Source organism: Microbacterium sp. bgisy203 (assembly GCF_965345155.1).
Lineage (GTDB): Bacteria > Actinomycetota > Actinomycetes > Actinomycetales > Microbacteriaceae > Microbacterium.
Genome location: NZ_CBDRLZ010000011.1, coordinates 1 through 57,671, shown reverse-complemented (window position 1 = coordinate 57,671; position 57,671 = coordinate 1). Strand labels below are relative to the sequence as shown.

The following is a 57,671-nucleotide window of genomic DNA, read 5'->3' as shown; positions in this document are numbered from 1 at the left end:
GACTACCGATCCCTGCTCGAGGTCCAGGCCGAGACCTTCTACACACGAATCGTCAAGGGTATCGAGCCCGAGGCGACCCTCACGTTCGAGTTCACCAAGTGACGCCCGGCGACGCATCCGAAGGAGAAGAGCGCCCCATGACCGACGGTCTGACGCCCCGGCCTGAGAAACTCGACATCGACGAACAGCCGTTCCTCGACGCGACAGCCGAAGCGAGATCGAAGTTCGGGCGCTTCAACCTCGCGATCATCGGGAGTTCCGGCGTCGGCAAGTCTTCTCTCGTGAACGCCGTGTTCGGTCGGGACTGGGCGAAGGTCGGCAAGGGCCTTCCCGTGACCCGGGGAGTCCAGTACTTCAACGATGACTCGCTCGGGATCTGGGACGTCGAAGGCTTCGAGATCGGGTCACAGGTGCCGCCCGCGGAACAACTGCGAGCTCACCTCGACACAATCTCGAAGAGCCCGCAGCTCCAGCAGATCTCGGTCGTCTGGTACTGCGTGAAGGCCAACGATGACCGCCTGACACCGGCCGACATCGCGATGATCCGCGAGCTCGACACGCAAGGTCTTCCGGTCATCCTGGTGCTGACCAAAGTCGACTGGATCAAGAACCCCATCACGGGTCAGCACGGGGTGGCCAAGGGTGTGGAGAAGTTCGTCGAGTGGCTCAACGAGCCCGTCGACCCGCAGACCGGCCTGCCGATCGACATCCCCTACCGCAGCGTGATTCTCACCTCGACGCAGGACAAGCACGGGAAGGGCAAAGGGCATGGTCTCGGTGAGCTCGTCGCGGAAACCCTCGCCCTTTCGCCGGACAACGAGAAGGACGCGTTTCGCATCGCACAACGACTCAACCTCCCCTGGAAGCGAGAACTCGCCCGTCCCGTCATCGCCGCTGCAACGACTGCGGCAGCAGGTGCCGCCGCTGTCCCGGTTCCGATCGCCGATGCCGCGATCCTGGCGCCGATCCAGCTCGGAATGATGGCGCGCATCGCCACGATCTACGACCTCGAGATCAAGACCATGATGTCCGCCGGTGCTCTCGCCCAAGTTGGAGCGCAGCTCGCCGGGCGCGCCCTCGCGAGCAGCATGCTCAAGCTGATCCCAGGCGCTGGCAGCGTCATGAACGCCGGCGTCGCCGGCGCACTCACCGCCGCCACCGGTGAGGGGTGGATGCGCCTATGCGAGCAAGTCCACACCGGGAAGCTCGACGTCGAGAAAGTGAGCAGCTCCTGGTCCGACTTTGTCCCGGGCTTCCTCGACGTCGTCCGCAAGATGGCCGAGCAGAAGCTCACCAAGTAGCCGACCGAGAGGACCCAGCCAGATGTCATTCGCTGTCGTCGACTTCGAGACCACCGGCATCCTGCCGTCGTACCACCACCGGGTCGTCGAGATCGGCGTGACCCACGTCGAGGATGACGGCACGATCTCGTTGCGGTGGGAGACGCTGATCAACCCCGAGCGTGATCTCGGGCCGCAGCGTATCCACGGGATTCATGCGGCGGACGTGCTCGACGCACCCACGTTCAGCGACGTCGCGGCCGAGTTCGCCGAGCTGCTGCAGGGCCGTGTCTTCGCGGCGCACAACGCCTCGTTCGACCTGCGCTTCCTGCAGGCAGAGTTCGAGCGCGCCGGCTATTGGCTCGGCGGCGGAACGCCGCATGTCTGCACGATGACTCTCGGCTCGAGGTTCGGGCTCGGCGGGTCCTGTTCCCTGTCGCACGCCTGCACCACTTACGGCATCGATATCGGACACGCGCACAGCGCGGGCGCCGACTCGTTCGCCGCCGCGCGACTGCTGGCGGCTTTCCACGCTGAGAGCAGCACGCGGCCTGAGTGGCTGGACTACTGGCAGCAGGCCGCCGAGTCCGGCCGCGCCTACAGCTATCCCACCGGACGCCGGACCGGCGTCGCGGTGAAGGTTCGAAGTGATGCCGGCGCGGCGCCAGTGAGCTTTCTCGAGCGGATCTCGTCGGATGCCCAACGAGCGCGCGTGGAGGGCGCCGGAGCCCGATACGTCGCTCTGCTCGACCGTTGCCTGATCGATGGCTTGATCTCGGTGAGCGAAGGGGCCCAGCTCGCCGAAGTCGCGGCCGAGCTCGGGCTGACCCGTGACGCCGTTGATGAGATCCACCGCGACTACTTCGTCGAGCTCGAACGCCGGGCCTGGGCGGACGGCATCCTGACCGAGGACGAGCGCGCCACGCTCCGTGACGTCGGTGCGCTTCTGGGGCACGACGACGAGGCTGTCGCCGCTGCGGTGGATGACGTCGCTCCGGTCGCGGGCACGGGTCAGGCCGCGTCGGCGTTCGAGCTGTCGCCCGGGGATCTCGTAGTGCTTACGGGAGAGATGCTGCGCGAACGGAGCGAGTGGGAGGCGGACTTGCGCGAGCGCGGGTTCGTGCCGCATCCGTCAGTAACCAAGAAGGTCAAACTCGTCGTCGCAGCAGATCCCGACTCGTTGTCGGGCAAGGCGAAGAAGGCCCGCGACTACGGCATCCCCATCGTCGGAGAAGGGTGGCTGGCCACCATCGTCTTTCCAAAACAGCACGAAGAAGTAAGGTAGTCACGATTTCTCTTACTTCTTCGCGAGCGCTTCGAAAGGGATGACCTGGTGCGAACCGAGCTTTACGTGAGCACGCGATTTGGCGAGCTCACAACGAACCCGACCGGCGCATGGACGCATCCCTACTTCCTCCCCGCCGCGATCCCTCGAGCCCTTCAACTTTCGCCGGAGTCGATGGCGGCCGTGTCGCGGGCCGACATCGCGCTCGGGCGACTCTCGGGGCTGGCGATGCTCATCAACGATCCTGAACTGTTGCTGGGTCCCTCGATGGCGCAGGAAGCTGTCTCGAGTTCTCGTATCGAAGGAACGCAGGCGTCACTCAGCGACGTTCTCAGCGCGGAGAGCTCGGACGAGCCGATCGAGGATGAGAACCTGCGCGAGGTGAACAACTACCTGGATGCGGCTGCCCAGGGCAGGGCACTTCTCGAGAAATGGCCCCTGACGCAGCGGTTCTTCTGCGCGTTGCATGCCACGCTGTTGGCGAACGTGCGTGGTGAGGAGAAGTTCCCTGGGGAACTACGCAGGTCGCCCGTCTGGATCGGTTCGCCCAATGCGCGCCCCGAAACGGCGCGATTCATCCCTCCACATCAAGACAGGATCGGCGACCTCTTGGCGGACTGGGAAAGATTCGTCAACGAGCCTTCGACGATGCCCCCCGTCCTGCGCGCTGCGCTCATGCACTATCAGTTCGAGACCATCCATCCGTTCCTCGATGGCAATGGCCGAATAGGTCGGCTGCTGATCGGCTTCATGCTCGTCGCAGACGGCGTCCTCAGTGCCCCGATCCTGCCGATCTCTGGCTACTTCGAGAGAAATCGTGACGCCTACTACGACCGCTTGCAGGCAGTTCGCGAGCGTGGCGAGATCGAGGAGTGGGTGCAGTTCTTCTGCGAGGGCGTCGAACAGCAAGCGAACCAGGCAGCCGCCCGTATCCAAGCGCTCGTGGAGATACGGGAGCGGTATCGGCGCGAGGCCATCGGCGATCGATCGGCACTCAGCTCGGTGATCGACCTGATCTTCCGCAACCCGGTCGTCACGGTCGCGACGGTCATGCGGCATGCCGGGGTCAGCAGGCCCGCAGGCTCAGCCGCGCTTCGACGGGCGGAGGAGCGCGGTTGGGTGCGATCCGCCGGCAGGTGGGGGCGCGGGGGCCGCGAGCGCTGGGTCGCCACTGAAGTGTGGGCTGCAGTGTCGAGCGAAGACGCGTTCGGCGAGAGCGTTGAGGGAGGCGGCACACCATGACAGCACTGTCCGAGGCTGACTGGGAGAACGACGCCCTGGAAACACTCGCCGAGCCTCTCGGTTGGCGCCCGGTTCACGGCGACCACGTCGCGCCCGGCACGGGCGAACGGGATACGTGGGATGACCTGCTGATCCGGCCCCGCCTACTCGACGCGCTTCGGCGACTGAACCCGGGCATCCCGGGCGAGTATCTGCAGCAGGCGGTCGCGGAGATCGCGGCTCCGAAGTCGCAGGATGCGATCACCGAGAACCACCGCATCCACCAATACCTCGTCAGCGGATATCCGCTGAGCTACATCGACGTCGACGGCATCGAGCAGAACCCGCGGCTCCGACTGCTCGGCACGGACCCATCCGACAATGACTGGCTCGCCGTCAACCAGCTGACGCTCCGGCGCGGTGACCTGCACCGCCGCTTCGACATTGTGCTGTTCGTGAACGGGATGCCGCTGGTCGTCGTCGAGCTCAAGCGTGCTGGCTCAGCATCCGCCGGAGTCGCCGACGCGCACAAGCAACTGCAGACCTACCTGCGCGAGTTCCCGACGGCATTCCGGTTCTGTGTGCTCACGCTCGCGACCGATGGCATCGGCGCGAAGTACGGCACGCCCTTCACGCCGCTCAACCACTTCGCGCCGTGGAACGTCGACGACGATGGCCTGCCGCTCGCGCAGCCGCGGGTCGAGGACGGCGTCTCCGTCGAGCCGATCGACGACGCGCTCAACGGCCTGTTCAATCAGGAGCGGTTCCTGCAGCTCGTCCGCAACTTCACCGCGTTCGACGAGAACGCCGACGGGCTCACGAAGCGCATCGCGAAGCCGCACCAGTACTTCGCCGTGGCGAAGGCGGTCGGCTCGACGGTGCAGGCGGTCGAGACGAACGGCAAAGCCGGCGTGGTCTGGCACACGCAGGGGTCGGGCAAGTCCATGGAGATGGAGCTGTACACGAATCTCGTGTCGCGGCATCCGAAGCTCAAGAACCCCACCGTCATCGTCGTCACCGACCGCACCGAACTCGACGGGCAGCTGTTCCAGACGTTCGACCAGAGCCTCCTCCTCGCCGAGAAGCCCGTCCAGGTGCGTGAACGCGCGCAACTACGCGACGAGCTGCGCAACCGTGTCACGGGCGGCATCTACTTCACAACGCTGCAGAAGTTCGGTCTCACCGACACGGAGAAGGCGTCAGGTACGCAGCACCCGCTCCTGACCGACCGCCGCAACGTGATCGTCGTGGTCGACGAGGCGCACCGCAGTCACTACGACGACCTCGACGGCTACGCGAGGCACCTGCGCGACGCGCTGCCCAACGCGACACTCATCGCGTTCACCGGCACGCCGATCTCGTTCGCCGAACGCAACACGCGTGCGGTGTTCGGCGACTACATCGACATCTACGACCTCACCCGGGCCGTCGACGACGGCGCGACGGTGCCGGTCTACTTCGAGCCGCGGCTCATCAAGGTCTCGTTCGCCGACGGCGCGAGCGAAGACGACATCGACCGCGCCGCCGATGAGTACACCCTGGGGCTCGATGACACCGAGCGGGCTCGCCTCGAGGCGTCCGTCGCCGTCGTCAACGCCGTCTACGGGGCGCCGGAGCGCATCGAGACACTCGCAGCGGACCTCGTGCAGCACTGGGAGGAACGGCGAGAGCGGATGAAGCCGTTCCTCGAGTCTCCCGGCAAGGCGCTCATCGTCGGCGGCACGCGCGAAATCTGCGCGCGACTCTATGCAGAGATCGTCCGACTGAGGCCCGACTGGCACTCCGATGCGCTGGACGCCGGAAAGATCAAGGTCGTCTACTCGGGGTCGGCATCCGACCAGCCGCCCGTGAGCGATCACGTCCGCCGGGACTCTGAGAACAAGGCGATCAAAGCGCGGCTGAAGGATGCCGACAACGAGCTCGAACTGGTCATCGTCAAGGACATGATGTTGACCGGCTTCGATGCCCCGCCGCTGCACACCCTCTACCTCGACCGGCCGCTCAAGGGCGCGCTGCTGATGCAGACCCTCGCGCGCGTCAACCGCACCTTCCGAGGCAAGGAGGACGGGCTGCTCGTCGCGTACGCGCCGCTCGCCGACAATCTCGCGAATGCCCTCGCGGAGTACACGACATCGGATCAGGAGAACAAGCCCGTCGGACGAAACGTCGACGAAGCGGTCGCGATCGCGATGGAGCTCGTCGCCCAAATCCGCGACATGCTTGCCGGCTGCGATTGGCGGGCGATCGTCGCGCGCGGCGGCTCACGTGCATGGCGAACAGCGGCGACCACCGCCACCAACTTCCTGCGAGACGCGACGAACCCGCTGAACGATCCGGACCTCGGCAACGACCGCCTCTCGGTGAAGTATCGGACCGCCACCGGCCAATTGGCGCGGGCATGGGCCCTTGCGTCGGGTCGCGACGGACTCGCCCGTCTGCACGACGAGATCGCCTTCTACGAAGAGGTCCGCGTGTGGATGGCGAAGTTCGATGCCGCCGAAAGGCAGTCACGCGACGAACCGATCCCCGAAGAGATCTCGCGGCTGCTCGGATCGCTGGTCGCCGACTCCATCGCCCCCGGCGAGGTCCTCGACATCTACGACGCGGCCGGTCTTCCGCGGCTCGCCCTCGACGACCTCGGACCGGAGTTCCTCGCGAAAGCGCAGGCGGCGCCGAATGCGCACCTCGCGATCGAGGCGCTCCGCAAATCACTGACGGATGCCGGCGCGAGCGCGACCCGTGGCAACCTCGTGCGTCAGCGGGCGTTCTCGGAGCGGATTGCCGAGATCATGAACCGGTACACGAACCAGCAGCTGACCTCGGCCGAGGTGATCGCGGAGCTAGTGGAGCTGGCGAAGGAGGTCGCCGCCGAGGCATCCCGCGGCACGCAGTTCTCCCCGCCGCTTTCGAGTGACGAACTCGCCTTCTACGACGCCGTCGCTACCAACGAGTCGGCGGTCGACGTGCAGGGTGAGGACGTGCTCGCGCAGATCGCCCGGGAGCTCGTTGCCGTGATGCGCCGCGATGTCCGCACCGACTGGACCGTGCGCGACGACGTCCGCGCCAAGCTGCGCTCGTCGATCAAGCGGCTGCTCGTGAAGTACAAGTACCCACCAGACAAGCAACCCGAGGCGATCAAGCTCGTCATGGACCAGATGGAGTCGATGGCGCCGCGTTATGGGGACGAGCGAGCAAACAATCGGTGACCGTGCCGCTGAGGTGGCATCTCTGCCCGTTCAATGCTGTCATCGGTTCGCCTGACCATTCTGGAGGAAAGAAGCTTGTCGAAGTACACCGTTCAGCAACACTCGGTCGAGACCTTGCTCACATGGGTCAAGTCTGGCCAGGTCGCAATCCCAGAGATGCAGCGCCCATTCGTGTGGGACTCGACGAAGGTGCGGGACCTTCTCGACTCCCTGTACAACGGGTTCCCCATCGGATACCTCATCACGTGGCAGAGCGCGGATGTCGGTTTGAAGGACGGCTCCAAGTCATCCTTCCGTCAGATTCTCATCGACGGACAACAACGAATCACGGCAATGACCGCTGCACTCGTCGGTCAGCACGTGATTGACAAGAGGTACAAGAAGAAGCGCATCAAGGTTGCCTTCAATCCGACAACCGAACAGTTCGCTACGCTCACTCCGGTCATTGAAAAAGACAGCAGCTGGATCCCGGACGTCGCCGAGTTCGTCAACGCTCCGTCGAACTACGCGGCGACCAAGTCCTACATGGATGCGAACCCGACAGTCGACGGGCACCACGTCGAGCAAGCACTGCAGCGGCTCTCCGCGATCAAGCAGGCGCAGGTCGGAATCATCAACCTGGCTGAGGACCTCGATATAGAGACTGTCACAGAGATCTTCATCCGGATCAACTCCAAAGGTGTCCCACTCAGTAGTGCTGACTTCGCGATGAGCAAGATTTCGAGCCACGGTCAACTCGGCAGCAACCTACGGAAGCTGATCGACTACTTCTGTCACCTCGCCGTCGCGCCGCACGTCTTCAGCGACATCGCCACGAATGACGCGAGCTTCGCGGCGTCCGGCTATCTTCCATCGATCTCTTGGTTGCGAAACGACACCTCCGATCTCTACGACCCCAGCTACACGGACGTGATACGTGTTGCAGGAATCAAAGAGTTTTCTCGCGGCAAGGTGGCCGCGCTTGTAAGCGTGCTTTCGGGCCGGGATTTCGAGACTCGTACCTTCAGCGAGGAGCTGGCCGTAGAGTCCTTCGACCGGCTCGAGCACGTGCTGCTCGAGATCGTCAATCAGCACAACTTCCAGCAGTTCACCCTGACGATCAAGTCCGCCGGGTTCATCTCGCCGCGATTGATCAGCTCGAAGAATGCGCTGAACTTCGCTTATGCGCTCTACCTCAAGCTGCGCACGGAGAAGAAGCTCAACGAGGGTGAGATCAAGTTTGTCACGCGACGCTGGTTTGTTATGTCGGTGCTGACCGGTCGCTACACGGGCAGCTTCGAGACCGCGTTCGAAGCGGATATCCGACGTATCAACGAGGTTGGCGCGCTTCAGGCTCTCGAGGACATCGAGGCTTCGCAGCTTTCGGAGAACTTCTGGACGGTCGCGCTCCCGATGGACATGGAGACTTCGAGCGTTCGGAGCCCGTACTTCCTCGCGTTCCTTGCCGCACAGATCCAAGCCGGATCCCGAGGGTTCCTCTCCAAGAACGTGACCGTGGCGAGCATGATCGAGGAAGTCGGCGACATTCACCACGTCGTCCCGAAGAACTACCTAGTCAAGCACGGAGAGAACGACCGCAGCGTCTACAACCAGATCGCGAACTTCGCTCTCACAGAGACGCCGATCAACATCACGATAAAGGACAGGGCGCCAGGTGACTACATGTCACAGATCGATGCACAGATCGACGATAGTGTCCTGCGGCTCGGGGAGATCACGACCGAGCGCGAGCTCGAGGCAAACTTGCAGGCCAACGCGATCCCCGAGAGTCTGCGCACAACTACCGCCGAGTCGTACCAGGCTTTCCTCAGGGAACGGCGGTTCCTAATGGCTCAGGTCATCAAGAACTACTACCTCGCACTCTAGACATCTATTGGATCACCGATGGCACTGAGAAGCAGCGCGGAGGAAGCCGCTATCCGTCAAGACGTATTCCGCTGGCTCGATGCTCGCTACAGCGAGAACGGCGGATACGAGCTGTCGCGCAAACTCCTCGAGTCGTACAGATTCAACGGCGAGCCGATCAAACTCCTCGACACTGGCCGCGGGATTCGCAACCCTGCCAGCTTCTCCTCCACACTCACGATCATGACGTCAGCAGGTCGGCGAAACCCCTACGAGGATAGTGAGAACGCTGACGGTTGGGTCACCTACCACTACCAATCGAGCAAAGGTGGCGACAACGTCAAGCTTGCGCGAGCGGTCGAGAACCGAGATCCGATCGTCTACTTCAAGGGGGTCCGTCCCGGATTCTTCGTCCCGTTCTACCCAGTCGTGATCTCGCACAACGATCCGATCGCAAGAGTCGTGAGGTTTCCACTCGACCAGGGCCTCAGCTTCCTGGGCGACCCGCTTCATTATTCGGAGGAGCAACGGCGATACGCGGATGGCATCGTTCGCACGCGACTTCATCAGCCGATCTTCCGTGCGCAAGTGCTTCACGCGTATGCAAGTTCGTGCACAGTCTGCGAACTTAAGCACTCCGAGCTCCTCGATGCAGCTCACATCGCGCCGGACGCAGACTCCGAGGGCGTCGCCCACGTAAGCAACGGGCTGGCGATGTGCAAGATTCACCACGCCGCCTACGATCGGTCGCTCATGGGAATTACCCCCGACTACGAGGTCCGCATCGATCAAGAGCTGCTCGACGAGATCGACGGTCCAATGCTTCGGCACGGCCTCCAGGACATGCACGGCAAGCGCATTGTGCTCCCCTCTAGTCGAGCGGCGTATCCCGACCGAGATCGACTCGCTAAGAGGTTCGAAATGTTTGCAAGTCGGTGATCAACCTCGCGCAGGTCATCGCCTGCTCCTCACCTACCGCCGACATTTGGCCGGCCCAGCGATCGTCGGCGCAGTGAAATCTCGACGTCGGCGGGAGCCGAACGCACCCGCGGTACCGACACGCGCGATATTCTCCAGGATCGCCGCGGATTCCCCTTGAGCGATGTTGACGCCATCGCGTGAGTGTCCGACACTGGCCCAATACTGGCCACCAAGTCGACACGAGCGGAGGTCGAGATGGGCAGCATCTCGCCGTACGAAACAGTGAAGGGCCGCCGCTACCGCGTGCGCTATCGCAAACCGGATCGCTCCTTGGCGGAGAAGCGCGGCTTCACGACGATGCGCGAGGCGAAGCTCTACCTCTCGATGGTCACGGTGTCGAAGTCGAAGGGCGAGTACATCGATCCCGTTGCGTCGCGGGTGCCGGTCATGATGTTCGCCGACAGCTGGCTGCGTTCGAAGCAGCCGCCGATGTCGAAGCCGTCGTACTACATGACTCTCGAGCGGGCGTGGAAGAACCACGTGGCTCCGGTGTGGGCGCACCGGGAGATCTGGTCCATCCGGCGCTCGGAGGTCCAGGACTGGGTATCCGAGCTCGCGACGCAGAAGTCGAGCACCGTCGTGAAACGTGCCCTCGGGGTGCTCGCCGGCATCCTCGACGTCGCCATCGACGACCGTCGGCTCGCGAGCAATCCCGCGAGGCACATCCGCAATCTCCCGCGGAAGGGTCCCGGCAAGCGGCGCGTTTACCTCTCGCACGACCAGGTGGCAACGTTGGCGGCCTGCTCGGCACACCCGACGATGGTGCTGACGCTGGCCTACACCGGCCTTCGCTGGGGCGAGGCGACCGGATTGCGGGTGCGAAGTGTGAACCGGCTGCGCAAGCGCTTCGTCATCGAGGAGAACGCGGTGATGATCGGCTACGAGATCCACGTTGGCACGCCGAAGACGCATGAGAAGCGCTCGGTTCCCTACCCCGATCGCCTCGCTCCGATGATCGAGCAGGCCTGCGCCGGCAAAGGACCTGAGGGGCTGCTCTTCGGCGACGGCGTCAACCACATGCGCAACTCGGGCAGCCAGGGCTGGTTCGCGAACGCGGTGAAGCGCGCGCAGGCTATCGATCCGTCTATCCCGCGACTCACCCCGCACGACCTCCGCCACACCGCCGCATCGCTCGCGATCAGCTCGGGCGCGAACGTGAAGGCCGTGCAGCGGATGCTCGGGCACGCCTCGGCGGCGATGACTCTCGACACCTACGCCGACCTCTTCGACGATGATCTGGATGCCGTCGCATCACGCCTCAACGACGCCATGCCCCTCATCGCGCTGCCTACCGGTCCGCACACTCGGTACGCGCGACCGAAGCGGCCGTAGAGCACATTGCTCAGTTTCTCGACTGTACTCAGGACGCTCGAAACGCTCGTTTTCGGCGTTCTGCGCCCCCAAATGAAGCCTGGCGAAGGCCTTCGAATCGGTCTCGATTCAGGCCCATAGCGTTTGGAAATGTGGGCAAAAAGTGGGCAAAAACGCGATTCGAGAGGTCTGACCACAGAAGAAATATCTGGTCAGGTGCAAAAAAGAGATGTGCCCCTGGAGGGATTCGAACCCCCGACCGTTCGCTTAGGACGCGCCCGCTCTTCCACTGAGCTACAGAGGCCAGCCCTCCGAGTTTAGCCGCCGCCGCGACAGCGCCCCGCTCGACGAGACGTTCGTCGGCAATGTCGGAACCCCCGCGTAGCGTTCAGATATGAGCTTCTTCACGGCACGCGACCCGCACCGGGATCCACTGCTGTGCGATCCCGAGCTGCGTGACGCGTACGTCCGCACGCTCGATGAGGATGCCGCGCGCTTCGACGCCGACCACGACCCGATCTTCGATGTCGACGAAGACCCGTTCGTCCTTCCGCCCGACGAGGACGAGTGGACCGAACTCGACCGTACGGTCCGCAGTGCCCGCGCCCTCGCCGTCGCGCAGGACGTGCTGTTCCACGAGGCGCTCGAGCGGGCTGCCGCAGAGCCGGATGCCTGGGTGGGACCCGACCCTACCCTCGACCGAGCGTGGCGCGACCCGAGGGGGCGCAGCACCGCACAGGTGCGCGACGACCGGCGGGACCTCGCCGTGCGCGCCGCCGCTGCCGACGTCGGCGCCCGGGTACGACTGAGCGACAACCAGGTCCGGGGCCGCGCCCACCGCGCCGCCACCCTGTCGACACGCACGCCGCTGCTCTGGGAGCGCAGCGTCACCGGCGCCGTGTCGGAGGCGAACGTCGCCATCGCCTACTCCCTCGCCACGACCCTGCCGGACGACGATCCGGATGCCTGGGCCGCCTTCGACTCGGCGATCCACCTCGCGGCCACCACCCTCACCCCAGGCCGATTCCGTCAGCGTGCCCGCGCAGCGCGCGAGCGCGCCCACCGTGAGTCGGCCACCGAGCGTCACACCCGCGCCGCCGCGGACCGACGCGTCGACGTCGACCCCGCCGTCGATGGCATGGCGTACCTCACGGCGCTGATTCCCGCGGCGCAGGCGCTCGCGATCGATGCGCACCTCGACGAGGCCGCGCGCGACCTCGCCTCCGCCGACGACGAGACGCGGACGAAGGCGCAGCTACGCGCCGATGCGTTCGTCGACCTCCTGACACGCCAACCCGAAGGCCCCGGCTCGCGCATCGGCGCGACGGTGCACGTCACTATCCCGGCGCTCGCCCTCGTCGGCCGCGCCGACGAGCCCGCCACCCTCGCGGGCTACGGTCCGATCGACCTCGACACGGCGCGAGAAATGGCGGGCGGCGTCGACTGCATCACCCGCGTCCTCACGGACCCGTTCACGGGCACCGTTCTCGACGTCGAGCGGCGTAGCTACCGCCTCCCGGCAGACCTCAAGAGGTTCCTGCGCGTCCGCTACCCGACGTGCGTCTTTCCGGGCTGCTTGCGTCCGTCGAGCGACTGCGACATGGACCACCGAAAACGATGGACCGACGGAGGCAGCACCTCGGCGGAGAACATCGGGCCGCTGTGTCCCCCACACCATCGGGTCGAGGATGAGACGCTCTGGAGATCTCAACGAGATCCCGATACCGGGACGCTCCGATGGACCAGCCCGTCGGGATTCGTCGCGTACGTCGACCCGCCGCCGTTCTGAGCCGCTCGCCGCGCTTCGACTCGGCGCTGCACTCCCCGCTCAACGACCGCGGGCAGATGCCTGCGCTCCCCGCTCAACGTCCGGGGAGGTACTCACCGGAGAACCTCGCATTTCCCCTGTCGCCGGCCCGCCCAGCGTTCTATCCTGAGCGGTATATCGGAGGTCGCGCTGCGGGGAACAGCGCCCTCCGAGAGCGGCATCCACATCGGGGGACGTATGTCGGCGACCGGATCGAGAAGTCTCACAGTGCCGTGGCCGGATCGGCGGCTACTGCGCTCCTTCGCGTTCGACCCGATGTCGACGCGCCTGTCCGGGCGCTTCCTCACGATCGACGTCCCCCTCGAACGCGACCTCGCCCCCGGCCCCTGCGGCCGCCTCGTCCAGGTCGTCGACTACGACGCCCCGCACGGCGTCTGGTACACGCCCGTCGACCTCAACGCGCCGACCGTCCTCGTCCAGCAAGGCCTCCGCCCCTCCGAAGCCGACCCCCGCACCCACCAGCAGGTCGTCTATGCCGTCGCGATGAGCGTGCTCGAACGCTTCGAGAAGTTCAGCGGCTTCCGCTTCCGCTGGCAGGGAGACGACAAGCTCCGCATCGTCCCGCACGCCTTCGAGGGTCGCAACGCCTACTTCGACAAGCGACTGCGCGCGGTCCTGTTCGGTTACTACCGCGCGGACGAGCGCGACCCCGGCGCGAACCTCCCCGGCCAGATGATGTTCACCTGCCTCTCGGTCGACGTCGTCGCCCACGAAGTGACGCACGCGATCATCCAGCGCATCCGTGAGTACTTCTCCGAACCCACCCACCCCGACGTCCTCGCCTTCCACGAGACATTCGCCGACCTCGTCGCCCTCTTCCACCACTTCACGTTCCGCGAGGTCGTCGCCGAAGCCGTCGCCACATCCCGCGGCGACCTCGAGACCGGCTCGGCCCTGCTCGACCTGGCATCCGAGTTCGGCGTCTCCACCGGCCGCGGCGCCGCCCTGCGCTCGGCGATCGGATCGGAGCGCACCCCTGACGCGTTCCTGCACGCCACCGAACCCCACGAGCGGGGCGCATGCTTCGTCGCCGCCGTCTTCGACGCGTTCCTCGACACCTACCGTGGCCGCATCGGCGACCTCCGCCGCCTCGCCTCGAACGGCACCGGCGTCCTCCCCGAAGGAGCCCTCCCACCCGACCTCGTCGACCGCGTCACATCCGAGGCCGTCAGCAACGCCGACCGAATCCTCGGCATGGTCATCCGCGGCCTGCAGTACCTCCCCGTCGTGGACGTCACCTTCGGCGACGTCGTCCGCGCCATCGTCACCGCCGACCAGGGCCTCTACCCCGACGACGCGATGCACCTGCGCGCAACGCTCATCGAGTCGTTCCGCCGCCGCGGCATCTACCCGCCCGGCGTCTCCTCCCTCGCCGACGACGCACTCCTGTGGGAGCGTCCGCGATCGCCGCTGCGCCTCACCGGCGACGCCGCGAACGTCGATCTCGCCCCGCTCATCCTCGAGGCGACCCTCGACCTCGACGTCAAGGGCACGGCATCCTTCGATCAGCCGCACGACGCACCGACCGATGACCCACCGACCAATGACACACCGCCCGATGACGCACCGCCGCGCACGAAGAGTGCGACGCGCGGTCGCGCCTACCTCGCCCGCTTCCAGGAGTGGGGGGTGCTCCACGCGTACGAGCTGGGGTTGGATGCCGCGCATAAGATCGAACTCGTCGGCGCACGCATCGTGTACCAGCGCGGCGCCGACGACCAGCCCCGTCCGATCGTCGTGCTGCAGTACGCCCAGCGCCGCGACGACCTCGAAGACCAGACCCTCACGGCGAAGGGCACGCAGATCCCGCGCGAGAAGCGCGCCGCGATCCGCGCGAGCGCGACCGTGATCGCGCGCGTCGACGGCGAGGTGCGCTACCTCGTCACGAAGCCGCTCCCGATCACCGACTCCCCCCTGCTCCAGGCACAGCCCGACCCGGTCCGCGCACTCGCCGCAGCCTACGACCAACGCGGCCGAAGACGCCTCGATGCGATTCGCTCCTGGTTCGGCGACGTCGAAGACCGCGACCCGCTCGCCTCGTGGGTCGACGGCGACGCCGCCCTGCGGCTCGACCTCGCCCGCCTCCACGCCGAGGCGGCGACGTGATGAGCGCCCCCACCGCCACCGTCCGCATGTACAACGTCGGCTTCGGCGACTGCTTCCTCGTCACCGTGACGCACGGCGAGCGCTCCTGGCGCATGCTCGTCGACTGCGGCGTCCACCCGCACGGGCGCGCCCGCCCGATCGATGACGTGGTCGCCGCCGTCATCGCCGACCTCACCGCGGTCGCCCCCGCCGGAGAGCCGCCCGCACTCGATGTCATCGTCGCGACCCATCACCACAAAGACCACATCATCGGGTTCGCGTCGCCGCAGTGGGAGGCCGTCGAGGTCGGCGAAGTGTGGGTGCCGTTCGTCGAAGACCGCTCCGACCCCGACGCGAACACCCTCCGCCACGGCCTCACCTCCGCCGCGGCCAACCTGCAGCGCGTCGTCGCGAACCTCCGCCTCGGCGTCAACACGTCCGCGCAGTCCGACAAGCTCGAGCTCGCCGGCGTCCTCGCCGTCAACTCGATGACGAACAAGAATGCCTCAGACCGCCTCCTCGGCAACGGCCGCTCCTTCCGCAACACCCCGACGGTGCGGTACCTGCCGAGCACCGACGCGGACCAGAACACGATCCCGACCGGCATCCCCGGGGCCGTCGTGCATGTCCTCGGACCCTCGCGCGATCCCGCGACCCTGAAACGCATGAACCCGCCGGCCGCATCACGCTGGCTCACCCTCGCCGGCGCGCTCCCCTCCGATCCCGACGCGCCGCCGGAGCCGCCCGGCGCTCCCCCGCCGCTGTTCGACGAGCGGTTCGTCATCGCGCGCGAGGACGCCGAGTCGGTGCTCGAACCCGAACTCATCCATGCCGGCGCGTCGCTGAAGCTCGACCAGAACATCTCCGACGCCGACGACGTGCTCGCTGCGGCATCCGTGCTCGAGCAGTCGGTGAACAACACCTCCGTGTTCTTCGTCCTCGACGTCGCCGGAACGCGCCTGCTCTTCGTCGGCGACGCCCAGCAGGGCGCATAGGAGCACGTGCTCGGCGACCCCGAGTCGCGTGAGCTGCTCACGGCGCCCGCGTTCTACAAGATCGGCCACCACGGGTCGCACAACGCGACCCCGCGCGCATTCGTCGAAGACGTGCTCGGCCACGCCGGAACGATCGCGATGCTCCCCTATGGCCGCGTCGCGCAGTGGAAGGACATCCCGAAGACGACGCTGCTCGACGCCCTCCGCGCCGACGCGGCGACGATCGTGGATGCCTCCGCCCCGGAACCGAGCGACATCGTGACCGTCGGGCCCGACGGTCTCTGGACCGAGGTCCACTTCCCCGGCGATTCAGGCTGAGCCTGCCCACCCGTCGTCGACGTACGTCACCTTCCGCCCGCGCACCGCGTCGTAGCGGGGGTCGGCGGCTGCGCGCGCCGCAACGCTCGCGTGCACGCGCGTGCCGTCGGCGACCGGCCGGCGGCGCCAGTCGAGCAGCCCCCAGATCATGCCGTTGCGATGTGCGCGCCCCGACGCCGATGCCGGAGTGACCGCGCACTCGGCCGAGCGCTTGCGCGCACGCACCAGCAGGCCTTCGGCCACCGCGGCATCCACGATCCATTTCAGCGCGATCGTCGACAGCTCGTCATCGTCGGCGTACGTGCCGCCCACATCGGAGTGGATGCCGGCGAACCACACCTCCTCGCGGGTCTTGTCGTTCGGATCGTCGATGAGGTACTCACGGAACGGGCGTCGCCGCTCGTCGAGCGAGACGGCGTGCCGGATGCGCTGCGCGTTGGGAAGGATGCGCGTGTACGGCCAGGTGATGCTGCGGCGCAGGATGCCGGCCGCCTTCACCGTGTCCCAGAGGCCCAGGTACCGGATCGGCACGGTCGTGCGGTCACCGTCGACCCGCTGCGCGAAGATCTCGGCCATCTTGTGCATGTCGTCGAGGCCTCCGGAGTACGCGGCGACCGCGTACGGGACGAGGTTCTCCGATCCCGGGCGCATCAATCCGAGCGTCCGCAGCATGCCCACGAGTGCGCGCGCGTTGTACGCGCCGCGGCTGAACCCGAAGACGTACACCTGGTCGCCCACCGACCACGTGCGCATGAGCCACGTGTACGCCTCGCCGAGGTTCTCTTTCAGTCCCGAGCCGAACGCCATACCCATCACGCGCGACCACCAGCGCGCGAGCGGTGTCCACGCGCCGGCTGCGGCGAACGTGCCCACGCCCGGGTCGTAGTACGCCACCTGTTTCGCGGGGTCGGCGAGATCGAGCATCCCATACAGCCGCACGACGTTCGTGTTGACACCCGCGCGCGGCTGCGCCGACGTCCCGTCGAAACAGACCACCAGATTCCGGACCATGTCATCGCCCCCGCCCCAGACGAACAGCTGGTCCTAGTGAATCACCGGTGGGTGAGGCGCCGCCAGACGTTCGTGTCGGCAAGATCGAGCAACTCGTCGCCGCGACCCGACAGCACGGTCTTCAGCGCCCAGACGGTGAAGCCCTTCATCTGCGCCGCCGTGATCGTGGGGGGCATAGACAGCTCCTCGCGGGCCGTGACGACGTCGACGAGCACGGGCCCGTCGGTGGCGAGCGCGCGCTCGAGCGCGGCGCGCAGGTCGCCCGGCTGCTCGACGCGGATGCCGGTGATGCCGACCGACTCGGCGACCGCCGCGAACGACGGGTTCTCGAGCCCCGTGCCGAAGTTCACGATGCCGGCCGCCTTCATCTCCAGTTCGACGAAGTTGAGCGATGCGTTGTTGAACACCACGATCTTCACCGGCAGGTCGTTCTGCCGGATCGACAGCAGATCGCCCATGAGCATCGCCAGGCCGCCGTCGCCGGCGAGGGCGATCACCTGACGCGAACGGTCGGCCGCCTGCGCGCCGAGCGCCTGCGGCATGGCGTTCGCCATCGAACCGTGTAGGAACGACCCGAGCAGGCGTCTGCGCCCGTTCATCGTGAGGTAGCGCGCCGCCCAGATGACGGGGCTTCCCACGTCGGCGGTGAACACGGCATCCTCGCTCGCGAGCTCGTCGAGCAGCGCCGCGACGTACTGCGGATGGATGGGCGCCTTGCCGTCGTCGACCGCGAGCTCGTCGAGGCCTTTCCGGGTCTTGCGGTAGTGCTCCACGGCATCCGTCACGAAGGAGTCGCTGCGTCCGTCATCGATCCGCGGGAGGAGCGCCGCCGCCGTCTCACGCACGCCGCCGACGAGTCCGACATCGATCGGGGTGCGCCGCCCGAGCTGTTCGCCGCGGATGTCGACCTGCACGATCTTCGCGTTCTCGGGGAAGAACTGTCGGTACGGGAAGTCGGTGCCGAGCATGAGCAGCGCGTCGCACTTCTCCATCGCCCGGTACCCCGACGCGAAGCCGAGAAGCCCCGTCATCCCGACGTCATACGGGTTCTCCCACTCGATGTGCTCCTTGCCGCGGAGGGCGTGCACGATCGGCGCCTGCAGCTTCGCGGCGAGCGCGACGACCTCGTCGTGCGCTCCCGCGACGCCGGCACCGGCGAGGATCGTCACTTTCTTCGCGCCGTTGAGGACGTCCGCCGCCGCGGCGAGACCCGCGTCGTCGGGCACGACGACCGACGACGTCGCGACGATGGGCGCCGTCGCCCGTCGCGAGGGCGCATCGGCGAAGAACACGTCGCCCGGCACGACGACGACCGCGACGCCGCGCTTCTCGACGGCGGTGCGCATCGCGATCTCCAGCACCCAGGGCAGCTGCGACGGGTCGCTCACGAGCTCCGAGTACACGCTGCACTCGCGGAAGAGCTCCTGCGGGTGGGTCTCCTGGAAGTAGCTGCTGCCGATCTCGGCCGACGGAATGTGGGAGGCGATCGCGAGCACGGGCACGCGCGTGCGGTTCGCATCGAACAGTCCGTTGATGAAGTGCAGATTGCCCGGGCCGCAAGAGCCCGCGACGACGGCGAGTTCGCCGTTCAGCTCGGCATCGGCCCCGGCCGCGAACGCGGCGGCCTCTTCGTGCCGCATGTGCATCCAGCGGATGCCGCCGTCCTTGCCGCTGTCGCGCCGCAGCGCGTCGGTGAACGCATTCAGGGAGTCGCCGGGAAGGCCCCACACCCGGGTCACTCCGGCACGCTTGAGGGTCTCGACGAAGAAGTCCGCAACATCTGCCATGTTCCGACGCTACGCCCGCGGGACGCGGTAGAGGTAGGGGTTGCACCGGGAAAGAAACCTCCGTATCCGGTGGGAGAGTCGAGGCATGGTGTGTCAGAGGTTGCGCAAGGCCCGGATTCTCGGAATCGTGGCCGGTCCGCAACCCCGCGGAGCAAGACCCGGACGCCATCCACGGAAGGAGAGCATCATGCTCACACTCACCGAGAACGCCACCGCCGCCATCGCGCAGCTCACCCAGCAGATCCCCGCCGACACCGCCGGCCTGCGCATCGCGAAGGCCGAGAACCCCGACCAGGGGTACGCCGTCAGCCTCACCGACGGCCCGCAGGAGGGCGACGCCGTCGTCGAGGATGCCGGAGCGCGCGTGTACGTCGATGCCCTCGCGAACGCGCAGCTCGACGACCGGGTGCTCGACGCCCAGCTCTCCGAGGACGGTTCCGTCGGCTTCGCCCTCGCACAGCAACGGTAAGCACCGCGCAGCGGCGATGAACACCGCGCAGCGACGATGAGCACAGCGGCGCCCCGGCCCGGTCACTCCCCCGACCGGCCGGGGCGCCGTCGTGTCAGCGGGCGTTCCGCGCCGCCGTCGCCGCACGCTCGAGGCTCTCGCGCACCTGCCCGTGCATGAAGAACCGCAGCCGGTCGACGAGTTCCTGCGGGTCGTCGGTCATGCCCGTGGCGATCCACTGGATCACGTGGCCCAGCACGGCGAGGGTGTAGTGGTCGACGATGAAGGCGCGATCCTCGGGTCGGACGCGGAGGTCCCCTTCGACGTCGTCGGTGACCGCACGCATCATCCTCCGCAGCGAGTGGAAGAGGAACAGCTGCAGCTCCCGGTGGCTGAGCGAATCGATCACCGAGACCGCCTCGTCCCGGTTGTCGCGCAGGTAGCGGAGGAACGCCGTGAGCCCCTCGGTCCACGTCTCGTGCCCGGCATCCTGCAGCACACGGTCGGCGATGTCGGCGGTGAACACCCATGCGGCGAGGTCGTAGACGTCATGGAAGTGGGCGTAGAAGGTCTGCCGGTGCACCCCCGCGGCATCCGCGAGGCCCGACACCGTCACCCGTGAGAGCGGCTCGGTGCGGAGCGCGTTCTTGAGAGCCCCGGCGAGCGCGAACTTCGCGGGGGCGACGCGGGCGGGTCGACCCGACACTTCCGGGGAATTGTCTATGGTCACCGCACCCGCCGCTTCCTACCGTGGGGATCAGAAGGTGCGGGACGACAGCAAGCATCGGCGAAGGAGCCCGATCCCCCGCACCATGGAGGCATCGAGATCATGTTCCTGTACGAGTCCATCCCCTGGTACTCCTGGATCGCCTGGTTCGCCGTCCTGGGTGGCTTGATCCTACTGAACGAGGTCACCCGTCGCTGGAAGTGGGTGGGTCTCGGCTTCTTCGTCGCCCTGCCGATCATCCTGACGATCTTCGTGTGGCCGACGACGGCGGGAGCCGGTTCCTCGACGGGCACATGGTTCCACTGGGTCAAGGTCTACTCGGCCCTCGCCGGTGTCCTCGGGTTCATGGCGATCCGCTACATCCCGCGTCTCGCGGCGAACAAGTGGGCGCTGCTGTTCCCGCCCGCGATCCTCGGTCTCAACATCCTCGAGGCCTGCATCCGCGACTTCCAGGTCGGCGCGATGGGCGCCGACGGCATGATCGACGGGGTCTTCATGGTCTCCGGACCCTGGAACTACATGAACGGCGTCGCCGGCATCATCAACCTCATCACCATCTGCGGGTGGATGGGCATCATCATCTCCCGCGACAGCTCGCGCGACATGGTGTGGCCCGACATGCTCTGGTTCTGGATCATCGCGTACGACCTGTGGAACTTCGCCTACGTCTACAACTGCGTCGGCGACCACTCCTTCTACGCGGGCGCGGCTCTGCTCATCTCCTGCACGATCCCGGCGTTCTTCATCAAGAAGGGTGCGTGGCTGCAGCACCGTGCCGCGACGCTCGCCCTCTGGATGATGTTCACGATGGCCGTCCCGGCATTCGTGACGAGCTCCGCGTTCTCCGTGCAGGCATCCCACGACCCGGCGGCGCTGTTCACCGTCTCCGCGATCTCTCTCGCGGCGAACCTCGCGGTGCTCGTCTACCAAGGTCACCGCATCATCACTCGCCGCCTCAACCCGCTGACGCAGGAGCTGTACACCGACCTCCCGCAGTACATCGCGGTCCGCGACGCGAACCTCGCACTCGACGACGCGACGAACGCGCACGGCGACACGTCTCATCGGACGGATGCCGGGGCGACGCCCGTGGCGACCCGGTAGCTCCCTCGTCCGGTTCCGCTCCCGCGGCTTCCTCAGCGGAAGTCGCGGGAGCGGTGCGTCACGCCCACTCTGAGATCCTCGAACGCGTCGGCCACGAGGTTCGTCACCCCTTCGGGCGAGCGTTCGAGGATGCCGCGCGCGATGAGCGCGGGCGCATCGCGCAGCACCCGTCGGTACCTGTCCCACGCGCCCTTCGAGCAGATCACGTTGACGAGCCCGTGCTCGTCTTCGAGGTTGATGAACGTGATGCCAGATGCCGTCGCCGGGCGCTGCCGGTGCGTGACGAGCCCCGCGACCTCGACGCGCCGCCCGACCTCGTGCTCCCGCAGCCCCCGCGAGGTGAGGACGCCCCGCGCGTCGAGCTGCGACCGGTAGTGGACGAGCGGGTGGTCGTCGGTCGAGATGCCCGTCGCCCAGAGGTCCGCTGCGAGCACGTCGTAGCTCGACGGGTCGGGGAACAGCGGCGGCTGCACCGAGATGAGCGTGCCGGCGAGGAACTCGGGGCGGTCCTTCGCCGCGTCTCCCGCGAGCCACAGACCCGCCCGCCGTCCGATGCCCATGCTCTCGAACGCCCCCGCCGTCGCGAGCGCCTCGACCTGCGCCTCGGTCGCGCCCGTCCGCCGCACGAGATCGCGCAGGTCGCGGAACGGCCCCTCCGCCGCGCGCGCCGCGACGATCCGCTGCGCGAGCGGCTGCCCGACGCCGGTGACCGCGGCGAGTCCCAGACGCACGGCGAACGCCCCGTCGCGCCGGTGCGCGGCCGACGCGTCGGGCGCGTCGCGGTCGAACGGGCCGACGGGCGGCTGGTGTCGGTGGGTGCAGGCGTCGCGTCCGGTAGGTGTCCTCTCTCCGTCCGAGATCGCCTCGAGCCCCGCGTCCGCCCCGGAGGCGTGGATGTCGGGGCGGAGCACCGTCACCCCGTGACGCCGCGCGTCGGCGGTGAGGGTCGCGGGCGAGTAGAACCCCATGGGCTGCGCGCGCAGAAGAGCCGCGAGGAACGCCGCCGGGTAGTGCAGCTTCAGCCACGACGACGCGTAGACGAGGAGGGCGAACGAGAGCGAGTGGCTCTCGGCGAAGCCGAAGTTCGCGAACGCCTGGATCTTCGCGTAGATGTCGTCGGCGACCTCTCCCACCAGGCCGTTCCGCTTCATGCCGGCGTAGAGCTTCGCCTTGACCGATTCGATGCGCTCGATGCCGCGCTTGGATCCCATCGCCCGGCGGAGCACATCGGCATCCTCCCCCGTGAGGTCACCGACCGCCATGCCCATCTGCATGAGCTGCTCTTGGAAGATCGGGATGCCGAGGGTCCGCTCGAGCACCGGCTTCAGCTTGTCGTGCGCGTACGTCACCTCCTCGCCCTGCACCTTCCGGCGCACGTACGGGTGCACCGCGCCGCCCTGGATGGGACCGGGCCGGATGAGGGCGATCTCGATCACGAGGTCGTAAAACCGTCGCGGCTGCAGGCGCGGCAGCAGCCCCATCTGCGCGCGGGACTCGACCTGGAACACCCCGATCGAATCGGCCCGGCACAGCATGTCGTAGACCGCCGCCTCTTCCTTCGGGATCGCGTCGAGCGACCACTCCTCCCCGGTCGCCCCGCGGATGAGGTCGAAGCAGTACTGGAGGGCCGCGAGCATGCCGAGCCCCAGCAGGTCGAACTTCACGAGCCCCATCCAGGCGGCGTCGTCCTTGTCCCACTGGATGACGGTGCGCCCCGTCATCCGCGCGTGCTCGATGGGCACGACCTCGCCCACCGGCCGCTCGGTGAGGACCATCCCGCCCGAATGGATGCCGAGGTGCCGCGGCGCCTTCATGAGCGCCGCGGAGTACTCCAGCACCCGGTCGGGGATGTCATGGGCACCGGCGACCGGGCCGTCCCACCGCTCGACCTGCTTCGACCAGGCATCTTGCTGCCCCGGCGAATGACCGAGCGCCTTCGCCATGTCGCGCACCGCGTTCTTGGGGCGGTACTGGATGACGTTCGCCACCTGCGCGGCGCGCTCGCGTCCGTACGTGTCGAAGACCCACTGGATGATCTCCTCGCGCCGGTCGGAGTCGAAGTCGACGTCGATGTCGGGCTCCTCCTCGCGCATCGCGGAGAGGAACCGCTCGAACGGCAGCTGGTAGAAGATCGAGTCGACCGCCGTGATGTCGAGCAGGTAGCAGACGGCGCTGTTGGCCGCCGAGCCGCGCCCCTGGCACAGGATGCCGCGGTGCCGCGCCTCGGCGACGATGCCGTGGACGATGAGGAAGTACCCCGGGAAGTCCTTCTGCTCGATGACGGCGAGCTCGCGGTCGATGCGGGCGCGGTCGGCCTCGGTGGCGTCGGGATACTTGCGGGGCACGGCGTCCCATACGAGCTTCCGCAGCCACGTCATCGGCGTGTGACCCTCGGGGACCGGGAGCTTCGGGAGGGCGGGCTTCGCGCGCCGGAGCGGGAAGGCGAGCTCGTCGGCCAGGGCGACGGTGCGCGAGATCGCTCCCGGGTAGCGGCGGAACCGCAGCGCCATCTCCGCCCCCGACCGCAGGTGCGCGCTCGCGTGCGCGGGGAGCCACCCGTCGAGCTCGTCGAGGCCCCGATTGGCGCGGACTGCGGCGACCGCCGCGGCCAGGTGCACCCGCTCGGGCACGGCGTAGTGCACGTTGTTCGTCGCGAGGATCGGCAGACCGCGGTCGGCGGCGAGCGCGGCGAGGATGTCGTTGTCGCGCGTGTCGGTGGGAGAGCCGTGGTCGATGAGCTCGACGTTCACGGCATCCGCACCGAAGAGGTCGACGAGCAGGTCGAGCTCGCGCGCCGCCGCGGCGGCATCCGGGGCCGCCCGGCCGCCGGCGCCGGCGAGCGCCCGCCGGACGGCGCCCTTCCGGCACCCGGTGAGGATCGCCCAGTGCCCCTCCGCCCGCGCGGCGAGGTCGGCGAGGTCGTAGCGGGGGCGGCCCTTCTCCCCGCCGGCGAGTTGCGCGTGAGTGAGGGCCGCGGCGAGACGGTGGTAGCCCTCCTCACCGCGGGCGAGGACGAGCAGGTGCTGCGCCTCAGGGTCGGGTGGGCCGCTGCGCGCCGGCGCGCGCGAGTACCCGTCGACCGAGAGCGAGAGCTCCGCCCCGAACACCGTCTTCACGGTCAGCTGCTCGGCCGCTTCGGCGAAACGGGCAATGCCGTAGAACCCGTCGTGGTCGCAGATCGCGAGGGCGTGAAGCCCGAGCCGTTCGGCTTCTTCGGCGAGCTCGGCGGGAGAGGAGGCTCCGTCGAGGAACGAGAACGACGAGTGCGCGTGCAGCTCGGCGTACGGCACCGCATCGTCGGGCCGCTCGATCGGGGGCTTCTCGTACTTCCCGCGCTTGCGCGAGAAGGCCGGCCCGTCGCCGCCGTCGGGTTCGGCGGAGCGCCCGCTGAGCACGCGCTCCATCTCCGACCAGGTCACCCCGGGGTTGTTGAAGCCCATCAGTCGTACACCCCCTCGGCGTGCCACGTCCCCTCTTCGCAGACGAGCAGCCACGCGCTCTGCGCCGCGTCGACGATCTGGAAACGGTGCGCGGTGCGGGAGCGTGCGGGATCCCACCCCCGCTCGATCACGGGCCACGGCCCCGCCCACTGCCGGATGCCGCGCTCCCGCCCCCCGACGCTGAAGCGCACCGGCTCGGCCGTCAGCTCGCCGCGCGTGCCGACGGCGACCATGTCGCCTTCCTCGTCGAGCACCGCGACCGGCACGGCTTCGGCGAACACGGTCGCAGGCAAAGGCCCGGGGAGGCTCCCCGGCCAGGGGCGGTCGGCGGTGGCCGCTGCGGAACCTGCCAGGGCCACGTCGACGTCTCCCCACGGAACGAGGTGCTGTCTTTCGGCGAGCCAGCGCCCTCCGCCGATCTCGGGAGTGAGCACTCCCTGATGCCCGAGCATCGCCTGCACGCGTGACAGGGCGTGGTGCACGCGCTCGTCAGGCCCGGCGCCGAACAGGCGCGCGGTGTGGTGCGCGGCGGCATCCACCCCGTCGGGTTCGATCCGGACGCTCGTGACGGCGCTGCGGAGCCCCCCGCGCCCCACCCCCTGCTCGGCGAGCTGCCAGCGCACGCGATCGACGACCGCTGCCGCGTCGAACGCCCCGGGGTGCAGCCACACCCGGTCGCTGCGGTCGCCGCGCTCGCCCGTGAGGACGACGCGGAGTCCCGTGCAGACGAGGTCGTGGGCGGCGAGGCGCGCGACGAACTCCTCGGCGGGCACACGCATGCCGAACGCGATCTGGTCGGCGAGGGCGACGGGCGGCTCGAACGCGATCTCGCGGTGCAGTTCGGGCGGGGGCGTCCGCACCGACACGGGGCGCGGGTCCTCCCCCGCCGCGAGGGCGTGCAGGCGCGCGCCCCGGGCGCCGAACCGTTCGGCGAGGCGTTCGGCGCCGAGCGCGGCGACCTCGCCGAGCGTCTGCACCCCGAGGCGGGCGAAGAGCCCCACCGTCTCGTCGTCGAGGACACCGACCGGCAGCGGCGCGAGGAAAGATGCCGCCCGCCCCGCCGGCACGATCCGCACCGGGTCGCTCGCCCGCGTGCCGCGGCGCGCCGCCTGCTCGGCGGTGAACGTGCCGTCGCCGACGCCGACGCGCACGTCGTCGACCCCGAGCCCGGCGATCGCCCCGGCGAGGACGGTCGCCGCGGCCGCCTCGCCCCCGTAGAACCGCGCCGGCCCCTTGGCGCGCAGGGCGCACATCCCCGGCGCGACCAGCTGCACCCCGGGTGCCGCCTCTTCGACCGCCGCGATCAGCGGCGCGAACGCGCGATGATCGCGCACCGGATCGTGCAGCACGACCTCGAGGTGCGGGCAGCGCGCCTGTGCGTCACGACGCCGCTGCCCCCGCCGCACCCCCTCGGCGCGGGCCGCGGGCGATGAGGCGACGACCATGCCCTTGTCGAACACGGCGATCGGCAGCTCCGGATCGAGCGGGTCGTCGCCGTCGCGCCCGAGCGCGACGATCGGCCAGTCCGGCACCCACACCACGAGGTGTCGCGGCGCGATGGCCGACGGGGCGGAAACGGAGGTGGAGGAGACGGCGTTCATCCGACGGCCCTCAGCCCGGTTCGAACCGGCGCCGCCGACGCACGTCCCGGCATCCCGCCCGCGGCGCCGGCGACGCCGCCCGCGGCATCCGGCAGCAGCACACGCCCCGTCCGCGGCACGGGGAAGCGGCGGCTCGTGACGGTGACGGTGAGCTCACGTCCTTCGAGGATGCCGTAGCCGTCGCCGAGGCCCGACCACGACGGGTCGCCCACATCGATCATCGCCTCCGTCTGCGGCCACGGCCCCTGCACGAGCAGAACCGCCTCGCGCTCGCGCATGCGGGCGGCGAGCCGGGAAATGTCGGCATCCTTCGCGCGTGCGGGCGGACGCACCGCGACCACCGGCAGCACATCGGCGACGGCGGCGGTCACCGCGAGCCAGCGCTCGCCCGGATCGGGCACCAGCACGAGGCGCGACAGGTCGACCCCCGCCGCGCGCGCCGCCTCGGCCCCGAGATGCGGCATGCCCACCGCCGCGCACCACGCGCCGTCCTGCGAGGGGCGGGCGAGCAGCGAGAAGAGGAGCGAGGTCGACCGCCCGAGAGAGTACGACGAGCCGGGGCGGAGCCCACCCCCGGGCAGAAGGGATGCCAGGGCCTGCGGCACCGGGAGCACGGGCACGTCGAGCCGCCGCCCCTGCAGGCGGTCGAGCTGCGCACGCAGAGCGGCCACCGTGTCGACGGTGGTGCCCGCCGCGCTCCGCGCCTCACCCATGATCGACCTCATCTCACCAGGCTAGAACTTCTGTTCTAGTTCTTCAATCCGGTGAGGTCGAAGATACGCTCGGCCTCCGACATCGTCCGCGGGAGGCCCGGGAGCCTCGGGCTGTGGGCGTTGGGCTGTGGGCGTCGGGCTGTGGGCGTCAGGCCGCGAGGGTCACGCGGCGAGCGAGAGGTACGGCTCCCAGGCCGGGTCGGAGCGCTCCGTGCCGCGCACGGTCCACTGCGCGCCGCGCGGCGGCTGCGGCACCCAGCGCAGCTCCCACCTCATCTCCTGCGGCGTACGGTCGCCCTTCACGTTGTTGCACCGCAGGCAGCACGCCACGAGGTTCTCCCACGAATCGGCCCCGCCGCGCGACCGCGGCAGGATGTGGTCGATCGTCGTCGCCGCCTTGCCGCAGTACCCGCAGCGGTGCGCGTCGCGACGCAGCACCCCGCGGCGCGTGACCGGCACGCGCCGCGCGCCCGGCACCCGCACGTAGCGGGTGAGGACGATCACGGCGGGGCGATCGGTGGCGCCGTGGAGGCTCCAGACGGGATTGTCGTCGATCCGCTCGATGACGGTCGCCTTCTCGTTCATGACGAGCACGAGTGCCCGCTTGAAGGAGACGACGGCGAGCGGCTCGTAGCCGGCGTTCAGTACCAGTGTGCGCATGCGGTCTCTGTCCTCTCGAACGGCACTGACGGCTTCAGTGGCCTCTCGGTGTGCGATCGCAGGAGACGACGGGGCGCACGGGCACGAAAAAAGGCGCTGTCGAAAGACAGCGCCTTGATCGCACGGCTCTCGCCGCGGCAGTCGTGTACGCGATGCCGAAGGACGTAGCGGCCGGATGCGTTCCGGCAGAGGGCATCCATGGTGCGGATGCGGGCTCCTGCGACGTCCATCGACTCCCCCTCGGCTTCTGCGAGCGTCGGGATCAGGCTAACGCAGTCAGTGCACGTTGGCCTGCAACCAGCTCTCCGCATTGGTCCACGCGCCGTTGACGTAGATCTCGAGGTGCAGGTGCGTGCCGTAGGCGCGACCGGTCTGACCGACCTGGCCGATGAGCTGTCCGGCGCTGACGGTCTGGCCGACCTCGACACGGCGGGTGCCGTAAGTCATGTGGGCGTAGAGGGAGGTGACGCTCTGTCCGCCGACGTTGTGGGCGATCTTGACGTAGACGCCCCAGCCGGGACCGTTCTCGCTCGACGCGACGACGACGCCGTCGGCGATCGCGTAGATCGGGGTGCCGCCGCCGACCATGTAGTCGGTGCCCTTGTGACCCGCGTACGGCGTGCCGAAGTTGTTGAACGACACGAGCGGACGGACGACCGACCCCGCGGGGGCGATCGACTCGGCGATCGCGCCGGTGAACGACGACGACGAGGACGAGGACGACGAGGCGACCTTGCTCGCCGCGGCGATGCGCGCGGCGGCGGCGGCCTTCGCGGCCTCCTCATCCTTCTTCGTCTGGATCTCTTCGGGCGTCGTCGCGCTGTAGCTGCCGCGGTCGAGCGCGGCCGGCGTCTCTTCCGACGCCACGACGAGTGACTGCGCGTTGTCGGCGGCCACCTGCTGCAGCGTCGTCACCGCGGCCTCGGCGGGAGCGGCGCCGCCCGTCGCGCTGAGCGCAGCGGGGACGGCGACGGTCGCGACGAGACCGGCCACGGCGGCGAGGGTCAGGATGCTGCGGGCGGGGTGCGGCTTGCCTGCCGCACGGCGCGCAGCCGCTCGCGAAAGGGCGGGGGCGGCTCCGGGCGCCGGTCGCGCGCTCACGGACTTTCGGGCGCGTCGCTGGGAAGAGGTGTTCGTCGCTTCGGATTCGGGGTTCTCCCGCGACGAGTCGAACGTGTCAGCCAATGGTCCTCCGGCGCCTCCGCATGCCCCCCGCGGGGGCGGGGGATCGTTGGTTCGTCGGCACTCGGTGTCGGGCACAGATGTACGGGTGTCACCGCGCGAACGACGAACCCATGAGGCAATTCGTGCGGAGATCCTTGGCGGGCTTCTCGCCAGTTGGACCTTTGCAGGCTACCCGAAGGTAACGAATATGTCACGCAGAGACCGGCGCGCCCAGGTCTTTTCCACGGGATGCCCAGAATCTCGCCCCGGGGATGTCGCCGAATCGAGCGACCGCGAACGGGTCAGACCTGCGGTGCGGCATCCACCAGGAACAGGTGCGAGGCGACCTCGATGGGCAGTTCGATGCCCTCGTCCTGGCCGTCCATCTGCACGAGCACGTACCCCTCGCTGAAGCGGAAATCGCCGCTCGCGCCGGGGACGACGCCCGCATCGCGCAGTTGGGCGAGCAGCTCCGGGTCGACCTGCACGGGCTCGGCGAGACGACGGACGGTGCCGGTCACCGGTGTGCCGACCTCGTTGAGGAGACGGACGAGACCCACGACGCCCTCGTCGAACGTGCGCGCGGGGACATCGCCGAGCTGGTCGAGACCGGGGATCGGGTTTCCGTACGGCGACTCGGTCGGGTGGCCGAGAAGCTCGAGCAGGCGACGCTCGACGAGTTCGCTCATGACGTGCTCCCACCGGCACGCCTCGTCGTGGACGTACGCCCAGTCGAGACCGATGACATCCGAGAGCAGGCGCTCGGCGAGGCGGTGCTTGCGCATGACGTCGACGGCCTTCTGACGCCCGTCGTCGGTGAGGGCGAGCGAACGGTCGTCGGTGACGACGACGAGACCGTCGCGCTCCATGCGCCCGACCGTCTGCGACACCGTGGGGCCGGAGTGGCCGAGGCGCTCGGAGATGCGGGCGCGCAGGGGCACGATGCCCTCCTCCTCGAGTTCGAGGATCGTGCGCAGGTACATCTCGGTGGTGTCGATCAGGTCGGTCATGGATGCCTCGGTGGTGCGTCGGAGCGCGGTGCGGGGGTGGACCTCCAGCCTATCCGTTTGTGACGGCCCGGCGGCGGAACGCCCCCGCCCGCACCCCTACAATCGGACCCATGGCCCACGTCACGCTGCCCCGCGAGATCCTGCCCACCGACGGACGCTTCGGCTGCGGACCCTCGAAGGTCCGCGCCGCCCAGCTCGCCGCCCTCGCCGGGCCCGGTTCGGTCCTCATGGGCACCTCGCACCGCCAGGCCCCGATCAAGAGCCTCGTCGGCCAGGTGCGCATGGGCCTCTCCGATCTCCTTCGCCTTCCCGACGGGTACGAGATCATCGTCGGCAACGGCGGCTCGACCGCGTTCTGGGATGCCGCGGCGTTCGGCCTCATCGAGAAGCGCGCGCAGAACCTCGTCTTCGGCGAATTCGGCGGCAAGTTCGCCGCCGCGGCCGCCGCCCCCTGGCTCGAGGCCCCCGACGTCCGCAAGGCGGAGCCGGGCACGAGCACGGTCGCCGAGGCCGTCGCGGGCGTCGACGTCTACGCGTGGCCGCACAACGAGACCTCGACCGGCGTCGCCGCCCCCGTCACCCGCGTGCGCGGCGACGAGGGCGCGCTCACCGTCATCGACGCGACGAGCGCCGCCGGCGGCATCAACGTCCGCATCACCGAGGCGGACGTCTACTACTTCGCCCCGCAGAAGAACCTCGGCTCCGACGGCGGCCTGTGGTTCGCCGCCGTCTCCCCCGCCGCGATCGAGCGCATCGAGCGCGTCGCCGCATCGGGCCGGTACATCCCCGAGTTCCTGAGCCTGAAGAACGCGCTCGACAACTCGCGCCTCAACCAGACGCTCAACACCCCCGCCGTCGCGACGCTCTTCCTCCTCGACAAGCAGCTCGAGTGGATCAACGAGAACGGCGGGCTGGGCTGGGCATCCTCGCGCACCGCGGAGTCCTCGTCGGTCCTCTACGACTGGGCCGAGTCGGTGCCCTACGCGACGCCGTTCGTCGCCGACCCCGCAGACCGCTCGCCCGTGGTCGTCACGATCGATTTCGACGAGGGCGTGGATGCCGCAGCCATCGCCTCGAGCCTCCGCTCGAACGACATCGTCGACATCGAGCCGTACCGCAAGCTGGGGCGCAACCAGCTGCGCATCGCGACGTTCGTGTCGATCGAGCCCGACGACGTGCGTCAGCTCGTCAAGTGCATCGAGTACACGGTCGAGGGCCAGCGGGGCTGACTGCCGCCGGATGCTCCTCAGCCGTCCGCGTCCAGCGGCGACGACTGCGGAGAGAGCACCGCTGAGACGATGGCTTCGATCGCGAACTGCGATGCGCGACCGAGATCGATAGACCGGCGATCGAGGAGCCACTGCACCTGGAGGCCGTCCATGACGGCGAGGATCGCCGCCGAGGCATCCGCCACCTGCTGTGGATCGTCGATCCCGCGCTCGGCGCAGACCACCGCGAACGCCTCGGCGACTTCGGCGCGCAGCGTGGCGTAGCGCTCCTCGAAGTACGGGCGGCCGGGGTGGTCGTCGGTCACCGACTCTGCGGAGAGCACGGCGTACGCCTGCACTATTCCACCCTGGTCGGCGTTCTGGAACGCCGTCTGCACGAGGTGGCGGAACAGCGGCATCCCGTCGGGAATGTGCTGACCGTCGAGGTGCGCGACGTCGGTCGCGTCGCGATGGGCGAGAACAGCGAGGAGGAGCTGCTCCTTCGAGCCGAAGTGGTGCAGGATGCCGGCGTGGGTCATGCCGACCTGATCGGCGATCTCCTGCAGCGTCCCTCCTGCAAAGCCCTTGGCGCCGAAGATGTCCACCGCCGCGTCGAGGATCTCTCGACGGCGGACGAGCGTCTCGGGGCGTGAGCGCGGCTGACGTCGCGTCGCGGTCATCGTCGCCCTCCTCTCGTCGCGGCGGGTGCGAGTCTATCGACCCCGATCGGCTCGTCTGTGCGACCACTTGCCTACTTGCTTACTTGATTGTAAGTTAAATCCGCAATCACACTCAGCGCCGAGGTGACGATGTCCTCTTTCGTCCGGCGGCTATGAGAGTCCACAACGAAGGAGAAGCAATGAGGCTCAGAACCTCCCTCGCTGCCGTCGGTCTGGTCGCGGCCCTCGCCCTGACCGGATGCGCAGGCAGCGGCAGTTCCGAGGGCGGTGCGTCCGGCTCGGGCGCAGCGCTCACGATCGCCAAGCCCGACGGCGCGATCACCACGGAGTCGAACAATCCCTATCTCGGCGACTCGTCCGCCTCGAAGTACGGCTACGCGAAGGTCATCTTCGAGTCGCTCGCACTCGTCAATCCGACGGGCGATCTCGGCACGACGCCGTGGCTGGCCAAGTCGGTGGAGTGGAACGACGACTACACCCAGCTGACCGCGGTCGCCCGCGACGGCGTGACGTGGAGCGACGGCGAGGACTTCACCGCCGAGGACATCGCGTTCTCGTTCAACCAGGTGCTCGACGGCAAGCTCAACGACACGAACGCGTTCGGCCTGAAGGACGTGACCGTCGACGGCGACACCGTCACGATCGAGTTCGACAGCTCGAAGTACACCGCGCAGGCCCGCGTGCTGCACTTCCCGATCGTGCCCGAGCACATCTGGAAGGACATCTCCGATCCGAACACCGACCCCCTCACGGCCGAGGGCACCGCGGTGGGCACGGGCCCGTACGTCCTGAGCAACTGGTCGACCGAGTCGGTCACTCTCACCGCCAACGACGACTACTGGGGCGGCGACCTCGCCGTCCCCGAGCTGCACTACGTCTCCTACGGTGACAACGCCGCACTGACGACCGCCCTCGTCTCGGGCGAGGCCGACTGGGCGCAGGCGTTCATCCCGCAGATCGATAAGAGCTTCCTCGCCGCCGACGAGCACAACCAGTTCCTGGTGTCGCCGACCGCGGGTGCAGCGACGCTTTTCATGAACCTGCAGAAGAAGCCGTTCAACAACGTCGCGCTGCGCGAGGCGCTCGCGTGGACGATCGACCGCCAGGCGTATGTGGACATCGCCCGCGAAGGCGCGAGCCAGGCGATCTGGAGCCCGACGGGTCTCGGCGAGATCCTCGACAAGGAGATCCTGCCCGACTACCAGGGCAAGGAGTACAAGGTCGACATCGACAAGGCGAAGCAGATCCTCACCGACGCGGGCTACACGTGGAACGGCTCGGACAAGCTCGTCGACCCCGACGGCGAGGTCGTGACATTCTCCGTGTCGGTTCCCGCCGGCTGGAGCGACTGGAACACCGAGCAGTCGCTGCTGGCCGAAGAGCTCGACAAGGGCCTCGGCATCGAAGTCAAGATCGACCAGCCCGACTGGGGCGGCTGGGACGCCGCCCGCCAAGAGGGCACGTTCGACATGATCATCCACTGGCTGGAGGACACCGGCAACGCGTACGGCCTGTACACCTCCACGATGGACCCGAAGTGGATCGTCGACGGCAAGGCGCAGTTCAACTTCGGTCGGTTCGACGACCCGGCGGTGACAGAAGCGCTGAACACCTACGCGAACGCCTCGTCGGACGATGAGCGCCAGGGCGCCCTCGCCGTGATGGAGAAGGCGTTCGTCGAGAACGTCCCGGCCATCCCGCTCGGCGCGCACCCGCTGCTGGGCGAGTTCAACACGCGCAACTACGTGGGCTGGCCGTCGGAGGACGACCAGTACACCTCGGGTGACCCGACCCAGCCGGGGATCGTCCAGGTTCTCACGAAGCTGAAGCCGGCCAACTGATCGGACTGCGGGGGCGGGCGGCCGCCCGCCCCCGCAGCACGGCGATCATCACGAAAGCACGCACCCACATGCCTGAACACCTCCTGTCGATCAGAGACTTCTCCGTCGTATACGACGTCGATCCCCCTGTCGAAGCCGTCAAGAACGTCACCCTCGAACTGCGCCGCGGCGAGATCCTCGGTCTCGCCGGGGAATCCGGCTGCGGGAAGACCACCCTCGCCTACGGCATCCAGCGCCTGCTCAAGGCCCCCGCCGTCATCGAAAGCGGCTCGGTCGTCTTCCACGACGCCTCGGGAGAGAACGTCGACATCAACGGGCTCGACGTCGAGCAGATGCGGCGCTTCCGCTGGGACAAGATCTCGATGGTGTTCCAAGGGGCGATGAACGCGCTCAACCCGGTCGCTCCCATCGGCGACCAGCTCGAAGACGTCTTCATCGTGCACCGCCCGGAGATGACGTCCAAGCAGCGTCGCACCGAGATCGCCGAGCTTCTCGAGATCGTCAAGGTCGGTGCGGAGCGCGCCCGATCCTACCCGCACGAACTCTCCGGCGGAATGCGCCAGCGCGTCATGATCGCCATGGCACTCGCGCTGCGGCCCCAGCTCATGGTCATGGATGAGCCGACCACGGCGCTCGACGTTCTCGTGCAGCGGGAGATCCTCCGTCAGATCTCCCAGCTGCGCCATGAGTTCGGCTTCTCGGTGATCTTCATCACCCACGATCTGCCCCTGCTCCTCGAGATCAGCGACCGCATCGCCATCATGCGCGAAGGCGAAATCGTCGAGCTCGACACCGCCGAGCACATCTGGACGGATCCGCAGAACGACTACACGAAGACGCTGCTCTCTTCGTTCCCGCGCCTCACCGGCGAGAGAGGAGTGGTGGCGCGATGACCGTGCTGGAGTTCTCCCACATCACCAAGACCTACAACGTCCGCGGAGCGGGCCAGATGAAGGCGCTCGACGACGTCTCGTTCACCCTGCGCTCCGGGCAGACGATCGGGCTCGTCGGGCAGTCCGGCAGCGGCAAGTCGACGATCGCGAAGATCCTGACGCAGCTCGAACGCCCCACGAGCGGCGAGATCCTCCTCGACGGGTCCCCCATCCCCCGGCGCGGCCGCAGCCTCCGCCGCTACCGTCAGCAGCTGCGCATGGTGTTTCAGGACCCGTTCGCCTCGCTCAACCCGTATCACTCGATCCGCTACCACATCGAGCGGCCGCTGCGCCTCGACGACGTGGTCCCGTCGAAGGAGGTCGAGACAGAGGTGCGCCGATTGCTGGAGCGGGTGCGGCTGAGCCCGGATGCCGTGACCGACCGCCGTCCCCACGAGCTGTCGGGCGGCCAGCGCCAGCGCGTCGCGATCGCCCGCGCCCTCGCATCGCGCCCGCGACTGCTCGTCGCCGACGAGCCGGTCTCGATGCTCGACGTCTCCATCCGTCTCGGCGTCCTCAACCTCCTCGCCGATCTGCAGCGCGAAGAGGGGCTCGGGGTGCTCTACATCACACACGACCTCGCCACGGCGCGCCACTTCAGCGACGAGATCATCGTCCTGAACCAGGGCCGCATCGTCGAGCAGGGGCCTGCCGACGACGTCATCCTGAACCCGCAGCACGCCTACACACGCGAGCTTCGCGCCGCATCCCCCGACCCCGAGAAGCACTTCGCCGCCGCGGCGACCCACGACTCCGGAGGCACCCGATGAGCACCATGGAGACACCCCTCCTCGAAAGCGCCGAGAATCCCGACGCCGCCGACGCGCTCGAGGTCGGCACGACAGCGACGAGAGCGGCGAAGGGACGCACGCGCGTTCCCTGGCGGTTCCTCGGCAGCCGGGCGCTGTTCTACCTGTTCACCCTGTGGGCGGCCATCACCATCAACTTCTTCCTCCCCCGGATGATGAAGGGCGATGCCGTCACCGCCTACCTCTCCCGCAACAAGAACGTGAGCCCCGAGGCGGCCGACGCCCTGCGCGCGATGCTGGGGCTCGACACCGATGCCTCGCTCTGGCAACAGTACGTCGACTACTGGGCACACCTGGTGCGCGGCGACCTCGGCGTCTCGCTCCTGCGCGGACTCCGGCCGGTCACCGAGGTGATCGCGCAGGCGCTGCCGTGGACGATCGGACTGGTCGGGATCGCAACGATCCTGTCGTTCGCGATCGGAACGGTCGGCGGCGCGCTCATCGGGTGGCGCCGCGGCAGCCGTGCCGACGTGTTCATCCCGATCACGACCTTCCTCAGCACGATCCCCTACTTCTGGCTCGGCATGCTCGCGATCGCCGCGTTCGCGGTCAACCTGAGGTGGTTCCCGATCGGCAAGGCGTACGGCGTGGGCATGTCTCCCGAGTGGTCTTGGGAGTTCATCGGCTCGGTCATCCTGCACGGCACGCTCCCCGCCGTCACCATCGTGATCGCCTCACTCGGCGGATGGATGCTCGGCATGCGCAACATGATGCTGACCGTGCTCGACGAGGACTACATCATGGTGGCGCAGGCCAAGGGCATGCCGGAGCGTCGCGTGCTGTGGGCGTACGCGGCCCGCAACGCCGTCCTCCCTCAGATCCAGAACTTCGCCCTGTCGATCGGTTTCATCGTCGGCGGCACGATCGTCATGGAGATGGTCTTCAGCTACCCCGGAGTCGGGAAGCTGCTGCTCGATGCCACCAATGCGAAGGACTACGCGCTCATGCAGGGCGTCTTCCTCGTCATCACCGTGTCGGTGCTCGTCGCGAACATCCTCGCCGACATCGCCTACGCGTTCCTCGACCCGCGTACCCGTCAGACGGAGGTCTGAGCCATGACCGTGCCCCCGACCGCGACCGTCACCGAGGCGGACACGACTCCCCCGCCGGCGACCACGAAGAGCTTCGGTGCCCGCATGGGCGAGGCGTTCGCGATGTTCCGCAACGGCAAGTCGATCACAGGACTCGTCATCCTCGCCGTGTTCGTCTTCGTCGCGATCTTCGCCGATGTGCTCGCGCCCTACTCCCCCACCGAGGTGAACAACGCGGCGCGATTCCAGCCGCCCTCGCCCGAGCACTGGCTCGGCACGACCCACATCGGCGAAGACGTTCTGAGCCAGGTCATCCACGGGACCCGCGGCGTCATCGTGGTCGGCTTCCTGGCCGCCGCGATCGCAACGGTCATCGCCATCACCGTCGGCGTCATCTCGGGGTACCTGAGCGGCTGGAAGAGCGAGTCCCTCTCGGCCCTGACGAACGTGTTCCTCGTCATCCCCGGCATCCCGCTCATCATCATCGTCGCCTCGATCTTCGAGGACCCGCCGCTGTGGGCGATCGCCGCCGTCCTGGGGCTGGTCGGGTGGGCGTGGGGCGCACGCGTGCTGCGCGCCCAGACGATGTCGCTGCGCAATCGCGACTTCGTCCAGGCTGCGAAGGCGAACGGCGAACCGCTCCGCCGCATCATCACGGTGGAGATGCTCCCGAACCTCATGGCGCTCATCGCGGCAAGCTTCGTGGGCACCGTCACCGCGGCGATCCTCGGGCTCACGACCCTGTCGTACATCGGCGTCATCCCAGTCAACACCTACAACTGGGGGACCATCCTGAACTGGGCCTCCGCGCAGGGCGCGTTCCAGCAGAACCAGTGGTGGTGGTACCTGCCCCCGGGGCTGTGCATCGCCGCGATCGGCGTCGCCCTCTCCCTCATCAACTTCGGCATCGACGAGTACGTCAACCCGCGCCTGCGCTCCGCCGGCGAGCGGGCCCGCGCACTCCGAAAGAAGGGGCTCAGCACCACGTCGACCGTCACCGCGGTCCGTGCCCGCTCCGCCGTCTCTCCCCGCCCCGACAAGGAATCCGTTTCGTGACCACCACCGCACAGCCCACCACCACCGCACAGGCCACCACCACACAGGCCACCACCGCCGCACAGAGCACCACGTCAAAGGGCACCGAGCCCTATCTCGACGCGACGCTCCCCGTCGCCCAGCGCGTCGCCGACCTGCTCGGACGCATGACGCTGCCCGAGAAGGTCGGCCAGATGATGCAGTCCGACGCGCGCGAGGACCTCACCGAGATCGTGTTCGAACGTCACGCCGGTTCCATCCTGCACACCTCTCCCGAAAAGGTGCTGCGCGCCGCCGAGCTCACCGCCCGGACGCGGTTGCGCATCCCGCTGATCGTCGGCGAGGACTGCATCCACGGGCACTCGTTCTGGGAGGGCGCGACGATCTATCCCACCCAGCTCGGCATGGCCGCCTCGTGGGATCCGGAGCTCGTCGAACGGGTCGCGCGCGCGACCGCGATCGAAGTGGCGGCCACCGGCATCCACTGGACCTTCTCGCCCGTGCTCTGCATCGCGCGGGACCTCCGCTGGGGACGCGTGGACGAGACGTTCGGGGAAGACCCGTTCCTCATCGGCGAGCTCGCCGCCGCGATGGTACGCGGCTATCAGGGCGAGGGTCTGGCCGACGAGACGGCGATCCTCGCAACCGCGAAGCACTTCGCCGGCTATTCGGAGACGCAGGGCGGGCGGGATGCCACGGAGGCCGACATCTCGCGCCGCAAGCTGAGGTCCTGGTTCCTGCCGCCGTTCGAGCGCGTCGCCCGCGCCGGGTGCGCGACCTTCATGCTCGGCTATCAGACGACCGACGGCGTCCCGATCACCGTCAACGACTGGCTCCTGAGCGACGTCCTGCGGGGCGAGTGGGGCTACACCGGCGCGCTCGTGACCGACTGGGACAACGTCGGTCGGATGGTGTGGGAACAGCGGGTGCAGCCCGACTACGCCCACGCGGCGGCAGCCGCGGTGCGGGCCGGCAACGACGTCGTCATGACGACGCCCGGCTTCTACGAGGGCGCGCTGAAAGCGGTCGAGGACGGCATGCTCGACGAAGCCGACATCGACCGTGCCGTCGCCCGAATCCTGACGCTCAAGTTCGAGCTGGGTCTGTTCGAGAACCCGCGGATGCCGGACATGGCTCGCATCTCGCAGGTCGTCGCCGCGCCGGAGCACACGGCCCTCAACCTCGAGATCACGAGGCGCTCCCTCGTGCTGCTGCGCAACGACGGGACCCTGCCTCTCGCGCCCGCGTCGGCGCCGCGGCGGATCGCCGTCGTCGGCCCCCTCGCCGACGACGCGCAGACGCAGCTCGGAGACTGGGCGGGATCGTCGGGACAGGTCGACTGGCTGCCCGACGGACAACCGCGCGCGCAGATCACGACCGTGCTCGACGGGCTCCGCGAGCTCGCAGCCGCCGACTGGACGGTCACCCACCGCGCGGGCGCCGACATCCTCCACCTCGTCGACGACCCCGCGGGTGCGCTCTTCCCCGACGGACAGCCTCGGCCGAAGATCGTCGTTCCCGCCGAGCCCGACGACGCGCAGATCGCCGATGCGGTCGCTGCGGCGCGGGATGCCGATGTCGTCGTCGCCGTCGTCGGCGACCGCATCGAGCTCGTCGGCGAGGGACGGTCGACCGCGACCCTCGAACTCATCGGCGGGCAGCGCGCGCTGCTCGAGGCGCTCGCCGCGACCGGCACGCCCCTCGTCGTGGTCCTACTCGCCTCGAAGCCGCTCGTCCTGCCGCCCGCGGTCGCCGACGCGTCACTGGTGTGGGTCGCGAACCCCGGCATGCAGGGGGGACGAGCGATCGCAGAGCTGCTGCTCGGGCAGATCGAGCCTCGGGGCCGTCTCCCGATCTCGTTCACCCTCCACGCGGGTCAGCAGCCCACGTACTACAACCAGATCCGTGGTCAGCACGGTGACCGGTACGCCGACCTGACGCAGCGTCCGCCGCACGCGTTCGGCGAGGGACTGTCGTACTCGACCGTCGTCTACGGCGAACCCGAGATCGAGGTTCCCCTCCTCACGGCGGCCGACACCGTGCGTGCTCGGGTCGCCGTGCGCAACACCGGAAGCCGGCGAGCGCACGAGGTCGTGCAGGCGTACGTCCGCGATGCTGTGACCTCCGCCAGCTGGGCCGACAAGGAGCTCAAGGCCTACGCCCACGTCGAACTCGCCCCCGGCGAGGAGCGCATCGTCGAGATCATGGTTCCCGTCCGCGACTGCTCGATCGTCGACGCACGAGGCGAGCGCGTCGTGGAGCCGGGTGACTTCGACCTGCTGATCGGCCCGTCGTCGCGCGACGAGGTGCTTCAGGCGGTGCGGTTCACCGTCACCGGCTGACCACGACACGGTCCGGTCGGGCGCAGGCGCGGTGGGTGCCGGTCAGCGTTCGGCCGGATCGTCCTCAGACTCGTCGTCGTCCTCGTCAGCCTCGGATTCGTCGTCCTCGTCAGCCTCAGACTCGTCCTCATCCTCGTCGTCGTCGCCGGACTCGTCGAGTTCGTCGATGTCGACGCCGTCGACGTCCCCGGCGTGCAGGATCGGCGAGCCGTCGTCATCGAAATCGGCCGCGTCGAGATCCTCGAGATCGTCGAGGTCCGCGTCGTCGACGTCGTCCTCGGCATCCTCGCCGTCCGCTGCGTCACGACCGCCCAGGTCGTCGAGGTCATCACCGTCGCCCGCCTCGGCGGCGAGCGCCGCCTGCGCGGCCTGGTACTCCGCGAGGCGCACGGCCCACGGGATCCATTCCGGCGCGAGCAGCGCGCCCTGGCCGGGCAGCAGCTCGGCCTCGAGCACCGTCGGCTCGGCGTCATCGACGACGGCGACCGAGACGGTCCAGAACCAGCCCGGGTAGCCCTCCATCGTGTTGGAGAACCGCAGGGACACGACCCCGTCATCCTCGACCGTGTAGCCCGAGGCGGTGCCGACGGTGAATGCCGGGGTGATCTCGTGCAGCGCAGCCAGCGCGAGGTCGTGCGCGGCGACGAGGCGTGCGTCGGCGTCGGGTACGTCAGGCGTCGAGGTCATCGGCCACCTTGCGCAGGATCGCCGCGACCTTCGCGCCCTGGGCGCCGCTCGGGTAGTGCCCGCGGCGGAGGTCGCCCCCGACCTTGTCGAGGAGCTTCACGACGTCTTCGATGATGACGGCCATGTCGTCGGGCTTGGGACGGTTGCGCTTGGCGAGGGTGACGGGCGCATCGAGCACGCGCACCGAGAGCGCCTGAAGTCCGCGCTTGCCATCGGCGACGCCGAACTCCAGTCGCGTGCCGGTCTTCACGACCGTCCCCGCGGGGAGGGCCGAGGCGTGCAGGAAGACGTCCTGGCCGTCATCGGTGGTGATGAAGCCGAACCCCTTCTCGTCGTCGTAGAACCTGACCTTGCCGGTGGGCATCTGGAACCTCGCTGATCGTGCCCGCGGTGCGCGGGCGCTGTCGTGACCGGGGACGGATCGCCCCCGCACCAGACTACGGCACCACCCCCGCCCGAGGCGGCGACGGCGGGCGACTCGACGCAGTAGGCTGGTGCCGATGTCGCCCTCCTCGCCCCGCACACCGGCTCCGTCCGAAGACCTCCCGGTCCGGCGGATCGACCGCATCCTCGCGTTCATGTCGCTGGGGCTGCTCGCGCTGTCGATCGTGTGCTTCTTCGCGATCATCATCGGCACGCAGGCGGGCGCCGACTTCGGCTCGGGCGTCTGGCCCGCCGTCGGGACGATCGTCTACATCGCACCGATCGTCGCGTTCCTGCTCCTGCTGGCGGTGCTCATCATGACCTTCATCCGGAAGGCGCGGGTCGGCAAGGGCCGCTGACCGTGGCCGCCACCGACGCCCGCACCCTCGCGAACGATCTCGCGACGCGGGACGATGCGGCCCTCGCGCGCCTGTTCGCCGCCCGCCGCGTCTCACCCTCCGCGTCGTGGGCCGACGCCTTCGACGCGGCCGAGCAGCTGCTCGACGCGGCCTCGATAGGACGTGCTCTCACGACCCTGACGGCCGACGAGGTCGCCGCGCTCGAGGCGGCGGTCGGCACCGGCGCCCTCCCCGCGGGTCCCGAGCGCGAGCGCCTGCACGAGCTCGCGCTCGTCGACGACGCCGGTGCGGTGTGGGATGCCGTGGCCGACGCCCTCGCGCAGACTCCCCGCGTCGTCCCGCCCGCATCGCCCGAGCGCCCGCCCGCCGACCCGGATGCGGCCGCGGCGGAACGCGCGTTCGCAGCGGTCAGCGCCCTCGCCGACGTCCTCCACGAGACCCTCGCCGCACCGCTGTCGCGCATCGGCGCGGGGAGCCTCGGCGCCGCCGACAGGCGCCGCCTCATCGAGGCGGGTGCCGTCCCCGACGCCGACGCGGCCGATGAGATCGTCGACATCGCCGAACGGGCAGGCCTGCTGTCGGCGGACGGGCGCACGCTCCTCGTGACGCCTGCCGGCGTCGAATGGCTGCGCACCGGTACGCTCTCACGCTGGGCCGAGGTGGCGACGCGCCTGCTCGACGCCCTCCCCTCGGGCGTGCGCGGCCGCGCGGGCGGATGGATGCCTCCGACGGAATGGACCGGCGCCTACCCCTACGACCCGTCCTGGCCCGCCCAGGCCGACGCGCTCGCGGCGCTCCTGCGCCGGTGGGCGATCACCGGCCCCGCGGGCACCCCGACCGCGTGGTCGGCGCCGTCGGCGAGCGGCGGCGACCTCGACCTCGACGCGCTGATCGCGCTCCTCCCGCCCGAGGTCGACAAGGTGTTCCTGCAGAACGACCTCACCGCGATCGCGCCGGGATCGCTCGCACCTCACCTCGACGTGCGCCTGCGGTCGATGGCGCGGCGCGAGTCGCGCGCCCAGGCATCCTCGTATCGATTCACCGCTGAGACGCTTGCCGACGCGCTCACCGCCGGCGAGAGCGCCGAGTCGCTCCGCGCGTTCCTGACCGAACTCTCCCTCACGGGGCTGCCGCAGCCGCTCGCGTACGAGATCGACCGCTCGGCGAGTCGGCACGGCGCGCTGCGCGTCGGGCCGGACGGGGAGGCGCGCACCCGGGTCACGAGCGATGACCCCGCGCTCCTGCGGACGATCGCCGTCGACCAGGCGCTCCGGCCGCTCGGCCTCATCCCCGACGGAGAGGCGCTGATCACCCGCTCGAGCCCCGACACCGCGTTCTGGATGATCGCCGACGCTCGCTACCCCGTCATCGCGGTCGACGCCGACGGCGAGCACCGCACGCTCGACCGGCACCGCCTCGGCACGCCTCCCGAACCCGCGCCCGACCCCATCGACGTGTACGCCGATCTGCTCGCACGCCTGCGCGCCGCGCAGTCGGGCGATGCGGATGCCGCGTGGCTCGGCCGGGAGCTCGAGCAGGCCGTACGCGCCCGCGCGACCCTCGTCGTCGCGGTGCGCCTGCCCGACGGCACCGAGCGGGAGTTCACGATCGAGGCGACGGGTCTCGGCGGTGGGCGCCTGCGCGGACTGGACCGGAACGTCGACGTCGAGCGGACGCTTCCGGTGTCGTCGATCACGCGCGTCGCGCGGGCCTGAGCGTCCCGAACTCTCCCCCGCGCTTTCCCGCGATCCGCGCGGTCTCGCGCGCTCGCGGTCCCGGCGCGCCGCGCCCGCGCCGCCCGACCGCCGGTAGAATCGAACGCTATGGCTGACGGACCCCTCATCGTGCAAAGCGACCGGACCGTGCTGCTCGAAGTCGCGCACCCCGACGCCGAGAGCGCCCGACACGAGCTCGCGATCTTCGCCGAACTCGAGCGCGCCCCCGAGCACATCCACACGTACCGCATCACGCGTCTGGGGCTCTGGAACGCCCGGGCGGCGGGACATACCGCCGACGACATGCTCGAGACCCTCGACCGCTGGTCGCGCTTTCCCGTTCCGGCATCCGTCTCTCTCGACATCCGCGAGACCGTGAACCGCTACGGGCGCCTCGTCATCGAGCGCGACGACGAGGGCACGCTCGTCCTGCGCGCAACCGACACCGCAGTCCTCGCCGAGGTCGCGAAGAACAAGCGCATCCAGCCGCTGCTGACCGGCCATCCCGCACCCGGGGTGTTCACGGTGGATGCCTGGGCGCGCGGCCACATCAAGCAGGAGCTCCTGAAGGTCGGCTGGCCCGCCGAGGACCACGCGGGCTACACGCCCGGCACACCCCACGAGATCGACCTCGCCGAGGACGGCTGGACCCTCCGCCCGTACCAGCGGAAGGCCGTGGACATCTTCAGCGAGGGCGGGTCGGGCGTCGTCGTGCTCCCCTGCGGCGCCGGGAAGACGCTCGTGGGAGCGGCCGCGATGGCCGACACGAAGACGACGACGCTGATCCTCGTGACGAACACCGTGAGCGCGCGGCAGTGGCGCGACGAGCTCCTCAAGCGCACGTCCCTCACCCCCGAGGAGATCGGCGAGTACTCCGGACAGGTCAAAGAGGTCAAGCCGGTCACGATCGCGACCTACCAGATCCTCACGGCGAAGCGGAAGGCCGAGTACGCCCACCTCGCCCTCCTCGACGCGCTCGACTGGGGTCTCATCGTCTACGACGAGGTGCACCTCCTCCCCGCCCCCGTCTTCAAGCTCACTGCCGACCTCCAGGCGCGCCGCCGCCTCGGCCTCACCGCCACGCTCGTGCGCGAAGACGGACGCGAGGGCGATGTCTTCAGCCTCATCGGCCCCAAGCGCTTCGACGCGCCCTGGAAGGAGATCGAGGCGCAGGGCTTCATCTCCCCCGCCGTCTGCTACGAGGTGCGGGTCGACCTTCCCGAAGGCGACCGCATGGAGTACGCGGCCGCCGCCGACGACGACCGCTACCGGCTCGCCGCGACGGCGCACGCGAAGATCGGCGTCGTGAAAGACCTCGTGGCTCGGCACACGGGTGAGCAGATCCTCGTGATCGGCCAGTACCTCGACCAGATCGACGTGCTCTCCGAGGCGCTGGACGCCCCGCAGATCACCGGCGCGACCCCCGTCGATGAGCGCGAGGAGCTGTACGGCGCGTTCCGCGAGGGGCGCATCCCCGTCCTCGTCGTCTCGAAGGTCGCGAACTTCTCGATCGACCTCCCCGAAGCCTCCGTCGCGATCCAGGTGTCCGGCTCGTTCGGGTCGCGGCAGGAGGAGGCGCAGCGTCTCGGGCGACTCCTGCGCCCCAAGAAGAGCGGGCACACCGCGAGCTTCTACACGCTCATCGCGCGCGACACGGTGGATCAGGACTTCGCACAGAACCGTCAGCGCTTCCTCGCCGAGCAGGGCTACAGCTACACGATCCTCGACGCTGAGGGGATCGCAGCCGCCTGAATCGCAGGTGCGGCTACGCGCGCGTCGCGGGGTCGGGCTCGGGCCAGACCGGTGGGGTCCAGACCGCACCGACGGGCGGTGCCGGAGGCGCCGGAGGCGTCAGCACGAGCGTCCGCGGCAGGGGCTTCCGTCGGATCATCCACTCGACGATCGCGACGAACCCTCCCATCAGCAGCAGCGAGGTCACGAAGCTGAACAGACCCGTCTCGCTCGCCGCGGGGTCGGTGCCTGCGACGAGGGAGACGAGGAAACCGGTCAGGTTGTTCACGACGTGCAACGCGATCGCCGCTTCGAGCCCGCCGGTGCGCCACGACAGCCATCCCGCAGCGATCGCGAAGACCCCCACGTTGATCTGGCCGAGCACGTCGTACAGGTGCCCGAGGACGAACAGCGGCACCGGCAGCAGGATCGCCCACGCGGGATGCCGCAGCCACCGCCCGATCGACTGCATGAGGTACCCGCGGAACACGTACTCCTCCGTCGCCGACTGCACCGGCACGAGCACGAGGATCAGCACGAGCGAGGTCACCCACACCGATGTCGGAGGGGCGGAAACGGCGGCATCCGCACCGCTTTCCGAAGGGAGGAGGAACGAGATCGCCACGAACACCCCATAGAGCGCGAGCGCGACGAGCACGCACCGCATCATCCACCCCCAGCGCAGGCGACCCGCCGCCGACGAGATGAGGCCCAGGCGCTTGCCGTTGACGATGCGCGAGGCGATCACGTAGCAAGGCAGCATCATCACGATCGTGCCGAGTGTCAGCGCGAGCACGAACGGGTCGCGGACGTCGATCGTCGGGTTCTCCGAGAGCGCGAGCAGGCGATCGAGCACGGTCGGGTCGGACGAGGCGACGGCGATGATCACGATGACGGTGACGACCATGAGGATGCCGTAGAGCACGACACCGATACCCGCGACGGCGAGCGGTGTCCACCACCCGCGGCGCTGCCGGGCGAACAGCAGCCGGTGGAATGCGAGCCCGCCCACGACGGCGTCCGCGGGGAGCGTGTCGGCGGGGCGGGGCGCCGGAGCGGGGGACGGCGGGGCGGAGGCGGGGGGCATCATGGCATCCATCTTCGCCGATCGCAGCCACGACGGCCTGCACCGATATCCAGCGGATGGAAGGAAACCGGTGCCAGTATGGGGATATGACCGCACCGCGCATCCTCGTCGTCGACGACGAACCGAACATCCGTGACCTGCTGGTCACGAGCCTCCGTTTCGCGGGGTACCAGGTGCGCGCCGTCGCGAACGGCGCCCAGACGATCTCCGCCGTCCTCGAGGAAGAGCCCGACCTCATCATCCTGGACGTCATGCTCCCCGACATGAACGGGTTCAGCGTGACCAAGCGCCTCCGCGGCGCCGGGTACACCGCCCCGATCCTCTTCCTCACCGCGAAGGACGAGACCGAGGACAAGATCGAGGGCCTGAACGCCGGCGGCGACGACTACGTCACGAAGCCCTTCTCGCTCGACGAGATCGTGGCCCGCCTGCAGGCGATCCTCCGCCGCACGATGCAGGCCGACGAGGAGTCGACCATCAAGGCGGGCGAGCTGACGATGGATCAGGACACGCACGACGTCACCGTCGGCGACGTGTCGATCGACCTCTCCCCCACCGAGTTCAAACTCCTGCGCTACCTCATGCTGAACCCGAACCGGGTGCTGTCGAAGGCGCAGATCCTCGACCACGTGTGGGAGTACGACTTCAATGGCGACGCCGGCATCGTGGAGAGCTACATCTCGTACCTGCGCCGCAAGATCGACCCGTACTCGTCCGAGCCGCTCATCCAGACCAAGCGCGGCTTCGGGTACATGCTGAAAGCCGGCAAGACGGCCTGATCCCTTCCGGAACGGAGGTCCGCCGTGGCCGCGGTCCTCGCCGCACACGCCAAGAAAGGCGATCGCGTCACCGCCTGGTGGCGATCGGTCAGCCTGCGCGCGAAGGTCACCGGGGTCACGGTCGCCGTCCTCGCGGCCGGTCTCGTCGCGGTCGGCATCGGCAGCGCTGTGTTCCTGCGGAACGCGCAGATCACCGACCGCGACGTGTCGATCGCGCAGGCCGTGACCTTGAACCAGGCGTCGAGCCTGCTCACCGTCGAGGTCGTCGACGGCGTCGCGCAGTTCTCGCGCCCCTCGACGCCGCCGCTCACGTCGTTCTCGATCGCCGTCTACGCCGCCGACGGCACGCTGCTGCAGACGGGCGGCTCGGCGGCGGGCGATGCGCCCGTCTTCCCCGACGCCTACCCGCTCGAGAAGACGATCATGCAGGGAACCGACATCTTCGAGCTGCACTCCGCCGACGGCAAGACGACCTTCCACGCCGCCGTCGACATCCTCGACATCCCCGGGACGCGCACCTCCAACGTGCAGCTGCTCGCTCTGCCGCTCACGCCCGTGAATCAGACGGTCGCGACGTTCGTCGGCATCTACACGGTGCTCGCCCTCCTCACGATCCTCGGCGGCGCGCTCGCGACCCGATGGCTCGTCACCCTCGCCTTCCGAAGCCTCGGCCAGGTCGAAGACACCGCGATGTCGATCGCCGCGGGCGACTTCAGCCAGCGCATGACGGACATGTCGCCGCGCACCGAGGTGGGGCGCCTGAAGACGGCGATCAACATCATGCTCGACCGCATCGACCAGGCCCTCGCGCAGCGTGATGCGACCGTCCAACAGATGCGCCGGTTCATCGGCGACGCGAGCCACGAGCTGCGCACCCCTCTCGTGACCGTCCGCGGGTACGCGGAGCTCTACCGCATGGGTGCGATCGCAGGCCCGGAGCAGACCGCGCAGTCGATGGAGCGGATCGAGAAGGAGGCCGTGCGCATGGGCGGTCTCGTCGAGGACCTCCTCGCCCTCGCTCGCCTCGATGAGCGCCGTGACATCGTCGTCATCGACGTCGACCTCCGTCCGATCGCGCGCGACGCCGCGCTGGATGCCCGAGCCACCGACCCCGAACGCACCGTGACGGCGCTCGAGAGCACCGCGCCGGAGCCGCGGCCGCTCGACGCCGGCGACACGGAGGTTCCGACCACGGCGGCCGTGCGTCGCGGTGGGTTCGCCGGGGCGACACGCCTGCTCCGTCGTCGGCCCCGCCCCGATGCGGCGCCGACGACCGCGGTGGTCGAGGTCGCCGCTCCGCCGCAAGGGTCGAAGGCGCCGACGGGCCCGCCGCAGCCCGAGCCGATCGTGCTAGGAGATGAGAACCGCATCCGCCAGGTCGTCGCGAACCTCCTCGGCAACGCCCGCCGCTACACGCCCGCCGGGTCGCCGATCGAGCTCGCCACAGGCGTCGACGAAGCCGCCGAGATGGGCTGGATCTCCGTGATCGACCACGGCGACGGCATCCCGGAGCAGATCCGCGACAAGATCTTCCAGCGGTTCTGGCGCGCCGATACGTCACGGACGCGCGAGACGGGTGGGTCGGGGTTGGGTCTGTCCATCGTCGCGTCGGTCGTCGAAGCGCTGCACGGCTCGATCGAGGTGACCGAGACCCCGGGCGGCGGCGCCACGTTCCGCGTCGCGTTCCCCCTGGCGCTCCGGCGAGATGCCCGAGAGCACCTCCTCATCGAGACGCAGCCGCTGCGGCGCCTGCGACCCGACGAGCTCTGATCCGGTCATCGACTCCTCCACAGGCGGGTGTTTCGCGGAGTTGTCCACCGATCGCGCGTGCGGGCGCCCGCCGCCCGTCCGCGGCGCCTAGCGTGGCGGCATCCGAACGAAAGGAGCCCCTCATGGCCCAGTTCTCCGTCGATTCCGACGCCGTCCTCACCGCCACCGGTGCCATCCGCAACACGGCCGATCGGCTGCAGAGCGAGACCGCCGCGATGCTCGGTCAGCTCACGCAGCTGCAGAGCTCGTGGACCGGCTCGGCCGCCATCGCCTTCCAGTCGGTCGTCGACCGGTGGCGCCTGACCCAGCGCGACCTCGAGTCGGCGCTCGGCGAGATCGGCCTCGCCCTCTCGAACGCGGGCAACCAGTACCTGCAGACGGAGGCGACCGCCGCCGGGCTGTTCCGCTGATCCCGCCGACCTCATCCACGTCACGGAGACAGGAGATCTCACCAGCACAGGATGCCTGAGCACGTTCGCGTCCTGTCTCCGCGAGATCACCTGTCTCCACGATGTCCCCTGTTCCCCGGGTACGGGAAAGGGCCCCTCCGAAGAGGGGCCCTTTCTGCGTGGATCACACCGATCCGTGGTTCCGACTCGCGTCAGAAGTCCATGCCACCGGTCGGGTCGCCGGCCGGCAGCGGGGCCTTCTCGGGCTTGTCGGCGACGACGGCCTCGGTGGTGAGGAACAGGCCCGCGATCGACGCGGCGTTCTGCAGCGCCGAACGGGTGACCTTCGCCGGGTCGATGATGCCCGCCTGGAACATGTCGACGTACTCGCCCGTGGCCGCGTTCAGGCCCTGGCCCGCGGGGAGCTCGGCGACCTTGTTGGCCACGACGCCCGGCTCGAGACCGGCGTTGAGGGCGATCTGCTTGAGCGGAGCCTCGATGGCGACCTTGACGATGTTCGCACCGGTCGCCTCGTCGCCCGACAGGTCGAGCGTGCCGAAGACGGCCTTGCCGGCCTGGATGAGCGCGACGCCACCACCGGGGACGATGCCCTCCTCGACGGCCGCCTTGGCGTTGCGGACGGCGTCCTCGATGCGGTGCTTACGCTCCTTCAGCTCGACCTCGGTGGCCGCGCCCGCCTTGATGACGGCGACGCCGCCGGCGAGCTTGGCGAGACGCTCCTGGAGCTTCTCGCGGTCGTAGTCGCTGTCGGTGTTCTCGATCTCGCGCTTGATCTGGGTCACGCGACCCTCGATCTGCGCGTGGTCGCCCGCACCCTCGACGATCGTGGTCTCGTCCTTGGTGACGATGACCTTGCGCGCACGGCCGAGGAGGTCGAGCGTCGCGTTCTCGAGCTTGAGGCCGACCTCTTCGGTGATGACCTGGCCGCCGGTGAGGATGGCGATGTCCTGGAGCTGAGCCTTGCGACGGTCGCCGAAGCCGGGAGCCTTGACGGCGACCGACTTGAAGATGCCGCGGATCTTGTTCAGCACGAGGGTCGCGAGAGCCTCGCCCTCGACGTCCTCGGCGATGATGACGAGCTCCTTGCCGTCCTGGATCACCTTGTCGACGATCGGCAGAAGGTCCTTGATGTTCGAGATCTTCTGGTTCGCGATGAGGATGTACGGGTCCTCGAAGACGGCCTCCTGGCGCTCCGGGTCCGTCACGAAGTAGGGGTTCAGGTAGCCCTTGTCGAAGCGCATGCCCTCGGTGAGCTCGAGCTCGGTGCCGAAGGTGTTGGACTCCTCGACGGTGACCACGCCCTCCTTGCCGACCTTGTCGATCGCCTCGGCGATGAGCTCGCCGATCTCGGTGTCGGCGGCGGAGATGGATGCCGTGGCGGCGATCTCCTCCTTCGACTCGACCTCCTTGGCCGAGGAGAGGAGCTCGTCGGAGATGGCCTTGACGGCCTTCTCGATGCCCTTCTTCAGCGAGATGGGGTCGGAGCCGGCCGCGACGTTGCGCAGACCCTCGCGAACGAGCGCCTGGGCGAGGACGGTGGCCGTCGTGGTGCCGTCACCGGCGACGTCGTCGGTCTTCTTGGCGACCTCCTTGACGAGCTCGGCGCCGATCTTCTCGAAGGGCTCCTCGAGCTCGATCTCCTTGGCGATGGAGACACCGTCGTTCGTGATCGTGGGGGCGCCCCACTTCTTCTCGAGCACGACGTTGCGGCCGCGGGGGCCGAGGGTCACCTTGACGGCGTCGGCCAGGATGTTCAGGCCGCGCTCGAGGCCGCGGCGGGCCTCCTCGTCGAAAGCGATGATCTTTGACATAAGTGTGTCGTCCCTCCCGGACGTGAGGATGAGTCTTTAGCACTCAGCATGACGGAGTGCTAACTCATTCTGGCACTCGGGCATGGCGAGTGCAAGCCGCGCGACGAGCGCGGCGGGAGGGCGAGCTCTCAGGGGCGATCGTCGCCGATCAGGCCGACCTCACGCGACGACGTGAACCGATTCGGCCTGCGGGCCCTTCTGGCCGGCGCCGACCGTGAACTCGACCGTCTGCCCCTCTTCCAGCACCCGGAAGCCGGGCATGTCGATGTTGGAGTAGTGCACGAAGACGTCCTGGCCGTCGGCGACGGTGATGAACCCGAAGCCCTTCTCGGCGTTGAACCACTTGACGGTGCCCTGCGTCGTTCCTGCCATGCGAATCTCCTGATGTTGCGGTGGGACGTCGCCATGCTAACCAGCGCGGAAGAGGCGAAATCCCCGTTCCGACGACTTTTGACACGCGCGCATCGAAGAGTTCACACGCGCGAAACACCGTGCATTCGCCGGGCTATCCGGAGGTCGCGCGATCGGCGCCGATGACGACGACCAGCTGCGGCGAGTCGTCGCCCCAGACGCCTTGGTACGCCTCGCTGAGCTCGACCGGAGCACCGCCGATGGCCTCCGCGAGTCCGCGCGCGGGGCCTTCATCGTCGGGCGAGGTGTAGAAGACCGTCGTCGTGTCGAACTCTTCGGATGCCTCACCGGCGTTCACGTCGTCGGCGCTCCACCCCGCGGCGACCAGGGTGTCACGCATCTGCCCGGCGAGACCGCGCTGGCCTGTCGCGTTGAGGACCGTCACCTTGTAGGTCGTATCGAGCACCGGCTCGGCCGTCGGCTGGGCGGCGGGCACGGTCGGCTCGGGCGTCGGGAAGAACGTGATGCTCCCCGTGCTCACCATGCTTCCGAAGATGCCGGCGCCCACGATCACCATCGTCGCGATCGCCGACCACAGCAGCACGACGCCGCCGCGGATGCGCGGGTTCTCGGCGCGGTGCGCGCCGACGCGTCCGTCGTCGGCGGGCAGGTCGTCGAAGCGGTCCTTCGTCGGGGGGGTCCGATGAACCGAGGAGGTGGGCACCAGAGAATGCTACCCGGCCGCTCCTGTGCGAACCGCGCCGCGCGCGGCGCGAGCGCGTACGTTCGCGTCGTGCAGGCGGCGGAGGCGGTGCACGAGCAGGGCATCGTAGGCGGCGGCATCCGGCTGATCGACGGCCCTCTGCAGCAGCTGGTAGTACCGCGGGACGGTGAGGTCGAGCTCGCGCGTGATCGCCTCCTCCTTGGCCGCGCCGTGGCCGTTCCAACGCGCCTCGAAGTCGAGGAGCGCACGGTCACGGTCGGAAAGAGGCACGCGTCCAGGCTAGGCGCGGAAGAGAGGGATGCCGGGGACCGCCACTCGACGCCGCGCATTTCAACGCACGGCGATCCACGCGCCGAGCGGGTCGGCTGCGGCGAGCACCTCACCGTCGAGGCCGAGGGCGAACCCTCCCGGCCACCCGTCGACATCGACCGGGGTGAACCACCCCTCGTGGAGGGTCGGCGCGTCGAGCGTGATCCAGCGCCCGGCGCGCCGCGCCGCGTCGATCAGCGCGTGTCGGCCCGCCCACGGGATGTGCGCGAGGACCCCCTGCGTCTGCACGACCAGGGTCGCCCCCGCCGGCGCCTGGGCGGCGAGGTCCGCGAGGAGGTCGGCGCCGTCGCCTGCCACGAGCAAGGGCGGGTCGGATGCCGCGATGCCGAGCGCCGCGCGCACGCGCTCCTCACGGCCCTCCTCCCCCGGCCAGACGAGCCCCGTCAGCCACGCGTCGGTGTCCCGCGAGCGCGGGTCGAGTGGGGCGAGGTCGATGCCCGCCCGCCACACGATCTCGGGAAGGGCGACCTCCGGCATCCGGTCACCGCGCACCGCGCATTCGAGGACGACCTCGGACACGCCGTCGGGCGGATCGAGCGCCACCACACCGCCGGGGGCGCGGTAGCGGTACGAGTAACGGTCGGGGTACAGACACAGGCCGGCGCTCGCGCCGATCTCGAGGAGCGCGATCGGGCCCGAGATGCGGCTCAGCGCCGGCAGGAGCGCGGCGCAGCGCTGCGGCTCGTTGGTCTGCAGCGAACGCTGCGCGCACTCGGCGACGACCGTGTCGGCTCGCGCGAGGACCCCGTCGCGCCAGTGCGCGGCATCCTGCGCTGCCCCATCATCGTCCGATCCCAGGCCGAGCAGACGCGTCACCGCGAACACGAGCGGCGGCTGGCGGTGACGGGCGGGGATCCGCGCGAACACGGCCTGAAGTTCCGGATCGTCCGCGACGAGACGCGCCCAGGCGGCGTAGACCTCCGAGCGTCCCGGAGCCTCCTCCCGCGCGAAGCGGTCGAAACGTTCGGCGACCGCGCGGGCTTCGGTATCCATGCGTCCATTCTCGCGGGTGCGTGATGAGGAACCCGGAACACCGACGCCCCCGTTCCGGTTGAATAGAGCGAAGAGTTTCCGCGAACGGGAGGACGCGACGTGACGTACCAGGTGAACAAGACCGACGAGCAGTGGCGACAGGAGCTCAGCCCCGAGCAGTACGCGGTGTTGCGGCAGGCGGGAACCGAGCGGGCGTGGACGGGCGAACTGCTCGACGAGAGTCGTGCCGGCTTCTACACGTGCGCGGCGTGCGGCGCCGAGCTCTTCACGAGCGGCACGAAGTTCGACTCGCACTGCGGGTGGCCGAGCTTCTACGAGTCGGTGCGCCCCGAGGCCGTCGAGCTCATCGAGGACCGCAGCCACGGGATGGTGCGCACGGAGGTGCGCTGCGCGAACTGCGGCTCGCACCTCGGGCACGTCTTCCCCGACGGCTTCGGCACGCCCACCGGCGACCGCTACTGCATGAATTCACTGTCCCTGTCGTTCACGCCCGAGTCGTGAGCGCCGACGCCTCGCACCCCGCGCTCGATGCGGTGAGGGCGCGGCGGTCGTGGTCGAAGGTGACCGACGCCGCGCCGACCCGCGCCGAGCTGCTGACGCTGGTCTCGGACGCCGGACGCGTGGCCGATCACTCGTCGCTGCGCCCGTGGCGCATCATCGAGCTGCGCGGCGATGACCGGCGCGTGCTCGGCGCCGCGATCGCCGAGGCGCAGGGCGACGACAAACCCTCGACGAAGCCGCTGCGCGCGCCGCTGCTGGTCGCGATCGTCGCGAGCTACAAACCCAGCGAGAAGGTGCCGCGCTGGGAGCAGGAGGCGGTCGCCTCGGGTGTCGCGCACACGCTCAGCCTGCTGCTCGACGAGGCCGGATGGGGCGTCATCTGGCGCACCGGCCATTACACCCGCACCGAGCCGGTCGCGCGCGCCCACGGACTCGCCGCGAACGAGGAGCTCCTCGGCTGGCTCTACGTGGGCGGAAAGCCCGAACGCGACCGCCCGTCGCGCCGCAAGGCCGTCGACGCGCCGTCGCACGTGAGCAGGATGCCGGGCATCACGGCATCCCCGGATGAATTCGCCCACTGGCGCCAGAAGCCGGCCGCGACGTCGGCCAAGAAACAGAAGAAGAAGAGCGCGAAGGGCGACAAGAAGCCGACCGACTGGGCTGCGAAGGCCGATAAGGCGGAACGCAAGGCGAAGAAGGCCGCGCGGAAGGCTTCGAAGGCCGCCGCAAAGGCTCTGAAGGCGCGGGCGAAGGCCGATGCGCAGACCGCGCAGGCGCAGGACGAGGGCTGACACCACCTCAGCGCTGACTGCGCCTCTTCCACGGCGCGGCCGCGACGACGACACCGGCACCCGCCACCAGCACCATGAGCAGTTCCGTCTGCCACCCGGGACCCGCGTCCGCAGGCCAGAACAGGTCGAGCAGGAACGCCGTCGCGAGCTGCCCCGCGACCGCGCCGAGTCCGAGCAGCAGCACGCCAGTGTGCACGACCAGCGCGGCCGACAAGAAAATGTAGGTCACCCCGATCACACCGCCGAGGTACAGCCAGACCTCGGTGGGGAGCGCGTTCGGCGGACCGACGATCGCGACGTGGACCACGGCGACCGTCACGAGGATCAGCGTCCCACCGAGAAAGTTCACGAAGGTCGCCGTCAGCGGCGTGCCCACACGCTGGCGGAGCCGCCCGTTGGTCGCCTGCTGCCAGGCGATGCCGATGCCGGCGAGGACAGGGAGGACGAGCATCCACCACGGCACGCGCTCGAGGATGCCGCCCTGCAGCGAGATCGCGACGGCGACGAGCGCGAGCGCTCCCCCGACGACGCGCGGCATGGTGACCGCGACCACGCCGGCGGGGCCGAACCCGACGCGATCGAGGAGGAGGGCGGACAAGGTCTGTCCCGCGACGACGCCGACCGTGAAGAGCGAGACCCCGATGACCGCGACGGCGAGGCCTTGGGTCGCGACGGTCAGCGCGCCGGCAGCGCCGCCCAACAGCATCCAGAACGGGATCGTGCCCGTTCGCACGCCGCGTAAGAGAGCGCGGTATCCACTCCGTCCCGAGGGCAGCAGGATCGTCAGTACGACGAGGACGACGAGGCCCGATCCGAACGAGATCGCGGCCGCGACGAAACCGTCGCCCAGGCGCAGGCCGAGCTGCCCGTTGATCCGCGCCTGCAGGGCGGTGAGGATGCCAACGAGCACTGCACCGCTGAGGGCCGCCCACGCGGGGACGGAGGCGCCACCCGCACCGCCTCCGGAACTGCCTTCCGAGCTGCCTCCTGAGGAGCGGGGCGACGCAGCAGAGGACACGAGGGTTCAGCCTACTCGGAGCCTCCTCCGCCGCGGGGTCACGCGGACAAGGTGCGCGTGGATCGCGGTGGGCAGGGTTCAGTCGTAGCCGAGGATGCAGATGGCCTCGGTGATGGGCTCCGGCTCACTCCAGGGGTTCGGCTCTTCCACGGCACCGAGAGTACGCGCGTGCCGCGGCATCCGCCCTTTCCCTCGCCGGAGAAAATTCGACGGCGCCGAGCATCCTTACGTCCGCGATCGCCCACAGTCCTGTCGAAGGCGTACGCCCATCGGAGTCATGCCGCTCGTTGTCCCCCTTTCGGCGGACGCGCAACGCATGCGCTTCTGGTTATGCTCGCCGACATGGCTGAATCATCGGGAAAGCCGCGGCATTACTGTTCGGATCAACACGGAGAAGTCCTCGGTCGGGTTCGGTTCATGCGGTCCCGTAATGGCCATCAGTTTCCAGACCGCGCCGGGCGCCTACGGGCGTCACCGACCCCGCCTTCGGTTTACGCAACGAGAGGCCCGGTCAGCTTGCTGAGTCTTGCGACGGGACCCGGCCTCTACGACGTGACCGGGACCACACGATGCGTCTCGGGAGACGTAGACCAATGGCGATAAGCAACCCCGGGGAGAAGCTTCGCTCGCCGCATGCCGCCGCGTCACAGCGACGATCACACACGAGCCGACCGAATTCGAACAGATGCGTCTGGCGGTGTTGCAAGGTGGCGAGACCCGAGAGATCCCTCAGCCTCCTGGCGGCGTTCCTTGCCATGATCACACTGACGGGTTGCACGCAGGAGGAGAAGATGACGCCTGACGAGGCACGTGCGTCGCTGATTCAGATCACTCAAGACACGGCGACACAGCTCGGCGTTTCCGGCTGGAAGCGCCGTGGTGGCGCATCCGTTGGATCGTGTCGAGACGGGGTGAATTGGGGTTACACCGAGTACGCGCCCGTGCCGGACTCGGTCCCACTCGATGACGTAAAGATCGTCGCGGACTACTGGGAGAGCCTGGGCCTCACCGTTCAGGTCAACACCGAGAAATCCCCGGTCGTGTTCGGTTCGGGTGGCCCCGTTGCCGCCATAAGCTTCGGGGCAGGACCGAACACCTACAACATCGCCGGCACATCGATATGCGTTCCCGGTGACGCGGACAAGATCATCAACGAAGAGTACGTCGACTAAGGCTCAGAGTGAGCGGAGACAACCCGACAACGCCGTGACGCGTTGGCGACACGGGCCAGCTGGATGAGCTCACGCCCGGTCCCGACGACTATCCGGGATCCCCAAATCGTGAGTACATCGAGAGAAGAGAACGTGCGCACTAACGCGGAATCCACACTCGCCCTCTTCTTCGGTGTGGTGGCGGCAGTAGCACTCACGGGCTGCGCATCACAGGGAGAGCAGATGACACCCGATGAAGCGCGTGACGCGCTCGTACGGATCACCGAAGACACCGCCGCGCTCCTTGGAAACGACGGGTGGAAATCGTCGAGCGAGCCGTCTGTCGGCCCGTGTGAATCTGACGAGGTGGATTGGAGCTATCGACAGAGCTCTCCGATACCCGATGCCGACCATCTCACCAACGCGCAGACGGTTGCCGAGTACTGGGAAGGACTCGGCATGACGGTACGCATCGACCAGACTCCAGACCCAGTCGTATACGCCACCGGCGGCGACCTGCACGGCATCAGCTTCTCCACCGGACCAGGGACCTACCAGATCGCGGGCACGTCACTCTGCGTCCCGGGCGACCTTAGCCAGATCATCGGCGAGGAGTACGTCGACTAGGATACATGCGCGGATCGTGCGCCACCCCATGTATGAGCGGTCTCTCCTCAGTCCTCAACGTGGACGGCCTCGCGGCGGCGAGTCGCGATTCCTGGTCTCGTGACGGACGATCGGCCTCCGCTCGCCGCGGTGGCGATCGGTGATCTGGATGCTGCCGATAACGTCACCTGGGCGGTGCCTGGCATGGGCTCTTCAAGCGCTGAACTGCCGAGATGGGCACGGTCCTCGAATTACCTCCAACAAGCACAAGAGAATGCCGATCCGACCCGTGAGCATGCGGTCGTGGCATGGGTCGGGTACAAGGCTCCTGCGGTCGGTAGCCCGGAGGTCTTCGCAAACGACCTCGCGCGAGCGGGCGGCGAGAGTCTTGCGTCTGCGCTCCGCCGAGTCGACGCGGCTCGCCCTGACGCTCAGGTAAATGGGGTCGGATACTCCTATGGGACGCCGACCTTCGCCTTCGCGCTCACCCAGCCGGATACCCACGTTGACACCTGGACGAGTCTCGGATCGGCTGG

General features: G+C 68.7%; 51 protein-coding genes (1 of these 51 running past the window's edge). 32 read left to right on the top strand and 19 right to left on the bottom strand.

Annotation, left to right across the window (positions count from 1 at the left end):
• The 12 genes from ACRVYW_RS13335 to ACRVYW_RS13280 all read left to right on the top strand — a co-directional run.
• Positions 1-102, top strand: the 3' portion of a protein-coding gene (locus ACRVYW_RS13335) for a hypothetical protein (RefSeq protein WP_155947607.1). The gene continues 546 nt to the left of window position 1, outside the view; the window shows 102 of its 648 coding nt (coding positions 547-648); the start codon falls outside the window, past its left edge; it ends in the stop codon at positions 100-102.
• 35 nt (positions 103-137) lie between these two features.
• Positions 138-1,301 (top strand): GTPase, encoded by a 1,164-nt coding sequence (locus ACRVYW_RS13330; protein WP_431805229.1) that lies wholly within the window; start codon positions 138-140, stop codon positions 1,299-1,301.
• A gap of 22 nt (positions 1,302-1,323) precedes the next feature.
• Positions 1,324-2,565 carry an exonuclease domain-containing protein gene (locus ACRVYW_RS13325; protein WP_431805252.1) on the top strand — a complete coding sequence of 414 codons (1,242 nt, stop codon included), beginning with the start codon at positions 1,324-1,326 and terminating at the stop codon, positions 2,563-2,565.
• A 48-nt stretch (positions 2,566-2,613) separates the two neighbouring features.
• Positions 2,614-3,807, top strand: coding sequence for a Fic family protein (locus ACRVYW_RS13320; RefSeq protein ID WP_431805228.1), 1,194 nt, complete (start codon positions 2,614-2,616; stop codon positions 3,805-3,807).
• Positions 3,804-6,992 (top strand): type I restriction endonuclease subunit R, encoded by a 3,189-nt coding sequence (locus ACRVYW_RS13315; RefSeq protein WP_431805227.1) that lies wholly within the window; start codon positions 3,804-3,806, stop codon positions 6,990-6,992. The genes ACRVYW_RS13320 and ACRVYW_RS13315 overlap by 4 nt, the downstream gene beginning before the upstream one ends.
• A gap of 75 nt (positions 6,993-7,067) precedes the next feature.
• Positions 7,068-8,858: a GmrSD restriction endonuclease domain-containing protein gene (locus tag ACRVYW_RS13310; RefSeq protein WP_431805226.1), complete on the top strand. Its 1,791-nt coding sequence runs from the start codon at positions 7,068-7,070 to the stop codon at positions 8,856-8,858.
• 18 nt (positions 8,859-8,876) lie between these two features.
• Positions 8,877-9,776 (top strand): HNH endonuclease, encoded by a 900-nt coding sequence (locus ACRVYW_RS13305; RefSeq protein ID WP_431805225.1) that lies wholly within the window; start codon positions 8,877-8,879, stop codon positions 9,774-9,776.
• A 237-nt stretch (positions 9,777-10,013) separates the two neighbouring features.
• Positions 10,014-11,150: a tyrosine-type recombinase/integrase gene (locus ACRVYW_RS13300; protein WP_431805224.1), complete on the top strand. Its 1,137-nt coding sequence runs from the start codon at positions 10,014-10,016 to the stop codon at positions 11,148-11,150.
• A gap of 373 nt (positions 11,151-11,523) precedes the next feature.
• Positions 11,524-12,918: a DUF222 domain-containing protein gene (locus tag ACRVYW_RS13295; RefSeq protein ID WP_431805223.1), complete on the top strand. Its 1,395-nt coding sequence runs from the start codon at positions 11,524-11,526 to the stop codon at positions 12,916-12,918.
• A gap of 294 nt (positions 12,919-13,212) precedes the next feature.
• Entirely contained in the window at positions 13,213-15,063 is a 1,851-nt protein-coding gene (locus tag ACRVYW_RS13290) for a hypothetical protein (RefSeq protein ID WP_431805222.1), read from the top strand.
• Positions 15,063-16,037, top strand: a complete 975-nt coding sequence (locus ACRVYW_RS13285) for a hypothetical protein (protein ID WP_431805221.1) — start codon at positions 15,063-15,065, stop codon at positions 16,035-16,037. The genes ACRVYW_RS13290 and ACRVYW_RS13285 overlap by 1 nt, the downstream gene beginning before the upstream one ends.
• Positions 16,038-16,043: 6 nt before the next feature.
• Positions 16,044-16,355 carry a hypothetical protein gene (locus ACRVYW_RS13280; RefSeq protein ID WP_431805220.1) on the top strand — a complete coding sequence of 104 codons (312 nt, stop codon included), beginning with the start codon at positions 16,044-16,046 and terminating at the stop codon, positions 16,353-16,355.
• Here ACRVYW_RS13280 and ACRVYW_RS13275 read toward each other — a convergent pair.
• Together ACRVYW_RS13275 and poxB are read right to left on the bottom strand one after the other, a co-directional pair.
• Positions 16,347-17,366 (bottom strand): DUF2235 domain-containing protein, encoded by a 1,020-nt coding sequence (locus ACRVYW_RS13275; RefSeq protein WP_431805219.1) that lies wholly within the window; start codon positions 17,364-17,366, stop codon positions 16,347-16,349. The genes ACRVYW_RS13280 and ACRVYW_RS13275 overlap by 9 nt on opposite strands.
• Before the next feature lie 41 nt (positions 17,367-17,407).
• The gene (gene poxB / locus ACRVYW_RS13270; protein ID WP_431805218.1) at positions 17,408-19,153 is read right to left on the bottom strand and encodes a ubiquinone-dependent pyruvate dehydrogenase; all 1,746 of its coding nucleotides are present in this window, start codon (positions 19,151-19,153) and stop codon (positions 17,408-17,410) included.
• A gap of 187 nt (positions 19,154-19,340) precedes the next feature.
• On the opposite strand from poxB, the gene ACRVYW_RS13265 reads away from it, so the two are divergent.
• Positions 19,341-19,622, top strand: a complete 282-nt coding sequence (locus tag ACRVYW_RS13265) for a Fe-S cluster assembly protein HesB (RefSeq protein ID WP_431805217.1) — start codon at positions 19,341-19,343, stop codon at positions 19,620-19,622.
• Between the two features lie 94 nt (positions 19,623-19,716).
• On the opposite strand, the gene ACRVYW_RS13260 is transcribed toward ACRVYW_RS13265, so the two are convergent.
• Complete coding sequence (locus ACRVYW_RS13260) at positions 19,717-20,307, bottom strand: TetR-like C-terminal domain-containing protein (protein WP_431805216.1); 591 nt, start codon at positions 20,305-20,307, stop codon at positions 19,717-19,719.
• 123 nt (positions 20,308-20,430) lie between these two features.
• On the opposite strand from ACRVYW_RS13260, the gene ACRVYW_RS13255 reads away from it, so the two are divergent.
• Entirely contained in the window at positions 20,431-21,432 is a 1,002-nt protein-coding gene (locus ACRVYW_RS13255; RefSeq protein WP_431805215.1) for a DUF5692 family protein, read from the top strand.
• Between the two features lie 32 nt (positions 21,433-21,464).
• Here the strand turns inward: ACRVYW_RS13255 and ACRVYW_RS13250 are convergent, their stop codons facing one another.
• The 6 genes from ACRVYW_RS13250 to ACRVYW_RS13225 form a co-directional block, all read right to left on the bottom strand.
• Positions 21,465-24,872 (bottom strand): error-prone DNA polymerase, encoded by a 3,408-nt coding sequence (locus ACRVYW_RS13250; protein ID WP_431805251.1) that lies wholly within the window; start codon positions 24,870-24,872, stop codon positions 21,465-21,467.
• Positions 24,872-26,473 carry a DNA polymerase Y family protein gene (locus tag ACRVYW_RS13245; RefSeq protein ID WP_431805214.1) on the bottom strand — a complete coding sequence of 534 codons (1,602 nt, stop codon included), beginning with the start codon at positions 26,471-26,473 and terminating at the stop codon, positions 24,872-24,874. The genes ACRVYW_RS13250 and ACRVYW_RS13245 overlap by 1 nt, the downstream gene beginning before the upstream one ends.
• Positions 26,470-27,198, bottom strand: coding sequence for a hypothetical protein (locus ACRVYW_RS13240; protein WP_431805213.1), 729 nt, complete (start codon positions 27,196-27,198; stop codon positions 26,470-26,472). Before ACRVYW_RS13240 ends, ACRVYW_RS13245 begins: the two co-directional genes overlap by 4 nt.
• Before the next feature lie 150 nt (positions 27,199-27,348).
• Complete coding sequence (locus ACRVYW_RS13235; protein ID WP_431805212.1) at positions 27,349-27,846, bottom strand: HNH endonuclease; 498 nt, start codon at positions 27,844-27,846, stop codon at positions 27,349-27,351.
• A gap of 276 nt (positions 27,847-28,122) precedes the next feature.
• Positions 28,123-28,947, bottom strand: coding sequence for a M23 family metallopeptidase (locus ACRVYW_RS13230; RefSeq protein WP_431805211.1), 825 nt, complete (start codon positions 28,945-28,947; stop codon positions 28,123-28,125).
• Between the two features lie 365 nt (positions 28,948-29,312).
• The gene (locus ACRVYW_RS13225; RefSeq protein WP_431805210.1) at positions 29,313-30,020 is read right to left on the bottom strand and encodes an iron dependent repressor, metal binding and dimerization domain protein; all 708 of its coding nucleotides are present in this window, start codon (positions 30,018-30,020) and stop codon (positions 29,313-29,315) included.
• A gap of 110 nt (positions 30,021-30,130) precedes the next feature.
• Between ACRVYW_RS13225 and serC the strand changes: the two genes are divergently transcribed.
• The gene (serC, locus tag ACRVYW_RS13220; protein WP_431805209.1) at positions 30,131-31,249 is read left to right on the top strand and encodes a phosphoserine transaminase; all 1,119 of its coding nucleotides are present in this window, start codon (positions 30,131-30,133) and stop codon (positions 31,247-31,249) included.
• A 17-nt stretch (positions 31,250-31,266) separates the two neighbouring features.
• Here the strand turns inward: serC and ACRVYW_RS13215 are convergent, their stop codons facing one another.
• Positions 31,267-31,908, bottom strand: coding sequence for a TetR/AcrR family transcriptional regulator (locus ACRVYW_RS13215; RefSeq protein ID WP_431805208.1), 642 nt, complete (start codon positions 31,906-31,908; stop codon positions 31,267-31,269).
• Positions 31,909-32,087: 179 nt separating this feature from the next.
• On the opposite strand from ACRVYW_RS13215, the gene ACRVYW_RS13210 reads away from it, so the two are divergent.
• The 6 genes from ACRVYW_RS13210 (at position 32,088) to ACRVYW_RS13185 (ending at position 39,898) form a co-directional block, all read left to right on the top strand.
• Positions 32,088-33,749 carry an ABC transporter substrate-binding protein gene (locus ACRVYW_RS13210; protein ID WP_431805207.1) on the top strand — a complete coding sequence of 554 codons (1,662 nt, stop codon included), beginning with the start codon at positions 32,088-32,090 and terminating at the stop codon, positions 33,747-33,749.
• Between the two features lie 68 nt (positions 33,750-33,817).
• A complete protein-coding gene (locus tag ACRVYW_RS13205; protein WP_431805206.1) occupies positions 33,818-34,642 on the top strand; it encodes an ABC transporter ATP-binding protein in 825 nt (274 codons plus the stop codon).
• On the top strand, positions 34,639-35,451 hold the full coding sequence (locus tag ACRVYW_RS13200) for an ABC transporter ATP-binding protein (protein WP_431805205.1): 813 nt from the start codon (positions 34,639-34,641) through the stop codon (positions 35,449-35,451). The genes ACRVYW_RS13205 and ACRVYW_RS13200 overlap by 4 nt, the downstream gene beginning before the upstream one ends.
• Positions 35,448-36,542, top strand: a complete 1,095-nt coding sequence (locus tag ACRVYW_RS13195) for an ABC transporter permease (protein ID WP_431805204.1) — start codon at positions 35,448-35,450, stop codon at positions 36,540-36,542. The genes ACRVYW_RS13200 and ACRVYW_RS13195 overlap by 4 nt, the downstream gene beginning before the upstream one ends.
• Positions 36,543-36,545: 3 nt before the next feature.
• On the top strand, positions 36,546-37,577 hold the full coding sequence (locus ACRVYW_RS13190; RefSeq protein ID WP_431805203.1) for an ABC transporter permease: 1,032 nt from the start codon (positions 36,546-36,548) through the stop codon (positions 37,575-37,577).
• Between the two features lie 134 nt (positions 37,578-37,711).
• Complete coding sequence (locus ACRVYW_RS13185; RefSeq protein WP_431805250.1) at positions 37,712-39,898, top strand: glycoside hydrolase family 3 N-terminal domain-containing protein; 2,187 nt, start codon at positions 37,712-37,714, stop codon at positions 39,896-39,898.
• Between the two features lie 42 nt (positions 39,899-39,940).
• Here ACRVYW_RS13185 and ACRVYW_RS13180 read toward each other — a convergent pair whose 3' ends face one another.
• A complete protein-coding gene (locus tag ACRVYW_RS13180; protein WP_431805202.1) occupies positions 39,941-40,585 on the bottom strand; it encodes a DUF3027 domain-containing protein in 645 nt (214 codons plus the stop codon).
• On the bottom strand, positions 40,569-40,949 hold the full coding sequence (locus ACRVYW_RS13175; RefSeq protein ID WP_431805201.1) for a cold-shock protein: 381 nt from the start codon (positions 40,947-40,949) through the stop codon (positions 40,569-40,571). Before ACRVYW_RS13175 ends, ACRVYW_RS13180 begins: the two co-directional genes overlap by 17 nt.
• 136 nt (positions 40,950-41,085) lie before the next feature.
• Here ACRVYW_RS13175 and ACRVYW_RS13170 point away from each other — a divergent pair, with 136 nt between their 5' ends.
• From ACRVYW_RS13170 to ACRVYW_RS13160, 3 genes are all read left to right on the top strand, one after another.
• A complete protein-coding gene (locus ACRVYW_RS13170) occupies positions 41,086-41,367 on the top strand; it encodes a multidrug ABC transporter ATPase (RefSeq protein WP_431805200.1) in 282 nt (93 codons plus the stop codon).
• A gap of 2 nt (positions 41,368-41,369) precedes the next feature.
• On the top strand, positions 41,370-43,082 hold the full coding sequence (locus ACRVYW_RS13165; RefSeq protein ID WP_431805199.1) for a helicase-associated domain-containing protein: 1,713 nt from the start codon (positions 41,370-41,372) through the stop codon (positions 43,080-43,082).
• A gap of 108 nt (positions 43,083-43,190) precedes the next feature.
• Positions 43,191-44,834 carry a DNA repair helicase XPB gene (locus tag ACRVYW_RS13160; protein WP_431805198.1) on the top strand — a complete coding sequence of 548 codons (1,644 nt, stop codon included), beginning with the start codon at positions 43,191-43,193 and terminating at the stop codon, positions 44,832-44,834.
• Between the two features lie 13 nt (positions 44,835-44,847).
• Here the strand turns inward: ACRVYW_RS13160 and ACRVYW_RS13155 are convergent, their stop codons facing one another.
• On the bottom strand, positions 44,848-45,903 hold the full coding sequence (locus tag ACRVYW_RS13155) for a CPBP family intramembrane glutamic endopeptidase (protein WP_431805197.1): 1,056 nt from the start codon (positions 45,901-45,903) through the stop codon (positions 44,848-44,850).
• Between the two features lie 83 nt (positions 45,904-45,986).
• On the opposite strand from ACRVYW_RS13155, the gene ACRVYW_RS13150 reads away from it, so the two are divergent.
• From ACRVYW_RS13150 to ACRVYW_RS13140, 3 genes are all read left to right on the top strand, one after another.
• Entirely contained in the window at positions 45,987-46,679 is a 693-nt protein-coding gene (locus ACRVYW_RS13150; protein ID WP_431805196.1) for a response regulator transcription factor, read from the top strand.
• 24 nt (positions 46,680-46,703) lie between these two features.
• The gene (locus ACRVYW_RS13145; RefSeq protein WP_431805195.1) at positions 46,704-48,449 is read left to right on the top strand and encodes a sensor histidine kinase; all 1,746 of its coding nucleotides are present in this window, start codon (positions 46,704-46,706) and stop codon (positions 48,447-48,449) included.
• 122 nt (positions 48,450-48,571) lie between these two features.
• Positions 48,572-48,859, top strand: a complete 288-nt coding sequence (locus ACRVYW_RS13140; protein ID WP_431805194.1) for a WXG100 family type VII secretion target — start codon at positions 48,572-48,574, stop codon at positions 48,857-48,859.
• Between the two features lie 191 nt (positions 48,860-49,050).
• On the opposite strand, the gene groL is transcribed toward ACRVYW_RS13140, so the two are convergent.
• From groL to ACRVYW_RS13115, 5 genes are all read right to left on the bottom strand, one after another.
• The gene (gene groL, locus ACRVYW_RS13135) at positions 49,051-50,670 is read right to left on the bottom strand and encodes a chaperonin GroEL (RefSeq protein ID WP_431805193.1); all 1,620 of its coding nucleotides are present in this window, start codon (positions 50,668-50,670) and stop codon (positions 49,051-49,053) included.
• A 159-nt stretch (positions 50,671-50,829) separates the two neighbouring features.
• Positions 50,830-51,042, bottom strand: a complete 213-nt coding sequence (locus ACRVYW_RS13130) for a cold-shock protein (protein ID WP_431805192.1) — start codon at positions 51,040-51,042, stop codon at positions 50,830-50,832.
• Between the two features lie 133 nt (positions 51,043-51,175).
• Positions 51,176-51,745 carry a LytR C-terminal domain-containing protein gene (locus ACRVYW_RS13125; RefSeq protein WP_431805191.1) on the bottom strand — a complete coding sequence of 190 codons (570 nt, stop codon included), beginning with the start codon at positions 51,743-51,745 and terminating at the stop codon, positions 51,176-51,178.
• Between the two features lie 9 nt (positions 51,746-51,754).
• The gene (locus tag ACRVYW_RS13120) at positions 51,755-52,015 is read right to left on the bottom strand and encodes a DUF3263 domain-containing protein (RefSeq protein ID WP_431805190.1); all 261 of its coding nucleotides are present in this window, start codon (positions 52,013-52,015) and stop codon (positions 51,755-51,757) included.
• Positions 52,016-52,075: 60 nt separating this feature from the next.
• The gene (locus tag ACRVYW_RS13115) at positions 52,076-53,068 is read right to left on the bottom strand and encodes a DUF2332 domain-containing protein (protein ID WP_431805189.1); all 993 of its coding nucleotides are present in this window, start codon (positions 53,066-53,068) and stop codon (positions 52,076-52,078) included.
• A 99-nt stretch (positions 53,069-53,167) separates the two neighbouring features.
• Here ACRVYW_RS13115 and msrB point away from each other — a divergent pair, with 99 nt between their 5' ends.
• Entirely contained in the window at positions 53,168-53,569 is a 402-nt protein-coding gene (gene msrB / locus ACRVYW_RS13110; protein WP_431805188.1) for a peptide-methionine (R)-S-oxide reductase MsrB, read from the top strand.
• Positions 53,566-54,360, top strand: coding sequence for a nitroreductase family protein (locus ACRVYW_RS13105; RefSeq protein ID WP_431805187.1), 795 nt, complete (start codon positions 53,566-53,568; stop codon positions 54,358-54,360). Before msrB ends, ACRVYW_RS13105 begins: the two co-directional genes overlap by 4 nt.
• A 7-nt stretch (positions 54,361-54,367) precedes the next feature.
• Here the strand turns inward: ACRVYW_RS13105 and ACRVYW_RS13100 are convergent, their stop codons facing one another.
• The gene (locus tag ACRVYW_RS13100) at positions 54,368-55,270 is read right to left on the bottom strand and encodes a DMT family transporter (RefSeq protein WP_431805186.1); all 903 of its coding nucleotides are present in this window, start codon (positions 55,268-55,270) and stop codon (positions 54,368-54,370) included.
• Positions 55,271-56,169: 899 nt separating this feature from the next.
• Here ACRVYW_RS13100 and ACRVYW_RS13095 point away from each other — a divergent pair.
• From ACRVYW_RS13095 to ACRVYW_RS13085, 3 genes are all read left to right on the top strand, one after another.
• Positions 56,170-56,550, top strand: a complete 381-nt coding sequence (locus ACRVYW_RS13095) for a hypothetical protein (RefSeq protein ID WP_431805185.1) — start codon at positions 56,170-56,172, stop codon at positions 56,548-56,550.
• Between the two features lie 132 nt (positions 56,551-56,682).
• On the top strand, positions 56,683-57,156 hold the full coding sequence (locus ACRVYW_RS13090) for a hypothetical protein (protein ID WP_431805184.1): 474 nt from the start codon (positions 56,683-56,685) through the stop codon (positions 57,154-57,156).
• A 99-nt stretch (positions 57,157-57,255) separates the two neighbouring features.
• Positions 57,256-57,671, top strand: a 416-nt coding sequence (locus ACRVYW_RS13085; protein ID WP_431805183.1) for an alpha/beta hydrolase, incomplete at its 3' end; no start/stop codon positions are given.

What these genes read in the sequence shown, in the direction of transcription:
- ACRVYW_RS13250 (WP_431805251.1), bottom strand. Translation starts at nt 24,872, where the DNA reads ATGGGCTTCAACAACCCCGGGGTGACCTGGTCGGAGATGGAGCGCGTG.
- ACRVYW_RS13200 (WP_431805205.1), top strand. Translation starts at nt 34,639, where the DNA reads ATGACCGTGCTGGAGTTCTCCCACATCACCAAGACCTACAACGTCCGC.
- ACRVYW_RS13325 (WP_431805252.1), top strand. Translation starts at nt 1,324, where the DNA reads ATGTCATTCGCTGTCGTCGACTTCGAGACCACCGGCATCCTGCCGTCG.
- groL (WP_431805193.1), bottom strand. Translation starts at nt 50,670, where the DNA reads ATGTCAAAGATCATCGCTTTCGACGAGGAGGCCCGCCGCGGCCTCGAG.
- ACRVYW_RS13150 (WP_431805196.1), top strand. Translation starts at nt 45,987, where the DNA reads ATGACCGCACCGCGCATCCTCGTCGTCGACGACGAACCGAACATCCGT.
- ACRVYW_RS13275 (WP_431805219.1), bottom strand. Translation starts at nt 17,366, where the DNA reads ATGGTCCGGAATCTGGTGGTCTGTTTCGACGGGACGTCGGCGCAGCCG.
- ACRVYW_RS13300 (WP_431805224.1), top strand. Translation starts at nt 10,014, where the DNA reads ATGGGCAGCATCTCGCCGTACGAAACAGTGAAGGGCCGCCGCTACCGC.
- ACRVYW_RS13130 (WP_431805192.1), bottom strand. Translation starts at nt 51,042, where the DNA reads ATGGCAGGAACGACGCAGGGCACCGTCAAGTGGTTCAACGCCGAGAAG.
- ACRVYW_RS13175 (WP_431805201.1), bottom strand. Translation starts at nt 40,949, where the DNA reads ATGCCCACCGGCAAGGTCAGGTTCTACGACGACGAGAAGGGGTTCGGC.
- serC (WP_431805209.1), top strand. Translation starts at nt 30,131, where the DNA reads ATGGCCCACGTCACGCTGCCCCGCGAGATCCTGCCCACCGACGGACGC.
- ACRVYW_RS13295 (WP_431805223.1), top strand. Translation starts at nt 11,524, where the DNA reads ATGAGCTTCTTCACGGCACGCGACCCGCACCGGGATCCACTGCTGTGC.
- ACRVYW_RS13285 (WP_431805221.1), top strand. Translation starts at nt 15,063, where the DNA reads ATGAGCGCCCCCACCGCCACCGTCCGCATGTACAACGTCGGCTTCGGC.
- ACRVYW_RS13315 (WP_431805227.1), top strand. Translation starts at nt 3,804, where the DNA reads ATGACAGCACTGTCCGAGGCTGACTGGGAGAACGACGCCCTGGAAACA.
- ACRVYW_RS13095 (WP_431805185.1), top strand. Translation starts at nt 56,170, where the DNA reads ATGACGCCTGACGAGGCACGTGCGTCGCTGATTCAGATCACTCAAGAC.
- ACRVYW_RS13245 (WP_431805214.1), bottom strand. Translation starts at nt 26,473, where the DNA reads ATGAACGCCGTCTCCTCCACCTCCGTTTCCGCCCCGTCGGCCATCGCG.
- ACRVYW_RS13115 (WP_431805189.1), bottom strand. Translation starts at nt 53,068, where the DNA reads ATGGATACCGAAGCCCGCGCGGTCGCCGAACGTTTCGACCGCTTCGCG.
- ACRVYW_RS13180 (WP_431805202.1), bottom strand. Translation starts at nt 40,585, where the DNA reads ATGACCTCGACGCCTGACGTACCCGACGCCGACGCACGCCTCGTCGCC.
- poxB (WP_431805218.1), bottom strand. Translation starts at nt 19,153, where the DNA reads ATGGCAGATGTTGCGGACTTCTTCGTCGAGACCCTCAAGCGTGCCGGA.
- ACRVYW_RS13255 (WP_431805215.1), top strand. Translation starts at nt 20,431, where the DNA reads ATGTTCCTGTACGAGTCCATCCCCTGGTACTCCTGGATCGCCTGGTTC.
- ACRVYW_RS13225 (WP_431805210.1), bottom strand. Translation starts at nt 30,020, where the DNA reads ATGACCGACCTGATCGACACCACCGAGATGTACCTGCGCACGATCCTC.
- ACRVYW_RS13305 (WP_431805225.1), top strand. Translation starts at nt 8,877, where the DNA reads ATGGCACTGAGAAGCAGCGCGGAGGAAGCCGCTATCCGTCAAGACGTA.
- ACRVYW_RS13330 (WP_431805229.1), top strand. Translation starts at nt 138, where the DNA reads ATGACCGACGGTCTGACGCCCCGGCCTGAGAAACTCGACATCGACGAA.
- ACRVYW_RS13205 (WP_431805206.1), top strand. Translation starts at nt 33,818, where the DNA reads ATGCCTGAACACCTCCTGTCGATCAGAGACTTCTCCGTCGTATACGAC.
- ACRVYW_RS13235 (WP_431805212.1), bottom strand. Translation starts at nt 27,846, where the DNA reads ATGCGCACACTGGTACTGAACGCCGGCTACGAGCCGCTCGCCGTCGTC.
- ACRVYW_RS13240 (WP_431805213.1), bottom strand. Translation starts at nt 27,198, where the DNA reads ATGAGGTCGATCATGGGTGAGGCGCGGAGCGCGGCGGGCACCACCGTC.
- ACRVYW_RS13170 (WP_431805200.1), top strand. Translation starts at nt 41,086, where the DNA reads ATGTCGCCCTCCTCGCCCCGCACACCGGCTCCGTCCGAAGACCTCCCG.
- ACRVYW_RS13155 (WP_431805197.1), bottom strand. Translation starts at nt 45,903, where the DNA reads ATGATGCCCCCCGCCTCCGCCCCGCCGTCCCCCGCTCCGGCGCCCCGC.
- ACRVYW_RS13195 (WP_431805204.1), top strand. Translation starts at nt 35,448, where the DNA reads ATGAGCACCATGGAGACACCCCTCCTCGAAAGCGCCGAGAATCCCGAC.
- ACRVYW_RS13215 (WP_431805208.1), bottom strand. Translation starts at nt 31,908, where the DNA reads ATGACCGCGACGCGACGTCAGCCGCGCTCACGCCCCGAGACGCTCGTC.
- ACRVYW_RS13190 (WP_431805203.1), top strand. Translation starts at nt 36,546, where the DNA reads ATGACCGTGCCCCCGACCGCGACCGTCACCGAGGCGGACACGACTCCC.
- ACRVYW_RS13210 (WP_431805207.1), top strand. Translation starts at nt 32,088, where the DNA reads ATGAGGCTCAGAACCTCCCTCGCTGCCGTCGGTCTGGTCGCGGCCCTC.
- ACRVYW_RS13265 (WP_431805217.1), top strand. Translation starts at nt 19,341, where the DNA reads ATGCTCACACTCACCGAGAACGCCACCGCCGCCATCGCGCAGCTCACC.
- ACRVYW_RS13290 (WP_431805222.1), top strand. Translation starts at nt 13,213, where the DNA reads ATGTCGACGCGCCTGTCCGGGCGCTTCCTCACGATCGACGTCCCCCTC.
- ACRVYW_RS13140 (WP_431805194.1), top strand. Translation starts at nt 48,572, where the DNA reads ATGGCCCAGTTCTCCGTCGATTCCGACGCCGTCCTCACCGCCACCGGT.
- ACRVYW_RS13160 (WP_431805198.1), top strand. Translation starts at nt 43,191, where the DNA reads ATGGCTGACGGACCCCTCATCGTGCAAAGCGACCGGACCGTGCTGCTC.